This is a genomic window from Olleya sp. AS48 (genome assembly GCF_038900355.1).
Taxonomy (GTDB): Bacteria; Bacteroidota; Bacteroidia; order Flavobacteriales; family Flavobacteriaceae; genus Olleya.
Genome location: NZ_JBBMRD010000005.1, coordinates 1 through 57,671 on the forward strand (window position 1 = coordinate 1; position 57,671 = coordinate 57,671).

At 31.8% G+C, this 57,671-nt stretch carries 50 protein-coding genes and 1 tRNA gene (1 of these 51 running past the window's edge); 27 read left to right on the top strand and 24 right to left on the bottom strand.

Features of this window, described 5'->3' with window-relative positions:
* The 7 genes from WNY60_RS07350 to WNY60_RS07380 form a co-directional block, all read left to right on the top strand.
* Nucleotides 1–1,344 (top strand): gliding motility-associated C-terminal domain-containing protein (locus tag WNY60_RS07350; RefSeq protein ID WP_342861996.1); only part of this gene is annotated, 1,344 nt, incomplete at its 5' end.
* A 66-nt stretch (nt 1,345–1,410) separates the two neighbouring features.
* The gene (locus tag WNY60_RS07355; RefSeq protein WP_339809704.1) at nt 1,411–2,343 is read left to right on the top strand and encodes a type IX secretion system membrane protein PorP/SprF; all 933 of its coding nucleotides are present in this window, start codon (nt 1,411–1,413) and stop codon (nt 2,341–2,343) included.
* Nucleotides 2,344–2,362: 19 nt separating this feature from the next.
* Complete coding sequence (locus WNY60_RS07360; protein WP_145002515.1) at nt 2,363–4,276, top strand: OmpA family protein; 1,914 nt, start codon at nt 2,363–2,365, stop codon at nt 4,274–4,276.
* Nucleotides 4,277–4,396: 120 nt separating this feature from the next.
* The gene (idi, locus tag WNY60_RS07365; RefSeq protein ID WP_339809701.1) at nt 4,397–4,939 is read left to right on the top strand and encodes an isopentenyl-diphosphate Delta-isomerase; all 543 of its coding nucleotides are present in this window, start codon (nt 4,397–4,399) and stop codon (nt 4,937–4,939) included.
* Nucleotides 4,917–5,327 (top strand): 6-carboxytetrahydropterin synthase, encoded by a 411-nt coding sequence (locus tag WNY60_RS07370; protein ID WP_145002509.1) that lies wholly within the window; start codon nt 4,917–4,919, stop codon nt 5,325–5,327. The genes idi and WNY60_RS07370 overlap by 23 nt, the downstream gene beginning before the upstream one ends.
* Before the next feature lie 94 nt (nt 5,328–5,421).
* Nucleotides 5,422–5,691, top strand: a complete 270-nt coding sequence (locus WNY60_RS07375) for a hypothetical protein (RefSeq protein WP_145002506.1) — start codon at nt 5,422–5,424, stop codon at nt 5,689–5,691.
* 59 nt (nt 5,692–5,750) lie between these two features.
* Nucleotides 5,751–5,824 (top strand) — tRNA-Thr (locus WNY60_RS07380).
* A 111-nt stretch (nt 5,825–5,935) separates the two neighbouring features.
* Here WNY60_RS07380 and WNY60_RS07385 read toward each other — a convergent pair.
* From WNY60_RS07385 to WNY60_RS07405, 5 genes are all read right to left on the bottom strand, one after another.
* Nucleotides 5,936–6,634: a DUF4369 domain-containing protein gene (locus tag WNY60_RS07385; RefSeq protein ID WP_145002503.1), complete on the bottom strand. Its 699-nt coding sequence runs from the start codon at nt 6,632–6,634 to the stop codon at nt 5,936–5,938.
* Between the two features lie 50 nt (nt 6,635–6,684).
* Nucleotides 6,685–7,992, bottom strand: coding sequence for a DUF819 family protein (locus tag WNY60_RS07390; protein WP_145002500.1), 1,308 nt, complete (start codon nt 7,990–7,992; stop codon nt 6,685–6,687).
* Between the two features lie 426 nt (nt 7,993–8,418).
* Nucleotides 8,419–9,348, bottom strand: coding sequence for an alpha/beta hydrolase (locus tag WNY60_RS07395; RefSeq protein ID WP_339808515.1), 930 nt, complete (start codon nt 9,346–9,348; stop codon nt 8,419–8,421).
* A gap of 362 nt (nt 9,349–9,710) precedes the next feature.
* The gene (locus tag WNY60_RS07400) at nt 9,711–10,322 is read right to left on the bottom strand and encodes an alpha-ketoglutarate-dependent dioxygenase AlkB (protein WP_342861997.1); all 612 of its coding nucleotides are present in this window, start codon (nt 10,320–10,322) and stop codon (nt 9,711–9,713) included.
* 3 nt (nt 10,323–10,325) lie between these two features.
* On the bottom strand, nt 10,326–10,685 hold the full coding sequence (locus WNY60_RS07405; RefSeq protein ID WP_342861998.1) for a MauE/DoxX family redox-associated membrane protein: 360 nt from the start codon (nt 10,683–10,685) through the stop codon (nt 10,326–10,328).
* Nucleotides 10,686–10,729: 44 nt separating this feature from the next.
* On the opposite strand from WNY60_RS07405, the gene WNY60_RS07410 reads away from it, so the two are divergent.
* Nucleotides 10,730–11,395, top strand: a complete 666-nt coding sequence (locus tag WNY60_RS07410; protein ID WP_342861999.1) for a M15 family metallopeptidase — start codon at nt 10,730–10,732, stop codon at nt 11,393–11,395.
* 3 nt (nt 11,396–11,398) lie between these two features.
* On the opposite strand, the gene WNY60_RS07415 is transcribed toward WNY60_RS07410, so the two are convergent.
* The gene (locus tag WNY60_RS07415) at nt 11,399–11,770 is read right to left on the bottom strand and encodes a VOC family protein (protein WP_342862107.1); all 372 of its coding nucleotides are present in this window, start codon (nt 11,768–11,770) and stop codon (nt 11,399–11,401) included.
* A 128-nt stretch (nt 11,771–11,898) separates the two neighbouring features.
* Nucleotides 11,899–12,549, bottom strand: a complete 651-nt coding sequence (locus tag WNY60_RS07420; protein WP_145002485.1) for a YceI family protein — start codon at nt 12,547–12,549, stop codon at nt 11,899–11,901.
* Between the two features lie 165 nt (nt 12,550–12,714).
* On the opposite strand from WNY60_RS07420, the gene WNY60_RS07425 reads away from it, so the two are divergent.
* The 11 genes from WNY60_RS07425 to WNY60_RS07475 all read left to right on the top strand — a co-directional run bounded on the left by WNY60_RS07425 (nt 12,715) and on the right by WNY60_RS07475 (nt 23,476).
* Nucleotides 12,715–13,272, top strand: coding sequence for a nucleotide exchange factor GrpE (locus WNY60_RS07425; RefSeq protein ID WP_145002482.1), 558 nt, complete (start codon nt 12,715–12,717; stop codon nt 13,270–13,272).
* A gap of 7 nt (nt 13,273–13,279) precedes the next feature.
* A complete protein-coding gene (dnaJ, locus tag WNY60_RS07430; protein ID WP_145002479.1) occupies nt 13,280–14,401 on the top strand; it encodes a molecular chaperone DnaJ in 1,122 nt (373 codons plus the stop codon).
* Nucleotides 14,402–14,726: 325 nt separating this feature from the next.
* Nucleotides 14,727–15,650, top strand: a complete 924-nt coding sequence (locus tag WNY60_RS07435; protein WP_145002476.1) for an ATP-binding cassette domain-containing protein — start codon at nt 14,727–14,729, stop codon at nt 15,648–15,650.
* A 2-nt stretch (nt 15,651–15,652) separates the two neighbouring features.
* Complete coding sequence (locus WNY60_RS07440; RefSeq protein ID WP_191100983.1) at nt 15,653–16,966, top strand: ABC transporter permease; 1,314 nt, start codon at nt 15,653–15,655, stop codon at nt 16,964–16,966.
* An 8-nt stretch (nt 16,967–16,974) separates the two neighbouring features.
* Nucleotides 16,975–17,904, top strand: a complete 930-nt coding sequence (locus WNY60_RS07445; protein ID WP_342862000.1) for a mechanosensitive ion channel domain-containing protein — start codon at nt 16,975–16,977, stop codon at nt 17,902–17,904.
* Between the two features lie 30 nt (nt 17,905–17,934).
* Nucleotides 17,935–18,819, top strand: coding sequence for a DUF6268 family outer membrane beta-barrel protein (locus tag WNY60_RS07450; RefSeq protein ID WP_191099089.1), 885 nt, complete (start codon nt 17,935–17,937; stop codon nt 18,817–18,819).
* On the top strand, nt 18,819–19,982 hold the full coding sequence (locus WNY60_RS07455; protein WP_145002465.1) for a sigma-54 dependent transcriptional regulator: 1,164 nt from the start codon (nt 18,819–18,821) through the stop codon (nt 19,980–19,982). Before WNY60_RS07450 ends, WNY60_RS07455 begins: the two co-directional genes overlap by 1 nt.
* Nucleotides 19,983–19,988: 6 nt before the next feature.
* On the top strand, nt 19,989–20,867 hold the full coding sequence (locus tag WNY60_RS07460) for a PPK2 family polyphosphate kinase (RefSeq protein WP_342862002.1): 879 nt from the start codon (nt 19,989–19,991) through the stop codon (nt 20,865–20,867).
* Nucleotides 20,868–21,090: 223 nt separating this feature from the next.
* A complete protein-coding gene (locus WNY60_RS07465) occupies nt 21,091–22,488 on the top strand; it encodes a M20/M25/M40 family metallo-hydrolase (RefSeq protein ID WP_342862003.1) in 1,398 nt (465 codons plus the stop codon).
* Between the two features lie 32 nt (nt 22,489–22,520).
* Complete coding sequence (locus WNY60_RS07470) at nt 22,521–23,087, top strand: hypothetical protein (RefSeq protein ID WP_342862004.1); 567 nt, start codon at nt 22,521–22,523, stop codon at nt 23,085–23,087.
* Nucleotides 23,088–23,101: 14 nt separating this feature from the next.
* Complete coding sequence (locus WNY60_RS07475; RefSeq protein WP_145002453.1) at nt 23,102–23,476, top strand: glyoxalase/bleomycin resistance/extradiol dioxygenase family protein; 375 nt, start codon at nt 23,102–23,104, stop codon at nt 23,474–23,476.
* An 18-nt stretch (nt 23,477–23,494) separates the two neighbouring features.
* Here WNY60_RS07475 and WNY60_RS07480 read toward each other — a convergent pair whose 3' ends face one another.
* Both WNY60_RS07480 and lysA read right to left on the bottom strand, forming a co-directional pair.
* The gene (locus WNY60_RS07480) at nt 23,495–24,988 is read right to left on the bottom strand and encodes a PAS domain S-box protein (RefSeq protein ID WP_342862005.1); all 1,494 of its coding nucleotides are present in this window, start codon (nt 24,986–24,988) and stop codon (nt 23,495–23,497) included.
* A gap of 242 nt (nt 24,989–25,230) precedes the next feature.
* Nucleotides 25,231–26,439 (bottom strand): diaminopimelate decarboxylase, encoded by a 1,209-nt coding sequence (gene lysA / locus WNY60_RS07485; RefSeq protein WP_342862006.1) that lies wholly within the window; start codon nt 26,437–26,439, stop codon nt 25,231–25,233.
* A gap of 194 nt (nt 26,440–26,633) precedes the next feature.
* Between lysA and sucC the strand changes: the two genes are divergently transcribed.
* The gene (sucC, locus tag WNY60_RS07490) at nt 26,634–27,824 is read left to right on the top strand and encodes an ADP-forming succinate--CoA ligase subunit beta (protein ID WP_145002444.1); all 1,191 of its coding nucleotides are present in this window, start codon (nt 26,634–26,636) and stop codon (nt 27,822–27,824) included.
* Nucleotides 27,825–27,919: 95 nt separating this feature from the next.
* On the opposite strand, the gene WNY60_RS07495 is transcribed toward sucC, so the two are convergent.
* Complete coding sequence (locus WNY60_RS07495) at nt 27,920–28,252, bottom strand: DUF1456 family protein (protein ID WP_339808524.1); 333 nt, start codon at nt 28,250–28,252, stop codon at nt 27,920–27,922.
* A gap of 433 nt (nt 28,253–28,685) precedes the next feature.
* Between WNY60_RS07495 and WNY60_RS07500 the strand changes: the two genes are divergently transcribed.
* The gene (locus WNY60_RS07500) at nt 28,686–29,087 is read left to right on the top strand and encodes a TerB family tellurite resistance protein (RefSeq protein WP_145002438.1); all 402 of its coding nucleotides are present in this window, start codon (nt 28,686–28,688) and stop codon (nt 29,085–29,087) included.
* Nucleotides 29,088–29,123: 36 nt separating this feature from the next.
* On the opposite strand, the gene uvrB is transcribed toward WNY60_RS07500, so the two are convergent.
* A complete protein-coding gene (gene uvrB, locus WNY60_RS07505) occupies nt 29,124–31,127 on the bottom strand; it encodes an excinuclease ABC subunit UvrB (protein WP_145002435.1) in 2,004 nt (667 codons plus the stop codon).
* Nucleotides 31,128–31,300: 173 nt separating this feature from the next.
* Here uvrB and WNY60_RS07510 point away from each other — a divergent pair, with 173 nt between their 5' ends.
* Entirely contained in the window at nt 31,301–31,657 is a 357-nt protein-coding gene (locus WNY60_RS07510; RefSeq protein WP_342862007.1) for a hypothetical protein, read from the top strand.
* Between the two features lie 34 nt (nt 31,658–31,691).
* Here the strand turns inward: WNY60_RS07510 and WNY60_RS07515 are convergent, their stop codons facing one another.
* The 7 genes from WNY60_RS07515 to WNY60_RS07545 form a co-directional block, all read right to left on the bottom strand.
* Entirely contained in the window at nt 31,692–34,022 is a 2,331-nt protein-coding gene (locus tag WNY60_RS07515; RefSeq protein WP_342862008.1) for a choice-of-anchor L domain-containing protein, read from the bottom strand.
* 59 nt (nt 34,023–34,081) lie between these two features.
* Nucleotides 34,082–38,899, bottom strand: a complete 4,818-nt coding sequence (locus WNY60_RS07520) for a choice-of-anchor L domain-containing protein (RefSeq protein ID WP_342862009.1) — start codon at nt 38,897–38,899, stop codon at nt 34,082–34,084.
* Between the two features lie 124 nt (nt 38,900–39,023).
* Nucleotides 39,024–40,862, bottom strand: coding sequence for a gliding motility-associated C-terminal domain-containing protein (locus WNY60_RS07525; RefSeq protein WP_342862010.1), 1,839 nt, complete (start codon nt 40,860–40,862; stop codon nt 39,024–39,026).
* Between the two features lie 33 nt (nt 40,863–40,895).
* Nucleotides 40,896–43,256: a T9SS type B sorting domain-containing protein gene (locus WNY60_RS07530; RefSeq protein WP_342862011.1), complete on the bottom strand. Its 2,361-nt coding sequence runs from the start codon at nt 43,254–43,256 to the stop codon at nt 40,896–40,898.
* A 3-nt stretch (nt 43,257–43,259) separates the two neighbouring features.
* On the bottom strand, nt 43,260–46,601 hold the full coding sequence (locus WNY60_RS07535) for a T9SS type B sorting domain-containing protein (RefSeq protein WP_342862012.1): 3,342 nt from the start codon (nt 46,599–46,601) through the stop codon (nt 43,260–43,262).
* 82 nt (nt 46,602–46,683) lie between these two features.
* Nucleotides 46,684–47,508, bottom strand: a complete 825-nt coding sequence (locus tag WNY60_RS07540; RefSeq protein ID WP_342862013.1) for an ABC transporter permease subunit — start codon at nt 47,506–47,508, stop codon at nt 46,684–46,686.
* A gap of 19 nt (nt 47,509–47,527) precedes the next feature.
* The gene (locus WNY60_RS07545) at nt 47,528–48,436 is read right to left on the bottom strand and encodes an ATP-binding cassette domain-containing protein (RefSeq protein ID WP_342862014.1); all 909 of its coding nucleotides are present in this window, start codon (nt 48,434–48,436) and stop codon (nt 47,528–47,530) included.
* Nucleotides 48,437–48,519: 83 nt separating this feature from the next.
* On the opposite strand from WNY60_RS07545, the gene WNY60_RS07550 reads away from it, so the two are divergent.
* Complete coding sequence (locus WNY60_RS07550; protein WP_261375346.1) at nt 48,520–49,593, top strand: hypothetical protein; 1,074 nt, start codon at nt 48,520–48,522, stop codon at nt 49,591–49,593.
* Here WNY60_RS07550 and WNY60_RS07555 read toward each other — a convergent pair.
* From WNY60_RS07555 to WNY60_RS07575, 5 genes are read right to left on the bottom strand one after another with little or no spacing between them, the layout of a single operon-like run.
* Complete coding sequence (locus WNY60_RS07555) at nt 49,590–50,108, bottom strand: plasmid pRiA4b ORF-3 family protein (protein ID WP_145002413.1); 519 nt, start codon at nt 50,106–50,108, stop codon at nt 49,590–49,592. The two genes, WNY60_RS07550 and WNY60_RS07555, sit on opposite strands and share 4 nt — an antisense overlap.
* A gap of 39 nt (nt 50,109–50,147) precedes the next feature.
* Entirely contained in the window at nt 50,148–51,164 is a 1,017-nt protein-coding gene (locus tag WNY60_RS07560; protein WP_145002411.1) for a COX15/CtaA family protein, read from the bottom strand.
* 19 nt (nt 51,165–51,183) lie between these two features.
* A complete protein-coding gene (locus WNY60_RS07565; RefSeq protein ID WP_315897453.1) occupies nt 51,184–51,636 on the bottom strand; it encodes a GNAT family N-acetyltransferase in 453 nt (150 codons plus the stop codon).
* Between the two features lie 5 nt (nt 51,637–51,641).
* Entirely contained in the window at nt 51,642–53,057 is a 1,416-nt protein-coding gene (locus tag WNY60_RS07570) for an HD domain-containing protein (protein ID WP_145006708.1), read from the bottom strand.
* 7 nt (nt 53,058–53,064) lie between these two features.
* Entirely contained in the window at nt 53,065–53,637 is a 573-nt protein-coding gene (locus tag WNY60_RS07575; protein WP_339808535.1) for an L-threonylcarbamoyladenylate synthase, read from the bottom strand.
* 31 nt (nt 53,638–53,668) lie between these two features.
* Here WNY60_RS07575 and WNY60_RS07580 point away from each other — a divergent pair, with 31 nt between their 5' ends.
* On the top strand, nt 53,669–54,550 hold the full coding sequence (locus WNY60_RS07580; protein WP_342862015.1) for a polysaccharide pyruvyl transferase family protein: 882 nt from the start codon (nt 53,669–53,671) through the stop codon (nt 54,548–54,550).
* Nucleotides 54,551–54,592: 42 nt separating this feature from the next.
* Nucleotides 54,593–55,774 carry a glycosyltransferase gene (locus tag WNY60_RS07585; RefSeq protein WP_342862016.1) on the top strand — a complete coding sequence of 394 codons (1,182 nt, stop codon included), beginning with the start codon at nt 54,593–54,595 and terminating at the stop codon, nt 55,772–55,774.
* Here the strand turns inward: WNY60_RS07585 and WNY60_RS07590 are convergent.
* Nucleotides 55,764–56,702, bottom strand: a complete 939-nt coding sequence (locus WNY60_RS07590) for a glycosyltransferase family 2 protein (protein WP_342862017.1) — start codon at nt 56,700–56,702, stop codon at nt 55,764–55,766. The two genes, WNY60_RS07585 and WNY60_RS07590, sit on opposite strands and share 11 nt — an antisense overlap.
* A 44-nt stretch (nt 56,703–56,746) precedes the next feature.
* Here WNY60_RS07590 and WNY60_RS07595 point away from each other — a divergent pair, with 44 nt between their 5' ends.
* Both WNY60_RS07595 and WNY60_RS07600 read left to right on the top strand, forming a co-directional pair.
* On the top strand, nt 56,747–57,646 hold the full coding sequence (locus WNY60_RS07595) for a hypothetical protein (RefSeq protein ID WP_342862018.1): 900 nt from the start codon (nt 56,747–56,749) through the stop codon (nt 57,644–57,646).
* Nucleotide 57,647: 1 nt separating this feature from the next.
* On the top strand, nt 57,648–57,671 hold the 5' end (the start) of the coding sequence (locus tag WNY60_RS07600; RefSeq protein WP_342862019.1) for a glycosyltransferase family 2 protein. 774 nt of this gene lie beyond the right edge of the window; only the first 24 of its 798 coding nucleotides appear in the window; it begins with the start codon at nt 57,648–57,650; its stop codon lies beyond the right edge, outside the window.

The following is a 57,671-nucleotide window of genomic DNA, read 5'->3' on the forward strand; positions in this document are numbered from 1 at the left end:
GAAGAAATCACAGGAGTTGATGATCCATTAACACCAGCAGATCCAGCAGGAAACACAACAGATCCAACAGATCCAGATACAGATGGTGACGGAGTAACAGATGGACAAGAAGCATTAGACGGAACAGATCCAAATGATGCATGTGAGTATGTAATCGCAAGTATTACCTTACCAATCGACTCAGGAGCAGATTGTGATAATGACGGATTAACAGATGCAGAGGAAATTACAGGAGAAGATGATCCATTAACACCAGCAGATCCAGCAGGAAACACAACAGATCCAACAGATCCAGATACAGATGGTGACGGAGTAACAGATGGACAAGAAGCATTAGACGGAACAGATCCAAATAACTCATGCGAGTATTTAGAGTCAAGCATTACATTACCTCAAGATGAAGTATATCTTGCAGCAGATTGTGATGGAGATGGTGTGACAAATGGTCAAGAAGTGGTCGACGGTACAGATGCATTAGATCCTTGTGATTACTTAGCAGGAAATCAAGACATAACTATAGTTTCTGAAGAATGGGAAGCTTTAGATTGTGATGGTGATGGAGTAATTAATGGTACAGAGATATTAGATAGTACAGATCCACAAAACCCATGTGATTTTATTGCAGCAAGTACGACTGTAGCTCAATCTACTGAGTGGTTAAATGGAGATTGTGATAATGATAACGTTCCTAACGGAGTTGAACAATCTGAAGGGGATACTGACGGAGATTCTATACCAGATTATTTGGATACAGATGATGATGGTGATGGAGTGGATACTATCAATGAAGATTATGGTAACACGGATTTTGAAGATGGAGATATAGATCCAACAGGTGATAATGATCCTACTAATGATGATACAGATGGAGATTCTATACCAGATTATTTAGATACAGATGACGATAATGATGGTATACCAACTGAAGATGAGTATCCTGATCCTGATAATAATGGTATTGGATTTGGTGATGATGCAGTCGACAGTGATGGTGACGGTTTACCAGATTATTTAGATGTAAATAACGCATCGCCTCAGGAAGATGATTTAGAGATATTTAATGCTGTTACACCTAATGGCGATGGAGATAATGACGTGTTTATCATTAGAAATATTGAATTATATCCAGAGAATACAGTTAAGATTTATAACAGATGGGGAGTAATTGTTTATGAAACGTCTAGTTATGGTTCTGTAGGAAATTATTTTAATGGTAGATCAAACGGAAGAGTAACAATTCAAGAAGATGAGTTATTACCTGTTGGAACATACTTTTATGTAGTTGAGTATACTGTAGAAGGAGAAACTAAATCTAGAGCAGGATATTTATACCTACAACGATAATAAATCTATAGAGGCAGTGTTAAAGCTGCCTCTTATATAACAAAATAAATTCATACCTTATTTCAAATGAAAAATAAAATTTTAATATTAATAGCTGTATTAAGTTCATTTTATGTATCAGAATTATCTGCGCAACAAGATGCACAATACACACAGTATATGTACAATACTTTAAGTATAAATCCAGCATATGCAGGTTCTAGAGATGGACTTAGTGCTTTATTATTGTATCGTACGCAATGGGTAGGATTAGATGGAGCTCCAGATACAGGTAGTTTCAATATCCATTCTCCTTTTGGTGATGAGCAAAATGTCGGATTAGGTTTATCTGTTGTAAATGATAGGATTGGACCAACGCAAGAAACCTATTTTGATGTGTCATTTTCTTACTCTATAAATACGTCAGATGAAGGTAGATTATCTTTTGGTTTGAATGGTGGTGGAAGTTTGTTAGATATAAAATATTCGGAATTAAGCTCTTATAATAATGGAGATGTATTATTGCAAAGTGATATTGATAATAAGTTTTCACCTCAAATAGGAGCTGGTGTTTATTATCGTAATTCAGATAAATGGTATTTAGGATTATCAGTACCAAATATACTTGAAACTAAATATTTTGACGATGCTTCTTTATCTCAAGCTTCAGAAAGAATGCACTTTTATTTAATGGGAGGTTATGTTTTTGATATTAATCAGGATTTAAAATTAAAACCAGCTTTTTTAGTTAAACAAGTTTCAGGATCACCTTTACAGGCAGATTTAACTGCAAATGCTTTATATAAAGATAAATTTACAGTTGGATTAGCATACCGTTGGGATGCTGCAGTTAGTGGATTGTTAGGGTATCAGGTATCAGAAAGTTTAATGTTAGGTTTTGGTTATGACAGAGAAGTAACAGATTTAGGTCAGACTAAGTTTGATTCTGGTTCTTTCGAGGTATTTTTAAGATTTGAACCTAGAGATTTAACTAAAATTTTATCACCAAGATTCTTTTAAAACATAGATAACAAAGATTATGAAAAATAGATATATACTTTCTACTTTAATTATTGCACTATCATTTAATCTAACATTTGCTCAAAATGATGGTATTTCTAGTAGTACAGAAAAAAAGTATGATAAATTATCCTATGTTGAAACAACAAAGGAGTTATTAAAGTTAATTGAAAAAGGTAATAAAACACCAGAAGTTTATAAAAAACTAGCTAATTCATATTATTTCAATACCAAAATGGAAGACGCTTCCAAGTGGTATGGTGAAATGTTTAAATTGGACGCGGTAGTTGAGTATGAGTACTATTATCGATATGCGATGAGTTTAAAAGCTATTGGTGACTATGAAGGTGCAAATGCTAATATGAAAGAGTTTGCTGCTTTAAAGCCAAATGATTCTAGAGCAATATTATTCTCTAAATCTCCAAATTATCTTGAAACTATCGAATCACTTTCAGGTGATTTTGAATTGGAAAATTTAGATTTAAATTCTCGTTTTTCAGATTTTGGAACCTCTTTTTATAAAGGTGGAATTGTTTTTGCTTCTTCTAGAGGTGACGGTAAATTATATAAATGGAACGAACAACCATTTTTAGATTTATACTATCAAGCTAACGATTCTAGTGCTGTAACTCCTTTATCTACAGCTATAAATACTAAATATCACGAGTCTTCAACATCTTTTACTCACGATGGGAATATCGCATATTTTACTAGAAACAATTATTTTCATGGTAAAGTCAGAAAAAGTAATGAAAAAGTAAATGGATTAAAAATTTTTAAAGCCGAACTTAAAAATGGCGCTTGGTCAAATATAGTCAGTATGCCATTTAATAATGACGATTATAATGTCGCGCATCCAGCCTTAAGTTTAGATGAGTCTAGATTATATTTTGCTAGTGATATGCCAGGTACTCGAGGTAAATCTGATATTTATTATGTAGATATTTTAGAAGATGGTACTTATGGCGAACCAGTAAATTTAGGAGATGCTATCAATACAGAAGGAAGAGAAAATTTTCCATATATAAGTAATAATGGAACACTATATTTCTCATCAGATGGACATCAAGGTCTTGGTGGATTAGATGTATTTATGACTAAGTTAGATGACCCAAGTCAAACAGTTACCAACTTAGGTAAACCAATTAATAGTTCTAGAGACGATTTTGAATTTATAATTGACGAATTTTCAAATATTGGATACCTAACTTCTAATAGATATAATGGTAAAGGAGATGATGATATTTATAAGTTTTCTAGATCATTTTGTACGCAGTTAGTGTCTGGTACAACAGTAGACAAAACAACTAATATTATACTGCCTTACGCAAGTGTTGTTGTTTTAAATGAAAAAGGAGTAGAGGTTCAAAACTTGACATCAGATCAAAACGGTTCCTTTAGTTATGAAGGACCTTGTAACAAGCAAAAATTTAATATTATAGCATCTAAAGATGGTTATACTCAATCAGACCAAACGTTTGTTGTTAATCCTAAAAAGAAAGAAGATGTTGTTTTAAAATTAAACCTAACACCTGAAACAACATTACCTGCAGAAGTTGGAATGGATTTAACCGAAGTTTTAAAATTAAATCCAATCTATTTTGATTTTGACAAGTCTAATATAAGACCAGATGCAGAATTAGAGTTAAAAAAGGTAATAGATTACATGAAAAAGTATCCAACGGTTAGAATTGATGTACAATCGCATACAGATTCAAGAGCATCAGATGACTACAACTGGGCTTTATCTAATAGAAGAAACGTATCTACCAAACAATACATTATTCAAAAAGGAGGTATATCGCCAGATAGATTAGAAGGTAAAGGTTACGGAGAAACTATGTTAGTTAATAGATGTAGTAACGGAGTCAAGTGTACCGAAGAAGAACATGATTGGAATAGAAGAAGTAACTTTATAGTTATTAATAGATAATTTCAACCATATTAATATGGAAAAAGCATCTCATTAGAGATGCTTTTTTTATTAAATTTAACTTAAAACAAAAATTAGCCCAAGTCTAATTATTAACTTTGTTTTTATCAAATATTTTTAATGAAAGAAGAACATGTAATTTTAGTAAACGAGTTTGATGAGCAAATTGGACTGATGCCAAAAATGGAAGCCCATGAAAAAGCATTATTACATCGTGCATTCTCTGTTTTTGTTTTTAATGATAAAAATCAGTTAATGCTACAACAAAGAGCTTTAGGTAAGTACCACTCTCCTGGATTATGGACTAACACATGTTGTAGTCATCAACGTGAAGGAGAAAGCAATATACAAGCTGGTACAAGACGTTTACAAGAAGAAATGGGTTTTGTAACACAACTTGAAGAAAAAACATCTTTTATCTACAAAGCTCCTTTTGATAATGGTTTAACAGAGCATGAATTGGACCATATTATGGTTGGTTATTATCAAAATCAGCCAATTATTAATAAAGATGAAGTTGAAAGCTGGAAATGGATGTCTTTAGAAGATGTAAAAGCAGATATCCAAAATCAGCCAGAACTATATACAGCTTGGTTTAAAATAATTTTTGATAAGTTTTATCAATTTATAAATATTAGTGATGAAAGTAACAGTCAGTCGTAAAGCCCATTTTAATGCAGCCCATAGATTATATCGTAAAGATTGGTCCATGGAAAAAAATGATGAAATCTTTGGAAAATGTAACAACCCTAATTATCATGGTCATAATTATGAGCTTGTAGCTAGTGTTACAGGAGATATTGATCAAGAAACAGGTTTTGTAATTGATGTTAAAATTTTAAAAGACATCATTAAAATGGAAGTAGAAGATGCTTTTGACCATAAAAACCTAAACTTGGATGTTGCAGAGTTTAAAGATTTAAATCCAACAGCAGAAAATATTGTCGTTGTAATTTATAATAAAATCAAAGCCAAATTAAAACAAGGCTTAGACTTGGAAGTAACACTTTACGAGACACCAAGAAACTTTGTATCCTATTCTGGTAAATAACATGCATAAATTAAATAAAGGCTTTAAAGTGGATTTAAATAGTTCTAATTTCGAACTTTAATCGTAGCTTTGCACTTAAATAAATTTTAAAATTATGGCAAATAAAAGAGACCTAAAAAAAGACATTAATTACGTTTTAGGAGATATTATTGAAGCAGTTTATGTTTGGGAATACACAAACACTGATAAAGACAACAAACAAAGTGAAGCGATCATTGATGACGCAATAGTAACTTTTGACGAGCTTATAACTAAGACTAATGCTAAAGACGTTGACAACAAAAAAGCACATTTTAACGCTGTTAAAAAAGAGCTTGAAGATAAGGGTCGTGCATTAATTGAAAGAATTAACAAATTAGGTTAATTTTTTTTAAAAAAAAGCTTGCAGATATCATTAAGAGAATTATATTTGCAAACTCTTTTGCCGATGTAGCTCAGCTGGCTAGAGCAGCTGATTTGTAATCAGCAGGTCGTGGGTTCGAGTCCCTCCATCGGCTCAAAAAAGCTTCTCTTAATTGAGAAGCTTTTTTTTTGATCTAACATCAAATTTTAACAATAAAAAAAGCCATCTAAATTTAGATGGCTTTTTTTATATCAAACTATTTTTTCTATTGCTCAGTACGTTTAATTTCGGCAATGTACACTTCTAATTGCTTTCCATATTTAGAGGCTTTAATTTCTGGCGTAAGCACTTTACTTATGGTGTCTAAATAAATAACATTAGCATCGTAAATTTCCGAAAGTGCTAAATATGGAGCAACTTCACTATCCTTATGTGTTACAGCAAAATTAGCAGTGTATAAATACTTTCTTTTCTTAAAGCTATTTAATATGGCTTCAGTTTGCTTTAACTTGATAGTATCTTTGTCTCTTGCTGCTTCAATATATTCTTTAGTTAAGTCTAAATTTTTATTATTAAACTTTCCTATCATACTTAAATACTCTTCTAAAACATCATGTTGCTTAGATCCTTTTATTTTAGCATCGTAAGAAAATCCCTTTAAAGTTGTATTAATTTCAGTAACACCTTTATCAGCAAAAAAGGATATCCTATCATCCTCTTTGGTGTTTTTATTTAAATATAAATAAAACATTTCTGGCTCATCTATGTCTGATTGTAACGTAAATTCAGGAGAACCATTAACAACAATTGAGTCTACAGTCACTAAAACAGTATCATTTACCTTTTTTAGGTATATAGTCCCTTTTTTTAATCCTTTTACAGTCCCTTTGACTGTCAATTTATTAGCATCATTTCCGCAAGAAAATAAAGACACCAATACTAATAATGCAATAATTTTTTTCATTTAAAACTTATTTTAAGGTGGGCAAATATCAATTAAAAAACAGAAAAATACTAACCTCCAGAAGCTAATTGCATTAAAATTGTACAACCAATAGCTGCTAAAGTTCCTACAGCATATCCAAATACTGCTAAAAGAACACCAACTGTTGCTAAAGATGGGTGAAAAGCAGAAGCTACAATTGGAGCAGATGCTGCACCACCTACGTTAGCTTGACTTCCAACCGCTAAAAAGAAATAAGGTGCTTTAATAAGTTTTGCAACTCCAATTAAAAGTAATGCATGAATACCCATCCATACAAATCCAATAGCTATAAGACCAACGTTATCAAATATAGAACTAATGTCTATTTTCATTCCGATGGTTGCAACTAAAATATATATAAAAACACTACCAAATTTACTAGCACCTGCGCCTTCATAATTTTTAGCTTTAGTAAAAGACAACAATATAGCTACAAGTGTAGCAATACTAATCATCCAGAAAAACGAACTATCTAAAAACGTAAAAGTGTTTTTTAAAGTAGTAGATTCTATTCCCGAAATTATTTCTCCAAAAAAAGGCGCTAAATTGTCAGCACATAAATGTGCCATACTTACAGTTCCAAAAGCTATGGCAGCCAATAACATTAAATCTGTTAAGCTTGGATTACGTTTAACACTTTCAGTAAATGTGGACATTTTATCTTTTAGTGCCTCAATAGAGGATGTATCTGCTTTTAACCATTTATTGATACTAGCGCGTTTTCCAATACCAATTAGTAGAATAGCCATCCATACATTAGCAACAACTATATCCACAAATACCATTTTTCCGTACTCAGCTTGATTATAACCGTAAATTTCTAACATTGCGGTTTGATTAGCGCCTCCTCCAATCCAGCTTCCAGCTAAAGTAGATAAACCTCTCCAAACAGCATCAGGACCTATTCCGCCTACTGTGTCAGGTGATATTGTGGCAATTAATAGTATAGCTATTGGTCCACCAATTACAATACCTATTGTACCTGTAAAAAACATGATAAGTGCTTTCCATCCTAAATTAAAAACTGCTTTTAAATCAATGCTTAATGTCATTAAGACTAGTGCTGCAGGTAATAGATATCTACTAGCAACATAATACAAGTTGGTTTTGTGTGCTACTATGTCACCAGTTTCGGTTGTTGTTTCCCATTCTGGAGCAATTAGACCTATGGTTGTTAGTATAGCTGGCAGCATATATGCCATAAACAAGCCAGGAACAATCTTGTAAAATTTTTCCCAGAAACCGCCTTTTAAAGATTCTGTATAAAATATTAAGCCTAAGGCAATCATTAACACTCCAAAAACAATAGTGTCGTTAGTAAATAATGGTTCACTCATAATTTTAATTTATAGATAACGCAAAATAATCAAATAATATGGTTATTAAAACATTTAAAAACAAAGTTTGGCACAGGATTTGTTTAATATAAATTGTAATTATTTATGATGACGTTCTAATACTAGGTGTGGTTACCTAAACAGAAAATAGTAGTAATTACATTTGGTTGGTTAGTATGAAAAAGCATCCCTATAAAGGATGCTTTTTCTGTTTTTAAATTTAATAAACCTTTAACACTACAAAATGTTAGTTAGTTTGTTTTGGCACGACAATTGTAATATTAAAAGTGTAATTACTTATGATGACTTTCACACAGGTGTGGTTACCTAAATGAAACGAGTAGTAATTATCATATTTTTGGTTGGTTAGTATGAAAAAGCATCCTTTTTAGGATGCTTTTTCTATTTTATGATGTTTGATAATTTTTACTTGGTTGTAATAAAAGTTATAATACTTGCTAATAAACCATCTGCTAATGGTCTATGCGATTCGTTATAAGATTTAGAGTTTTCAAGGTCATCACCTTCAATGGTTACCATAACATGATTCATATTTTTTATTATTTTTATAGCAGCATCGCTTGCAGCCTCTTTTAATAATAAAGCTTCGGTTTCACTAACTTGTAAATCCTTAGTTCCATTTATTACTAATGTTGGTATGTTTAAAGTACCCATTATATCAATTGGATTGTGTTTCATCCAACTCATAAAAAAACGTTGTGTTTCAATATTAAAAATGGATGTTAAAGCTTCAGGATAATCTAATGTTGTTTTTCCTGTTTTTAAAATAGTAAACACGCGTTTTGTATCTTCTGTAAATTGTGGTGCTGTTTTTTCTATTTGTTCTATAATAACACTGTCTATAGTTTGTCCTGCTCCAGCTATGGATATAAAGCCATTAGCTTTATCCTTTGCTGCTAGCATACCAATTAGGCTTCCTTGATCATGTCCTATAATGTATATTTTATTATATAGATTTAAATTTTTAAAATAGTCTAATACTGCACTGGCATCTGTTACAAAATCATCAAAAGATAAATTAGGATCTACGTTGTTTTGTCGTATTTGTTTAACAATACGCTTGTCGTATCTAAAGGTTGCAATGCCATTATTGGTAAGTCCTATTGCTAATTTTTTGATGTTATTAGTTTTTAAAAAGTTTTGATTACCATCTCTATCATTGGGTCCATATCCTGCTATAATTATGGCTAAAGTTGGTTTGTCATCATTTAAAGGTGTTAATAATGTCCCATTTATGTGTTTGTTTACAACAATGTCTTTAGATGTAAACGTTACATCTTGGGCACTGGCAGTAGATAGTATAAAAAACAGAATGATTATAAGTTGTGATTTCATTTTAATGGTTTTAACAAGTAAGTCAAATAGGATGCCAAATATTAAATTATACTATTCAAAGTTACACTTAAAATTTGGTATAAAAATAATGTTTGAAAGGATTTTGAAATGTGTTTTTAATCGATTTTTAGCGTGTTTTAATCGATGAATGTTAAAATTTAGTGCATTTCATCGATTTATAATGTTTTTTATCGTTTTGCTTCGAGATAAGCTTTATGTTTGTCTTGTGCTAGAAATTACATACTTTTAGTTCAATGGATTAATTAATTAATATTTGCATTGTTGGGTTAGTTTGGATAATCTAAATTAATTTAACACAAAATGCCAAATAGCAAAAAGCCAAGGTTGAGGGACCTTGGCTTTTATGTTTTTAATACTTTATATTTTATGATTCTAAAAGTTAAATTAATTCTAGGCATTATTTGTTTTTTGGTTTTAGCAATCTGATGTAACCAATGATGTTGCGTGCTACCCTTCATTAATAATAAACTGCCATGCTCTAGTAATAGTTTTTGCTTTAATGATTTGTCCGTTTTATGTTTGAGATTAAAATATCGTGCTTCGCCAAAACTAACAGAGGCAATTATAGGATTTATACCTAAAGATTTTTCGTCATCAGCATGCCAACCATTGCTATCTTGACCATCTCTGTATAAATTAGCTAAGCATGTAGTAAAGTTTATGTTTGCTATAGTTTCTACTCTTTTTTTTATTTCGCTTAAAGCGGAAGTAAAGCCATGTGGATGCATGGTAATATTGGAATAACTATAGGGTTTATTATTGGTGCTAAATAAAGCAGTTAATCTGGGTTGTGCATGCGTTTTTCCAAACAAAGTAATGTTATCTTGCTGCCAAGGGATGTCATTAAATAGCAAATCGTAATAATCGGAAGCCTCGTTTATGTCAAAAAAATTAGGAAAATAACTAATCTCAGCATCTGGCAAATTAAGTTTGATTTCTTCTGTAAAAAGCATTTCTTAAAATTTTAAATACCAAAATGCCCAATACATTAGCCCAAATTGTAACGGAAGACGTAATAACAAGATCCATTTTGGTAGTCCAGCCGAAGCTTTTTTTTCAGTTAACATATATATGTGGACCATTAAAAATAAAAGCAACATTAATATTATACCATAAATTGAAATAGCTTTTAATGCAGGAATGCAGACTGTTATACCTAAAACTATTTCTGCAATACCACTTAATTTAACTAGTAGTTTATGATTAGGTAAGTATCTTGGCATGATGCGTAAATACATTTTAGGTTTAATAAAATGCATAATACCTGCAAACACATAAATTGCTCCCATTAAATATAGATGCCAAGGATAGGTCATAATTAGTTTTTTATTTTATAAATTTAGCCTATAAAATTTAAATCATGAAGTATAATTTAGCGCTTTTACTAACATTTTTTACAACTATTAGTATTGCACAATTAAGGGAGGGATTTGTCTATGCTCAAGATATAATTCAAGATTTAGATTTAGAGTTAAGGTATTGTAATGATGATAATTTTGTAGGAGAGCAAATTGATGGTTACAATAAAGAGGTTGTGATTATGACAACATTAGCAGCTAAAGCTTTAAAAAATGTACAAGATACCCTTAAAAAAAAGGGGTTAGGTTTAAAAATTTATGACGCTTATAGACCACAACAAGCGGTAAACCATTTTGTAAGATGGGCAAAACATGTTAATGATACCTTAAAAAAGCAAGAGTATTATCCAAATGTAGATAAAAAAAATCTTTTTAGTCAAGGTTATATTGCCTCCAAATCTAGACATAGTAGCGGAAGCACAGTAGATTTGACGATTATAAATTTAAAGACGGGAAAAGCTTTAGACATGGGTAGTCCTTATGATTTTTTTGGTCCAGAATCTTGGGTAAGTAATACTAAATTGACATCAAAACAGCAGGAAAATAGACAACTATTACAACACGTCATGTTGACAAATGGCTTTAGAAATTACCCAAAAGAATGGTGGCATTTTACCTTAAAAGGAGAGCCTTTTAAAAATCAATATTTTGATTTTCCGGTAGAGTAAAGGTTAAACATGTTGATCTACCAAAATCTGGTTACCATCAGGATCCAGTATCATAAAACTTGCAGGACCTTTGGTGGTAGTGTTAGCTTCGGTAATAAAAGAAATATTATTATCTTTTAATTGTTTTTGTATGGACCTAACATCATCAAAATCTTTTAACGGATTAGCGTTTTCATCCCAACCAGGGTTAAACGTGATAATATTTTTATCAAACATACCCTGAAAAAGTCCTATTAGCGCATTTCCATTTTTCATTATTAAATAATTTTGTTCAAGTTGTCCACCAAAAACTGTAAAACCTAAAGTTTCATAAAATTGTTTGGACGCTATAATATCTTTTACTGCTATACTTATTGATAAGGCACCTAAAGTCATTGTAAATTTATATTGGTTAGTATAGGCTAAAGTTATATTTTTTTTATGAGTTTGTAGTTTAATGTCGTTATTAGAAATAAAAAAAGCCACAACGTTAATTGTGGCTTCTTTTTAGTAGTAGTTAATTGTTAAGCTTTTTTAGCTTTAACAGATATTTTAATTTCTACATCATCCTTAATTAACTTATCTCCTAAAGATGCTGCAACATCATCACTTGTAGCAGAGTTGTACATAATGTTCCACTCTGTTCTATCTAAAGTAAACGTGTCACTTGTAATAGTTACATCGTCACCATTTACAGCTACAGATGCTGGGAAAGTAATGTTCTTTTTAATACCTTTTAGTGTTAAGTTACCACTAATATTGTTTCCTTCTACTTTTGTAATTTCAAATGCTGCAGTACCAAATTGTGCTACATCAAAAAAGTCTGGACTTTTTAAGTGACCTACTAGATTTGCGTTAGCTTCTTCAGTTTCAGGAATGTCAGTACATTTAATAGTGTTAATGTCAAACATAAAGTTTCCACCAACTAATTTGTCTCCTTCAAACTCAGCAACTCCAGTTGATACATTAATAGTACCTTCATGTCCACCAACAATTTTGTTAGCTTTCCATATAATCATAGAGTTGTCAGCATCTGCTTTATATTTAGCAGCTTCTGTGTTTTCAGCTACAGCTTCAACTTCACCTGTTTTTGCTTCTTTAGCATCACTTTTACAAGCAACAACACTTAATCCAACGATTGCTACTGCAAAAAGGTTTAATACAATTTTTTTCATGATATAAAATTTTAGTTTTAGTGATTTAAAGCGCAAATATATAAATAATCTTCCATGGAAACTAATTATTTGTTTATTAAAAAAAACAATGACATTTTGACATTTTTAATAGTAATGGCAGTACTTTTGCCATCCCAATTACAGTATTTTAAATTAAGTACAATAATGAGCAAGAAAAGCAACAACGAAACAAACATAGAAGAAGAAATTAATTCTACTTCAAATCAAGCAGAACAAGCAACAACACAAGAAGAGGTTGCAGAAGAGTTATCTGTGGAAGAGCAGTTAAAGGCTGATTTACAACAAGAAAAAGATAAATTTTTACGTCTTTTTGCCGAGTTTGAAAACTATAAAAAACGTACCTCTAGAGAGCGTATTGAATTGTTTCAAACTGCAAGTAAGGATGTAATGGTATCTATGTTACCAATTTTAGATGATTTTGAACGCGCTTTATTACACATCGACGATGACAAAGAAGCAGAAGAAATGCGTAAAGGTGTCCTATTAATTTACAACAAATTATTACAGACATTACAACAAAAAGGATTGTCTCAACTAGAAGTTAGAGCAGGTGATGTGTTTAATGCAGATCATCATGAAGCGATAACACAAATACCAGCACCTACTGAAGACTTAAAAGGTAAGATTGTAGACGTTATAGAAAAAGGTTATAAACTAGGCGAAACTGTTATACGTTTTCCAAAAGTAATAATCGGACAATAAATTAAATATGGCTAAAAGAGATTTTTACGAAATATTAGGTATAAATAAATCAGCATCTCAAGCTGAAATTAAAAAAGCATACCGTAAAAAGGCAATCGAGTTTCATCCTGACAAAAATCCTGATGATAAGGATGCTGAGTCTAAATTTAAAGAAGCAGCAGAAGCCTATGAGGTATTAAGTGACGACAACAAAAAGGCACGTTACGATCAATTTGGACACCAAGCATTTGAAGGTGGTGGTGGAGGCTACAGTGGTGGCGGAATGAACATGGACGATATTTTTAGCCAATTTGGTGACATCTTTGGAGGTGGAGGTTTCTCTGGTTTTGGAGGTGGCTTCGGTGGAGGTGGAGGACAACGTCGCGTTAAAGGTAGTAACCTACGTGTACGTCTTAAACTTACTTTAGAAGAAATTGCTAATGGTGTTGAAAAGAAAATTAAAGTAAAACGTAAAGTTCAGGCACCAGGTACCACATATAAAACGTGTAATACGTGTAATGGAGCTGGTCAAGTGACTAGAGTTACAAACACAATTTTAGGTCGTATGCAAACAGCTGCACCATGTCCAACATGTAGTGGAGCAGGACAAACAATAGATAAAAAACCTAGTGAAGCTGATGCACAAGGTATGATTGCTAAAGAAGAAACTATTCCAGTTAATATACCAGCAGGAGTAGTAGACGGAATGCAACTTAAAGTATCAGGAAAAGGTAACGAAGCACCAGGTAATGGTGTGTCTGGAGACTTACTTGTAGCAATAGAGGAAGAAGCACATGAGTCTTTACAACGTGAAGGCGATAATTTACATTACGATTTATACGTAAGCTTACCTGATGCAATCCTAGGAAACTCAAAAGAAATTGACACAGTTACCGGAAAAGTACGTATCAAGATAGAAGCAGGTATGCAATCGGGTAAAATATTACGCTTACGCGGAAAAGGTATTCCTAGTATTAATGGTTACGGTAAAGGAGATTTATTAGTACACGTTAACGTATGGACACCAAAAACATTAAACAAAAAACAAAAAGAGTTTTTTGAAAGTATGAAAGAGGACGAACACTTTTCTCCTAAGCCAGAGCGCAGTGATAAGTCATTTTTTGAAAAAGTAAAAGACATGTTTTCGTAACAAAAAGCATAAACTAAACTTTAAAAGCTCACATTTTGTGAGCTTTTTTTTGCTTTTTGTTTAACTATTTAAATCATTTAACATCTTATTTAATAAAAAATAGTATATTTGGTTTATCGCTAGCCTAGCTAGTGATAATTTTTCTTTTTCATAGCAATTTTTTCCCATCCTTTATTTATTTAGAGGGTGGGTTTTGTTTTATATAAAAAGATATTTCTTCCTTTAAGTTAAAAATACCTAAATCAGTAATGTTACTATTTTAACATTTTCTATATTTACAACTAAAGCTAGTGTTAGCTTAACTAATCAATCTTAAAAAATAACGATGAATAACCTTTTAGAGGTGCACCAAGTATCTAAAAAATTTGGAGACTTTACAGCACTAAATAATGTGTCTATTACTGTTCCAAAGGGTAGTATTTTTGGTTTGCTTGGTCCAAATGGAGCAGGAAAAACAACTTTAATTAGAGTCATTAACCAAATAACAATGCCAGATTCTGGACATGTTTTGTTGGATGGAGAAGCTTTAAAAAATCACCACGTAAAAGATATTGGCTATTTACCGGAAGAGCGTGGATTATATAAATCCATGAAAGTTGGCGAGCAAGCTTTGTACTTAGCACAATTAAAAGGTATGCAAAAAGCAGAAGCTAAAAAACGCCTTAAAATGTGGTTTGAACGCTTAGAGATTGGAGACTGGTGGAATAAAAAAATACAAGAATTGTCTAAAGGTATGGCACAAAAAATTCAGTTTGTGGTTACTGTCCTGCATGAACCCAAATTATTGATTTTTGACGAGCCCTTTTCTGGGTTTGATCCAATTAATGCAAATTTAATAAAAGATGAGATTTTAAGACTAAGAGATGAAGGTGCAACCGTAATTTTTTCTACACATCGTATGGAATCGGTAGAGGAGTTGTGTGACCAAATAGCCTTAATACATAAATCTAACAAAGTATTAGATGGTAACCTAATGGATATAAAACGCCAATATAAAAGCAATACTTTTCAAATTGGTATAAATCCAAATAATGATAATTTAGAACAAGAGTTAGCAAGTAAATTTAGTGTGACACCTGCCGAATTTAAAACATTAGAAAACGACTTAAAACTTAATATTAAGTTATCTAATAACGAGTCGGCTAATGACCTATTAAGCTACCTGACTAGTAAAGGACAGATTTCTCACTTTGTAGAAGTTATTCCAAGTGCCAACGATATTTTTATTCAAACAGTAAAGAATAACTAACCATGAACCATCTTCCACTTATTATACAACGCGAGTATTTAACCAAGGTTAGAAACAAATCGTTTTTAATAATGACGGTCTTAAGTCCGTTAATATTTATAGCTTTAATAACCGTCGTTGTGTATTTATCTCAGATGAATAACAATAAACAACGTGTCATTTCGGTATTGGATGATTCCGGAATGTTGACTGAGGTTTTTAAAGATACAGATAATACAAAATATAACCTCCTGACAGGTTTAAGTTTAGATAATGCAAAAACTATAGTAGAAGAAAAAGGTGATTATGGCTTGCTTCATATAAATAAATTAGAAAATTTTGAAAATGCAGCTACTAGTGTGCAATTTTATTCAGAAGAATCACCATCCTTATCTGTAATTTCTTCATTAGAAAATAAAATAGAAAAGGAGCTAACCAATCTTAATATGGCAAGTCAAGGTGTCGATATAGAGATGATTAAAGCGTCTAAAATAAAGATTAACATTGCACAAGAAAATTTTTCTGGTGTCAAGTCATCTAAAATTGACAGTGTAGTTAAGCTTGCATTTGGTGGTGCAGCAGGTTATTTGTTATTTATGTTTATCATTATTTATGGTAATATGATCATGCGTAGTGTTATCGAAGAAAAGACAAGTCGTATTATAGAAGTTATCATTTCTTCTGTAAAACCAGTGCAATTAATGTTAGGTAAGATAATTGGGACATCTCTAGCAGGAGTGACTCAGTTTATTATATGGATTATTTTAGGAGGTGTCTTACTAACAGTAGTCTCTGCTATTTTTGGCATTGACTTTGCGCAGGCGCAAACACCACAGCAAGAAATTATGCGTCAAGCAATGGCTAATCCAGATGCAAGCATGAAAGTACAAAGTTTATTTACAGCATTTTATAACTTACCACTTACCAATTTGGTAATTGCATTTTTATTATTTTTTATAAGTGGCTATTTATTGTATAGTTCTTTATACGCAGCAATTGGCGCAGCAGTAGATAACGAAACAGATACGCAACAATTTATGTTACCTATTTTAATGCCATTAATATTAGCAGTTTACGTTGGTATGTTTACCGTAATAGAGGATCCACATGGTACGGTAAGTACTATATTTTCGTTTATACCGTTTACTTCACCTGTAGTGATGTTAATGCGTATACCGTTTGGTGTGCCAATTTGGCAACAAGTAGTATCGTTATTACTATTGGTTGGTACCTTTATGTTTACGGTATGGTTTGCAGCAAAAATTTACAGAGTAGGTATATTAATGTATGGTAAAAAACCAACTTATAAAGAGTTGATTAAGTGGATTAGATATTAATTTTTACAATGATTCAAGAAATTAAAGTAACAGATAAAATTGAAAAAGAAGTAGAAAAAGTAAGTGATGTGATTACTGAAAGTTCTATTTGGGAAAAATTTATAGAACTATTAAACTATAAAATTTACACCTTTACTGATGATAAGGGTTTGACTACTAGCGTAATTAAAGTTAAGTATATATTACTTATTATATTAGTTTTAATACTAACAACTATAGTATTACGATTTATTAGAAAAGTAGTTACGCGTCACATGCCTGATGATGATAAAGCAAAATTTACTACTGTATTTTCATTTGCACGTTGGTTTATATACATAGTAGTATTTCTTATAATATTAGATTCAATAAATATAGATGTAACAGCCATTTTTGCAGCTTCTGCAGCACTTTTAATTGGTGTAGGTTTAGCGCTTCAAACGTTGTTTCAGGATATAATTTCCGGAATTTTTATATTAGTTGATCAATCGGTTCACGTTGGAGATATTATGGAAATTGATGGTAAAGTGGGTCGCGTGGAAGAGATTAAGTTGCGAACAACTAGAGCTGTAACTATAGACGATAAAGTACTAATTATTCCTAATCATTTATACCTTACTAACAGCCTTTATAATTGGACTCAAAACGGAACAAGTACAAGAGAAGGTGTTGATGTAGGTGTTGCCTATGGAAGTGATGTACAATTAGTTAAAAAATTATTATTAGAGGCAGCAACGTCTATCCCAAATGTTTTTAAATTTCCAGAACCTGCTGTTACTTTTACAGACTTTGGGGATAGTGCTTTAAATTTTAGGGTAACGTTTACTATAGATGACAGCTTTAATGCAAGAATACCTAAAAGTGAAATCCGTTTTGAAATAGATAGATTGTTTAGAGAAAATAATATTACCATACCATTCCCTCAACGCGATATTCACATTATAAAGGATAGCAAATAAAAATATAGCAATTAAATAATTATAGATTATATGAAATTACATTTTGGAACCATTTTACTAATATTAACGCTACTATGTGGTGTAAATGTAGCCCATGCACAATTAACAGATTTAGCTAGGTTAGAGTATTCTTATGTGCCCAAAAGTAATTCTGAAGATAGTTTTGATAGATTTAGAGGGTTATTAAATTATCCTATCAAAACAAGTGAAGACTGTTATTTAATTGTTGGTGCAGAATATAGTAGGTTGACCCTAGATTTAGAGGACGATTACCCTTTTCCAACCTCTAATTTAAGACGATTACATATCATAGATTTTAATTTAGGTTACACATTTAAACTCTCAGAAAATTGGCGATTAGGTGCTAAGATTACACCAAGAATAGCATCTACACTTAGACATAAAATCACAGGTGATGATATGTTTTTAAATGGAGGTGTATATGCTATAAACGATAAGACAAAAGACCAAAACATAAAAAAACCATATAGATTAGTATTAGGACTGACATATAATAGTACAACAGGTATACCATTACCACTACCTTTTGTAAGTTATTTTAGACGTTTAAATGAAAACTGGTCTTATAACTTAGGAGTGCCTAAAACAAATGTGAAGTACTTTTTTAACGAAAAAAATATCGTACAAACCTTTGTCGGAATTGATGGTTATTTTGCCAACACACAAGAAGTATTTACCATTGATGGTAAGGAAGCAGACAGTGTGTCTTTATCAGTAATATTGGCAGGTTTGGGTTACGAGTATTGTTTTACAGACAATTTAGTATGGTACTCATACGTAGGTTATACTTTAAGTATGAGTAACAGATTAAGAGACGAAAATAGAGAAGACGTATTTAAGTTAGATAACGTAAACGCGTTTTATTTAAGAACAGGAATTAAATTTAAAATATAATGCCAAAAATTTTAGTAATAGAGGATGAAGCAGCAATTAGAAGAGTATTGGTCAAAATCCTGTCAGAGGAAAATGATAAATATGAGCTAGAAGAAGCTGAAGACGGATTAGTAGGAATCGATAAAATTAGAAAAAACGATTACGATTTAATCCTATGTGATATTAAAATGCCTAAAATGGATGGTGTTGAGGTATTAGAGGCTGTCAAAAAAATAAAGCCAGAAATACCAATGGTCATGATTTCTGGACATGGAGATTTAGATACAGCAGTAAATACAATGCGTTTAGGTGCATTTGATTACATATCCAAGCCACCAGATTTAAATCGTTTACTTAATACAGTAAGACATGCTTTAGACAGAAAAGAGTTAGTTATTGAAAACAAAATTCTTAAAAAGAAAGTCAGCAAAAAATACGAAATGATAGGAGATAGCGACGCTATTTCTCAAATCAAAGACATTATAGACAAAGTTGCACCAACAGATGCTAGAGTCTTAATTACAGGTCCAAACGGAACAGGTAAAGAGCTAGTCGCACATTGGTTACACCAAAAAAGTGATCGTGCTAAAGGTCCAATGATAGAGGTCAACTGTGCAGCAATACCAAGCGAGCTTATAGAAAGCGAATTATTTGGACACGTCAAAGGTGCCTTTACAAGTGCAGCCAAAGACAGAGCAGGTAAATTTGAAGCAGCCAATGGTGGAACTATTTTTTTAGACGAGATTGGTGACATGAGCCTATCTGCACAAGCCAAAGTATTACGTGCTTTGCAGGAAAGTCGCATACAACGTGTAGGTAGTGATAAAGATATAAAAGTAGATGTGCGCATCGTAGCAGCAACAAATAAAGATCTAAAAAAGGAAATCGAAGACGGAAAATTCCGTGAAGATTTATATCACAGATTAGCAGTAATTTTAGTTAAAGTACCAGCATTAAATGACAGACGTGATGACATACCATTATTAATAAATCATTTTTCAGCTAAAATTGCCGAAGAGCAAGGCACAGCCAATAAGACATTTTCTAAAAAAGCAATCAATTTATTAAAAGAATATGATTGGACAGGAAACATTAGAGAGCTTCGTAACGTAGTCGAAAGATTAATAATTTTAGGAGGTACAGAAGTTAGTGAGCAAGATGTAAAACTTTTTGCAAGTAAATAAAACAACATGAAAGACATCAATATTAAAGACCATAAAATCACTTCAAAAATAAAGCTAAGCGACCTACCAAGTAAGCTAGATTTAAAAGCAGATAAGGATGCCACAGAGGACGCTTTGCGTAAAGTAAGACGTCAATTAGGTAAGCTACAAGACACCATGTATGCACACGGTAAATACTCGGTTTTAGTATGCCTACAAGGTATGGATACCTCTGGAAAAGACAGTTTAATACGCGAAGTTTTTAAAGATTTTAATGCAAGAGGTGTTGAGGTCATGAGCTTTAAAGTACCAACAGAATTAGAGCTTAAACACGATTACCTTTGGAGACATTATATAAAATTACCAGCACGAGGTAAATTTGGAGTCCACAATCGCACGCACTATGAAAACGTATTAGTAACACGCGTACATCCCGAGTATATTTTAAACGAAAAACTACCATTTGTAAACAGTATTGACGATGTAAACGATGTCTTTTGGGACCAGCGTTTTGAGCAAATCAATAACTTTGAAAAACACCTGACACAAAACGGAACACTAATTTTTAAATTTTTCATGAATTTATCAAAAGACGAACAACGTAACAGATTATTACGACGTTTAGATAAACAAGAAAAAAACTGGAAATTCTCAGCAGGAGACTTAAAAGAACGTAAGTTATGGGACAAATACATGGACTGTTATCAGGACGCAATAAACAGAACAAGTAAGGATCACGCACCATGGTACAACATTCCAGCGGATGACAAACCTACAGCACGTTTAATTGTAGCTCAAATTTTGTATGACACTTTAAAACAATATTCAGACATAAAAGAGCCAGATTTGGATGACAAAACCAAAGCTAATCTGCATTTATACAGAGAGCAATTAAATAACGAATAGCACATTTTGGGAGTTACCACAAGGGTCGCGCTTTCCATTATATCTTTTTTTGCCATATATGGCAGCAAAAAAAGGATGTCATTTCAATCGCTAACGCAAACCACAAGACCTGAAAAAAACAACAGTTAAGGTCAATCAAAATAAAACAAGAGACCTGATAGGATTAATATTCTATCAGGTCTTTTCATATATAAATACTATCTTTAAAGTAAAATTACCAACCATGAAAAAACTAGCAATTCTTTTTGCACTATTACTATCCATTACAGCCTCAGGACAATCGGATCAAGACGCATTAAAAACTATTTACAGCCAATCGTTAACTAATGGTAAAGCGTACCAATGGTTAGACCATTTGTCTAATCAAATTGGAGGACGTTTGTCAGGATCTGTAAACGCAGAAAAGGCAGTACAATACACAAAAACCGAACTAGAAAAACTAGGATTAGATAAAGTATGGCTTCAAGAAGTTATGGTGCCAAAATGGGAACGTGGTGCAAAAGAAGTCGCACATTTTACAAGTAATAACAACAAATTTGAAGTCAATATTTGTGCTTTAGGTGGCTCAGTAGCGACTGCCAATTCAGGATTAGAAGCTACGGTAATAGAAGTACAAAGTTTTGAAGAGCTTGCTGCACTAGGTGATAAAGTAAAAGGAAAAATTGTCTTTTTTAATGGCGCAATGAATCCAGAATTAATTCACACCTTCGAGGCTTATGGAGGATGCTCTAAACAACGTTATGCAGGAGCTTACGAAGCAGGAAAACTAGGAGCAGTTGGTGTAATTGTAAGATCGCTTAATTTACGTCAAGACGATTTGCCACACACAGGAAGTATGGGTTACATGGATTTGCCTAATGAGCAACGTGTACCATCTGCAGCAATCAGTACCAATGATGCTAATAAATTATCTGAAGCCCTAAAAAAAGATGCCAATCTAAAATTCTACTTTAAACAAAACTGTAAACAGTTTGAAGACGTTTTGTCATACAATGTTATAGGTCAAATTACTGGAAGCGAATTCCCAGAAGAAATTATGGTTGTTGGAGGTCACTTAGATTCATGGGATTTAGGAGACGGATCGCATGACGATGGAGCAGGAGTAGTACAATCTATGGATGTTATTAGATTATTAAAAGAGAGCGGAATCAAACCAAAACGTACCATCAGAGTTGTGCTGTTTATGAATGAAGAAAATGGACTGCGTGGCGGAAAAAAATATGCAGAAGAAGCATTGCGTAACAACGAAAACCATGTTTTTGCTTTAGAGAGTGACTCTGGAGGGTTTACACCTCGAGGTTTTAGTTTTGATTGTAGTGAGGCAGCATTAAACAAAGTATTAAGTTGGGAGTCCTTATTTAAACCGTATCTAATTCATTATTTTGAAAAAGGATATAGTGGTGCAGACATTGGACCACTAAAAAACGATCACATTGTTTTGGCTGGCTTACGTCCAGATTCGCAACGCTATTTTGATCATCATCATGCAGCAAACGATACCTTTGATGCAGTAAATAAACGCGAGTTAGAGCTTGGCGCAGCAACCATGACAAGCTTAGTGTACCTATTTGATAAATATGGAACAAGTAATATCCCTCAGGTTAAAGAGTTTAAGGATTAATTGTTGTATTTAACTGTTTCAAATTTTTAAAAATGAAAACACTAGTGCTTTTTTTATCATTACTAATTACAACAAATATGGTGGCTCAATCAGATTCAAATATTCCGTATTATGAGCTTCCTGAAGTATCAGAGCATTTTACAGCTGGTACTGTTGCAGCTAGACAAATAGATGCACTAGGCTTTAGATTTTATCACGCAACAGATGGGTTATCAGCAAAAGATTTAGACTTTAAGCCTTCAGATTCGGTTAGAACAACAGCCGAAACCATAAAACATATTTATGATTTGTCTATAATCATTTTAAATTCGACTTTAAAAAAAGCAAATACTAAAGATGCTCTAAAACTATCTTTTGAAGCACAGCGTGTAGCGACTTTAAATAATTTAAAACAAGCTGCAGATATTTTAAGAAGTAGTGATGATATTTCGCAATTCAAAATTATTTTCGGCGAAAGCCAAATCCCGTTTTGGAATAATATTAATGGACCAATCGCAGATTCTATTTGGCATTGTGGTCAAATTGCATCGTTTAGACGTGAAACCAATAATCCAATCAGTCCCAATGTTAATCATTTTACAGGAACGGTTAAAAAATAAATAATTATAATTTTATGACTCCAATTCTACATCAAATTCATCCTATACTTCCTGTTCAAAACGTATTAGCTGCTTTGTTTTTTTATACGCAAAAATTAGGTTTTGAAATCGCATTTGCAGACGATTCTAAAGATCCAAAATACGTAGGCATTAAAAGAGACCATATAGAAATACATCTAATATGGAAGGATGAAAAAGAGTGGGATTTTACTATTGACAGACCTATGTTGCGTATTGTTACACAGCATGTAGATGTTTTATATCAAGAATATAATTTTAAAAATGTGTTTCCTAAAGAGACTGAAGTTATAAAATCAGATTGGGGAACAAAAGAGTTTTCGTTTTATGATTTATATAACAATGGGTTAACCTTTTATCAAAACAGTTAGTTAAAAACCAGTTAGTTTTTAATTTTTAAAATATAAAGTAAAAGTAGTGCCTTGATCTACAATGCTTTCTACTTCAATTTTACCACCAATTGCATCTATTTGATTTTTTACTATAAATAACCCTAATCCTCTAGAGTCTTTATGCTTGTGAAAAACATTATACATCCCAAATAGCTTGTCCTTATGTTTATCTAAATCAATACCTTGACCATTATCACTAATTTTTAATATGGTATATACTTCAGTTTTGTAGGCTTTTAGTGTTATTTCAGGGTTTACATTTTGTCTTCTATACTTAATTGCGTTTGTTAAAAAGTTTATTAAAATGCTATCCAAGTAAGCAGGTATTGCATTAACAGTTATATTGTTATCGATTAATATTTTAACATCAACATTGTTGGATATAGTAGCTGCTGTAATGTTAGACATGGCATTGTTACTATATTTTAATAAGTTTAGTGGTACTAAAGCTTCCTTATCTAAAGCACTATACAATGCTACTTCATTTAAGTTTTCAATAGTTTCATTTAGATTACCTATGGCTTCTTGCATTAAAGGAAAATATTCATCTTTAGTGTTTTCAGGATAATCTTCCTTTTTTAAAGTTAACAACATTTCTAAATTCCCACCATGTGACCTTAAGTTATGTGAAACAATTCTAGCAAAGTTTAAAAGCCTGTCGTTTTGTTTAGAGCTAATAGCTAATAAATCGGATATTTTATTTTTACTAAGTTCAATTTCAGAAATATCATTAATGTTTGCTATAAAATGCTGAGGATGTCCATGATCGTCTCTTACTATTGTTGCTGATAAATTACAATATAAAACCTTCCCATTTTTATGAAGGTACCTTTTATTAACTGTAAAATTGTCTGATTTTCCGGATAAAAGTAAAGTAAGTTCCTTGTTTCCTATTGTGAGGTCTTCTTTATATGTGATGTCTTTAAAACTTAATTTTAAAAGTTCTGATTCAGTATAACCTAATATTCTACAAATGCTATTGTTTACTTTAAGCCAACCACCAGTCAAGCTAACTTTAGCCATTCCTGTTAAAGAGTAGTCAAATAGCGATCTAAATTCTTTCTCTTTTATTAACGTTTTTTTTGATTGCAGTGTTTTTTGTGTAATATCCTGAAAAACACCTCTAAGTGCAACGCAAACCCCATTTTTAAATTTAGGATGTCCAATGGATCTTACCCATTTTTCTTCTCCTTTTGAAGTTATAATGATAAACTCATCATCAAAATTTTCTCCTTTTTGTAAGGCTTTTTGAAATAAGTCTAAAATTTTCTCACGATGTTGTCCTTTTTTATAAAAGTTAATGGCAGTATCAACATTTGGGACGTAATTGGCAACAACATCATGGATTTTTTTTGTTACGCTACTCCATTTTAAAGTATTTGATAACATATTTAATTCCCAGGATCCAATAGCTAGAGCATCTTCAATAGTATTTAAAAAACCTTTATCAAGGATTTCATCAGATAATATCTCGTTATTATCAGTTTGCATAGTTAGGGAATTTGAGGTAGTTGCTATTAATTGTTAAAAAATAAAATAATTTTATTCTTTACAATGGCGAATCTAAGTAATAAAACGGATTAAATACAAGTAATTAGGTTAAAATACGTTAATTTTAACTTTTAAGTAGCTTTTAACTTACAAATATACTGGAGTGCGTTGTCTAATTTTAGATATTTAACTACAAATAGCCAATTTGGTAAAAATTAGCCATTTATAGGCTTTGAAAATTATTATTTAAACTTAATCTCAATTTGATTTTGTATTAGATCCTCAAACGTTTCGCGTTTTCTTATTAAATGTGCTTCGCCTTTATATACTAAAACTTCAGCAGGTCTATATCTAGAGTTGTAATTACTAGCCATAGAGTAGCAGTAAGCTCCAGCATTACTAAAAGCTAATATGTCGCCTTCGTTAATTTCAGAAATGCGTCTGTTGTTGGCAAAGGTATCCGTTTCACAAATATAACCTACTACACTATAAAATCGCTCGCGACCTTTAGGGTTGGAGATATTTCTAATTTCATGTTGTGAACCATACAACATTGGTCTTATTAAGTGGTTAAAACCGCTATCTACTTGAGCAAAAACAGTAGATGTTGTTTGTTTTACAACATTAACGTTAACTAAAAACTGTCCAGCTTCACTAACTAAAAATTTTCCAGGCTCAAAAGCTAAGGTTAAAGGTTTGCCATAATCCTTACAAAACTGATTAAACCTTGCACTTAGTTTGTCTCCTAACTCTTCAATATTTGTTTCAATATCTCCAGCTTTATATGGAACTTTAAAACCAGATCCAAAATCTATAAACTCTAAATTTTTAAAGTGTTGTGCAGTATCAAACAATATTTCGCTAGCATATAAAAACACATCTATGTCTAGAATATCGCTTCCTGTGTGCATGTGTATACCATTAATATTCATTTTAGTATTTTCAACTATTCTTAAAATATGTGGTATTTGATGTATAGAAATTCCAAATTTACTATCAATATGTCCTACGGATATGTTGGTGTTTCCGCCAGCCATCACATGAGGATTTATTCTTATACAAACAGGTATGTTTGGATATTTAGTACCAAATTGTTCTAAAATAGATAAATTATCAATATTGATTTGACAACCTAATTTGGCAACACTTTCTATTTCATGCAAGGACACACCATTAGGAGTAAAAATAATATTTTGTGCTTTAAAACCTGCAGCTAAACCTAGTTGTACCTCTTGTATAGACACAGTATCTAGTCCTGCACCTAGTTGTTTCATCAGCTTTAATATAGATATATTAGATAATGCTTTAACAGCATAATTAATTTTTAATTGTTTAACACTTTTAAAAGCAGAGGTTAGTCTATTATATTGTTGTGCGATTTTATCTGCATCGTATATGTATATAGGACTATCAAAGTCTTTAGCTATTTGTAGTAATTGATTGTTTTGCATCTCAAATTTTTTTCAAAGTTATTTTTTTAAGCCTATTTAAAAATTAAAACAACATAATATTACACATTTAAAACAAATTGTTAATTATTTAACAAAATTAAAAAATGGATTTACTTATTTTTTCATAATTAAATATTAGGGTAAGTAAATGTGATTATTTACTTTTGTAACACTAAAATTTTACTCTATACAAGATGAATTTACACGAATATCAAGGAAAAGAATTATTAAGCAGCTTTGGCGTACGTATTCAACGTGGTATTGTTGCACAAAATGCTGATGAAGCGGTTGCTGCAGCTAAAAAATTAACTGAAGATACTGGAACAGGATGGCACGTTGTTAAAGCGCAAGTTCATGCTGGTGGACGTGGTAAAGGTGGTGGAGTTAAGTTGGCTAAAAACTTAGACGCAGTTAAAACTATCGCTGGAGAAATTATAGGAATGGATTTGGTAACACCTCAAACTTCAGCAGAAGGTAAGCGTGTGCACCAAGTATTAATATGTGAAGATGTATACTATCCTGGAGATTCTGAGCCAGAAGAATATTATATGTCAGTATTATTAAATAGAGCTAATGGACGTAACATGATTATGTATTCTACAGAAGGTGGAATGGATATTGAAACTGTTGCAGAAGAAACTCCGCATTTAATTTTTACAGAAGAAATTGATCCTGCAACTGGAATCTTACCTTTTCAAGCACGTAAAATTGCTTTTAACTTAGGGTTATCAGGAGCAGCGTTTAAAGACATGACTAAATTTGTAACAGCATTATACACTGCTTATGACAAGTCAGACTCTTCATTATTTGAAATCAACCCAGTTTTAAAAACTAGTGATGATAAAATAATGGCAGTTGATGCTAAAGTAACCATTGACGATAACGCATTATTTAGACATAAAGATTTAGCAGCAATGCGCGATTTACGTGAAGAAAATGCTATTGAAGTTGAAGCAGGAGAACAAGGACTTAACTATGTTGACCTTGACGGAAACGTAGGTTGTATGGTAAATGGTGCTGGTTTAGCAATGGCAACTATGGATTTAATTAAGCAAGCAGGTGGAGAGCCAGCTAACTTTTTAGACGTTGGTGGTACTGCAGATGCAGCAAGAGTAGAAATTGCTTTCGAGCTTATTTTAAGAGATCCAGCTGTTAAAGCAATTTTAATTAACATTTTTGGTGGTATCGTTCGTTGTGATCGTGTTGCTCAAGGTGTAATTGATGCTTACAAAAACATGGGTAACATTAGTGTACCAATTATCGTACGTTTACAAGGTACTAATGCAGATATCGCTAAAAAATTAATTGATGATTCTGGATTAGATGTAATGAGTGCTACAGAGTTCCAAGAAGCAGCAGACAAAGTACAAGCAGTATTAGCTTAATACTTTAATATATATACTAAAAAAAGAGCAACTTAAATAGTTGCTCTTTTTTTTTGTATAAAATTAATTATCCATTTGCCTAAAGTAATTACAAATTACTTATCGTCTCTTTTAGGACGTGTATTGGGCTTATTAAAATTCTTTTTATTGCTAAAGGATTTATTTTTCGCTTTCGCTGAAACTTCGCCTTTAGGTTTTTCTCCTTTTTTAGGCATTGGACCTCTTAAATGAATAACTAAACCATTTAAAAAATTTCGTAAAATTTGATCACCACATTCTACATAATTTGGATGGTCTTCTCTTCTAAAAAAAGCACTTAGCTCTGTTTTTGTAATTCTAAAGTCTACTAATTCTAAGATTTCTACAATGTCAGTATCTCTTAACTGATGTGCAACTCTTAGTTTTTTAAAAATATCGTTATTAGTCATTTGTCGTGTTTAAAAAGCAAAAGTACAAAATACAAAGTATAAAAACAGGTTCCATAAGTTTAATAGAATTTCAATTTCAAAAATCTATTTTTAAATTATAATAGGTTTAAAATTTATACATGAGATGTAGTTTTAGCGGTTGTAATATTTTAATGTTTTTTAAAAAAGTGATGTATTCAGTTTTATAGATTTTAATTTAATACTTTTATTTAAGTCTCTTAAAATTAACGAATTAATAATTGGTTAATAGCGTTTTAAAGGTCAAAATTAAGGTTGTAATTCATTTTGTTTTTAGAGTTTTAAAATTTAGATTAGACAGAAATATCTAAAAAAACGATGTATAGCTATGTTATTTTCGATAAGCTACGTGCTTTCAACGATTATTAATTATGTTTTATTCTTAACTTTATAAAGTATAATTAATCCCTTATTTATGCCTAACAGAGTAGAGAAGTTAAGTTTATTATCAGAAATGATTGCATTTGCAAAAAGTGATGACAGTATAAAATCTGTTGAATATAATTTTTTGTTAGCAGTTGCAAAACAGTTAGAAATCTCTAGAGAAGATTTTGATTACCTTATTAATAATCCTGTTAATAGAATGGTATTAAAATCGCATAGCGAGCGTATTGTTCAATTTCATAGAATGGTATTGTTAATGCATGTTGATCAAGAACGTACACAACAAGAGTTAGCTAAACTTTATAATTATGGATTGCGTATGGGATTAAACCATGAGTCCATTACTAAGGTATTATATCTAATGGAGGGCTTTCCAGATATGATGGTTCCTGCTGAGGTTTTGATAGATATCTTTAAAGTGCAGTATAATTAATATTAGGTATACTTTTTTTAAAACAATTAAATATAACTAGGCTTTCAACTCTTCAAGTTTACCTTGAAACATTTTAATTTCGTCACGTAATTTAGCTGCAATAATAAAGTCTAATTGCTTAGCAGCTTCCTCCATCATTTTACGTTTTTCTCTAATTTTCTTTTCTAAATCTCCTTTACTTAAATATTCGCTTTCAGGCTCTGCAGCACGTGCAGCTTCCAACTCATAACTATAAGTACTAACAGAGTTTTGTGTTAAAGCACTATCTAAGCTTTTATTTAATGCCATAGGCACTAATTTGTTTTTTGTATTGTAGGCTATTTGTTTTTCACGTCTATATTCGGTTTCGTCAATAGTTTTTTGCATGCTGTTAGTTATTTTGTCAGCATACATGATTGCTTTTCCGTTAAGGTTTCGTGCTGCACGACCAACGGTTTGGGTTAAAGATCTTGCAGATCTTAAAAATCCTTCCTTATCCGCATCCAAAATAGCGACTAAAGAGACTTCTGGTAAATCTAAACCTTCACGTAGTAGGTTTACACCAACCAAAACATCATAAATACCTTTACGTAAATCTTGCATGATTTGGACACGCTCTAAAGTATCGACATCACTATGTATGTAGTTCACTCTAATATTGATTCGGCTTAAATATTTGGTTAATTCTTCAGCCATACGTTTAGTTAATGTGGTAACTAAAGTACGCTCGTCTTGTTCAATGCGCTGTTGTATTTCTTCAATTAAATCATCTATTTGATTTAAGCTTGGCCTAACTTCAATTATAGGGTCTAATAGACCTGTTGGACGTATCACTTGCTCCACATAAAGTCCATCTGTTTTTTGAAGCTCGTAATCTGCTGGAGTAGCACTTACATAAATTACTTGATTTTGCAAGGCTTCAAACTCTTCAAATTTTAAAGGTCTGTTGTCCATTGCAGCAGGCAATCTAAAACCGTAATCGACTAAGTTTTCTTTTCTGCTTCGGTCACCACCATACATAGCGTGTACTTGTGATACAGTCACGTGACTTTCGTCAACAACCATCAAATAATCATCCGGAAAATAATCTAATAAACAGAAAGGACGTGTACCAGGCTCACGACCATCAAGGTAACGTGAGTAGTTTTCAATTCCAGAACAATAACCCAATTCGCGTATCATTTCTAAATCAAACTCGGTACGTTCTTTTAATCGTTTTGCTTCTAGGTGTTTTCCTATTTCTTTAAAGTAATCGTATTGTTTAACTAAATCGTCTTGTATAGATTTTATAGCATTTTGTAACACGTCAGGAGAGGTTACAAACATATTTGCAGGATAGATTGTTAGTCTATCGTATTTTTCAACTATTTCGTTTGTTTGAATATTAAAGGATTCAATTTCTTCAATTTCATCTCCAAAAAAGTGAATTCTAAATGCATCATCTGCATAACTTGGAAAAATATCCACTGTATCTCCTTTTATTCTGAAATTTCCATGTTTAAAATCAGCTTCCGTACGTGAATATAAACTTTGTACTAATTGATGCAATAATTTGGTGCGTGAAATTTGTTGGTCAACTTCAATAGAAATAACATTTTTCTGAAACTCGACTGGATTTCCAATACCATATAAACAAGATACTGAAGCTATAACAATTACATCACGACGTCCAGATAATAGGGAAGAGGTTGTGCTTAATCGCATTTTCTCTATCTCTTCGTTGATAGATAAATCTTTTTCTATGTACACACCAGAAGTTGGTATGTAAGCTTCAGGTTGGTAATAATCATAATAAGACACAAAATACTCGACAGCATTATCAGGAAAAAACTGTTTAAACTCAGAGTATAACTGTGCAGCTAATGTTTTGTTATGTGCTAAAACTAATGTTGGTTTTTGTGTTTCTTCAATAACATTGGCAACAGTAAATGTTTTACCAGAACCTGTAACACCAAGTAACGTTTGGTATTTATCTTGTCCATTTAATCCACCAACCAATTGTTTGATTGCTTGAGGTTGATCTCCTGTGGGTTTAAACTCTGATTTGATTTTGAATTTCATAATGTAAAATTACAGAATATTAAGCAGATATTTATTTAAAGGAAGGTTAAGGTTTATAGCCAAAAACTACTAAAATTATAAAAAATATAAGTTTTTATAAAAAACTACACATTTCATTTTTAATTAACTGATAATTAGTATATTAAAACAGTTTTAATGGTAGGTTTCATTTTATGAAAAAAATTATAGGCATCATATTAATTGTTGTAAGCATCCTATTTACTTTTGTAGGTCTTGTAAATTTGCTTGATAGCAAACCAAGTGATGCTCCAATTTGGGCTGAATTAATAACATTATTTATTTTTATTGGTATTGGATATTTGGGTATTAAGCTTTTTAAAAGCAAGAACAATTTTAGAGTCAATCGACCGGATTGGGGAGAATTCGATTTTCTTAATTTGATTTTGGCAGTTGTATTTATTATTGTTGGTATTATTGCTTTAAATGAAGGCGTAGTGTCAATGCAAATAGCAGGATTTATAGGAGCGACTAAATTTTTATTTTCATTTATTAGAGGTTTTTTTCGATAAAAGTAATTTTACTTTATTATCTAGATAATTAGCACTAACGAATTAAACTAAAATGACCTCTGATTTTTTGACCATTAGATCTAGAAACTAAATACCAGTAATCATTACTAGGTAATAATTGGCCATTTAAAGTACCATCCCAACCTGAAGATTGTGGATTTAAAAGATGAATTAACTTACCATAGCGATCAAATATTTTAATATCTAAATCCGTATTAAAAGCATCATTAATACCTATTGGTTTCCAAAATTGATTGTAATTATCTCCATTTGGAGTAAAAAATTGTGGAAAGCCTAAGATGGCAATGGTTTGCTCTGACATTCCGCAGCCATCAATTTCTCTAACATAAACTGTATGAATGCCTGGAGACACATTTGAAAACGAATTAGAGGGTTGATATGTCCCATTGTCTAAAGCAAATTCAAAATCTCCTGTGTTAGATAGCGTTACCGTCACTGTATTGTTGGTTGTTAATTCTGTATAGTCTACATTTTCAATTATAGGTGCTTCAATTGAAGTAACTGTTATGTCTCTGGTGTTTGAGCAACCGTTGGTGCCTGTAATAATAACAGTATAAACTCCTATTTGGTTTGCTTCAATAAAAGAGGTGTTTACTCCAGTGTCTACTCCGTTTAATAACCATTGGTAGTAATAGTTATTTGGTAAGTCGTTTAATACTCCTCCATTTAAGGTTATGGTTTCAGGAAAATTATTTAAACAATATTCAAAGCTTTCGTTTTCCGAAATTTCTGGTGTAAAAAGTACATTTAAGTTAACGTCTGTTACAGCATAACAATCCGATCCATTAGTGGTTACTTGTGCATAAATGGTTTGAAAATCTGGAATTGTAGAGTCGAAGTTTGTTGGCAACGGATTGTTTTCCGCGAAAGCGTCCTCTTGCGTTAAATAATAATTTACAGTAGCTCCTGCTGGAACTAAAGGTGTAATTTGGGTGCTTACTTGGCTTAAATCAAAAGTGGTTAATCCATCAATTATGGCATCGTCACAAGCGTCTAAATTATAAGTAGGTAAATTATTATTTGAAATTTGTAACGTTATCTGACTTATAGCTGTACAATTGGATAAATTATTTATAACTAAAGCGTAAACCACTTGATTGATTGTAGTATTTTGAAAACTATCAGGCGTTGTTATGGCATTTATTTGTTGTTCTGCATCTGTTAACGCATTATAAAAACCAATGATAGATAAATCTGGATTGCCAACAGTAATGGTTTGATCTGTATCAAATAAATTATAAGTTGTTATGCCATCTTGCTCTAAATCGCATTGGGTTAAGGTTGTGTTTATGGTTGTAGGTGCAGGAAACTGCTCAATCACAATTTCGCCATAAGATATGCAACCATTGGATAAGGTTACCTCTACATTATAAGTTCCAGTATCTGCTACTGTTAGGATAGGATTAACTTCAGTAAGAAGCTCTGTACCATCTTTAAACCATTTGTAAATTATGGCTCCAGTTTGTGTGGCATCTAGGTCTATGCTTTGGTTTTCGCATAGTGCGTTGTTTGTAGACTCAAGTAAGTTTGGACCTAAATCTGTAGTTAATTCAAAACTTCCAGCTTCTAAAAATACAGCAGAATCATATCTGTAGTTTTGTTCATCTGCGATTACCAATTTAACTTCGTAAGTGGTATTAGGTACTGTGTTAGCTACTGCAGACAGGACTTTGGTTTGACCATTAAAGTTAATTGGTGCAGTATTATCATTCCAGCTTCCAAAATAAAATTCGTTTTCTTCTTGACAACCGCCAGGTATTTCTGGGTGAACAGTTGTCACTTTTACAGGAACTTGAGTGCCAGGAACAAGTGCAATATTTTCGTAGTCTGTTGTGCCTATTTCACGAATTAAAAATCCAAATAGGTCAGAATATTGGCATGTGTTGGCGTTGTTTTCTTGATATTCTTCTGAAGCAAAAATATAATTAAAGCTAATTTGTGTAGCCTCAGAGGTAAACTGAAACTCTAATATGGTTGCATTTAAAGTATTAGTTTCGTCTAGTGCAATCTCCAAATCTTGGTCACCATCCCAACCAGAAGCATCATCATCACTTAAAGAATCGTTAGGACCATCAACATTACTTAAACGACCTGTACTTAAAACAATTCCGCTTTGAAAAGGAAATGTGGTACCTGTGGCGTCAAAATATCCATAACTTTGGTCTGATCCTCCAAAATTACCACCAACAACATTAGTTACTTGTACATTTGTAATACAACTACTATCAATTAAGATATCCTCTACAAGTTGCTGAGGTGTATAGGTTTGAACATCTGTAACTACGTTTTGAGCAGATGAAAAACTTACAATTAAAAATAGAATAATAAAGAGTCTTTTTTGCATACCTTTTTAATGGTTTGCAAAGGTAAAAAAACAATTTTTGTTAAATGAAATTTGAAATGTTAAAGCTTAAGTGTAAAATGTCCTTTTTTCTGAAACGCTATAGCTCCTTTTTTTATGTCTGCAACGTACCAATAATCACTTGCAGGCATTAAGTTGCCATTATATCTGCCATCCCATCCAAGAGAAGCATGTGTTAATGTTTTTAGTAATTTACCATAACGATCGTAAATATTAACCACAGTACCTTTAAGTTGGTTTACACCAGTAATATGCCAATAATCAAAATAGCCATCACCATTAGGTGTAACAAATTTTGGTACATCTATTATAACTACCTCTTTGGTTGTTGAGTTACATCCATTTAAATCTATTACAGTTATTGTATGTGGACCAATTGGTACATTACCAAAAATGTTAGAGTCTTGAGGGTCTAAGTCGTCAAGCTGATATAAATAATCACCAATACCAGAAACGGTTACTGTAATATTATTTGGGTCTGAAAAATCTACTGTTTCGGTAAAGTCAATAGTTGCAGCTTCTGACTCTGAAACGGTAAAAGTCGCTGTAGAAGTACAGCCAAATTGTGATGTAACGGTTACTGAGTATGTTCCTATTTCTGTAATTTCAATATAACTTAAACTACTACTTGTAGACCAGCTATAACTGTCTGTTGGGATATTAGTTTCGGCAGTTACTATTAATGGTAAGTTTTCTAAACATAACACTTGGTCTTCAATATCTACTTCTGGTTTTCTGCTAACAATAGTCGCAAAGCTTGTGGTGTTAAAACATCCTGTAGCGTTGTTTTCTATTCTTACATAATATAGTGTGTTGTTTTCTGAGTCTACAAGTAAATCTGTTAATGCATTTGTATTATTAACAGCATCGTTTTGTGTTGTAAAATAAGATACACTAAAGTCACTAGGGTTTTGTCCGGCTAATGCGAAAGGAGTTTGTTGACTTAAATCAAAGATGGAGAATGTGTCAAAATCATCATCGCAATTTTGTAAATCTAACAATGTACCTAAATTAGGTGTTGGATTTACTGCCAAAACAAAAGGTTGAATAGTAAAACAAGCACTGCCTGTGTAGTTAGCACGAGCAAATACAGTATTATTTGCTACACTATAAACGTAATTTGTATTTAATGGATTTTGTTCTGATTGAGCATCTGCTTGATTAGCATAATAAGCAATTTGAATGTCTAATGTTGTGTCAATCAATGCAGTTAGTGCGTTGTTTAAATTATATGTAAAAGTAGCATCTTCGCAAATATCTAAAACCACGTTTGGAGTAATAGTAGGAGGCACGTCTACAATTAAATCTAAAGGTATTTGTGCATAACAATTAGATACAGTATTAGATATTTTAATAAACACAGTCTGTGGATTAGATGTGTTGGTAAAATTAGAAGGATCAGTAATTTGATTGGTTCCAAGCTCTAGATCTGTAACAGATGTAAAGTATTCAATTACAATATTGTCTTGTCTAATAGATAGAACCTCTACTTCTGATTGTGTTAAATCAAAACTACTTAAGCCATCTAAATCATCATCACATTGTTGTAATGCACTAGCTACATTAGTTTGTGGTACAGCAATAACGTTAAACTCAAAACTAGTAATGCCTTTACAGTAAGTACCATTATCTACAGTAACAAAAATTTGCTGTGGATTAACAGTTGTTGTAAAGTTATTAGGTAATGGATTAGATTGTGTTTCGGCATCAGCCATATTAAGGTGGTAAGTGATGCTTAACGTTTCAGGAGAACCTGCACTGATTTGTGTTGAAATTTCTGAAAGATTAAAGGTTTCAAACCCATCATTACTAACATCGTCACAAACAAATACATCTGTAGGATTGTTGTAGATTGGGTTAGAACCCACTTCTATTTGAAAAGATGAGGTACCATAACAATCTGTATTTGTATAATTTTGAACACGAACATATATGGTTTGAGGGTTTGATGTATTTTCAAAAACGGTTGTTTTGTCTATAGCGTTGCTGTTGCTATCTGCATCAGCTTGCGATAAATAATAAAGAACTTCTTTACCAATTTGTCCATTTAATATTTCTGCATCTTTATCAATAAAAATAAACTCTCCGATTTGATTACCATCAGTTTCACAATTAATTAATGTTGTTATTGGATTAAAAACAGGTAATGTATTTACATAAATAGTGATAACCTCAATAGAGTAGCAACCAGTAATACTGTTTTCTATTCTTGCAAAAACCATTTGCGTATTAGCATTGTAGTTTTGGTAATCTGCTATGGCATCTGTATTACTTTGAGCATTGACTTGAGAGTTATGAAATGTGATTGTTCTGTCTGATGTGTCAGATACCATTTGATTAATAGTAGTTGATAAATCAATTATAGAAAAACCATCTTGATCGTCATCACAAACCAATATGTTATCAGGAGTTGTTGTGGTTGGAGCAGGTAATACATTAATTGTTAGGTTTGATGTAGCACTGCAACCATTCTCGTTTTGTACTCGTACATAAACCGTTAATGGATTAACTGTATTGTAATAAAACGCAGGTAAAGGGTTTGAGTTAGACTGACTGTCTGCTTGAGTTTCAAAATAAGAAACCGTTCCACCTGCAATATCTGTTGCAACGTAATCATCAAACGTATGTAAATCTATACTAGTAAAACCATCGTCATCTGTGTCACAATAATCTTGAGAGGTTAGTGTTTGAATATCAAACCCATCGTTGATTATTAATTGTATAGTTGCGTTGTGTGTACACGTTAAGCTATTTAATACAATGTATAATGTTTTTGGCGACGCATTTACAACATACTGTACATTTTGATTAATTGGGTTTATGTTAGCCAATTGGTCTGCTTCAGTTTCGTAAAAGTCAATAGTAACATCTTCTAATCCATTAATTATGGCTTCAGCTACTTGTAATAAATCAAAATCCACAATACCATCGTTTGATGGATCATCACATTCAAAATAATCTGTTATTTCTGTACCTGTTTCTAATAAAAAAGTGTGAATCTCTAATGGTACTACAGATGCGCAACCAGTTGTGTTATCTTCTACTCTGATAAAAACAGTTTGCTGAAAATCTGTAGTATTAGGGAAGTTGGTCGGATTAGCAATAGGGTTTGTACCACTATTAGCGTCATCCAATGTTTCGTGATATGTTACATTTACATTAGTTAAGCCTTGTAGTACATCATCAATATTTTGAGTTAAATCAAAGGTGTCAAAGCCATCTCCATCAGAATCACAAGCGTCTAACATTTGCGTGTCTGGATTTATTGCAGGATTAACATTGACTTGTATGTCTAAAGTTGTGGTTGTATTGCATCCCGTAGTTATATCTATGATACTAACATATAATGTTTCAGTACTAGTAGCAGGAGTATAAGGCGAAGCTATTGGGTTTAATCCACTTTCGGCATCAGCCAAATTATAGTGGTAATTAACATTATAATTACTGTTACCATTTGATATTTCGTCATCTTTATCTGTAAGTGGCACAGAAGCACCTCCTGCAGAACATACAGTTAAAGGTGTTGGATTGGTTATAGTTAAGTAAGGGTTAATTATAAGATTAAACATACCAATATACACACATCCTGAAGCATCATCTTGAACGCGGTAAAATATAGATTGTGTTGACGTTGTACTTAAATAATTTACTAGGGCATTTGTGTTATTTTCTGCTTCGGTTTGATTAAGATGAAACGTTGTAGTATACGATGCACTTGGTAAAGCAGCTTCAGCTTCCGATATTTTAATAGATAAATCAAAGTTTTCTTCTCCATCGTTAGATACATCGTCGCATACAATTATGTCTGTTAATGTATCTGCAAGTTGTATGCTATTAAGTGTAACGTTTACTGAATCTTCAAACGTGCAAAAATCGGCATTTAAAGGTACAGTAATTTCTACTTTATAATTACCGTCAGTATTTACTAATAACGTGCTTCCGGTTTCTCCTGTGATAACAGTGTCATTAAATAACCAAGTGTAAGTTGCTAAAGGATTGTCTGTATTGGCATCTAGAGTTACTGTAGCATCACATGTTGTTATATCATCTCCAAGGTTTACACTATCTGTAAAACTATTTCCTTCTATAAAAACAGCTGTATCAAAGTTTCGGTCTGTTTGATCTGCTATAATTAATTTTATATTGTATTGTACATTAGGTAATATGCTTGCAGAAGCAGTTAAAACAGTTGTACGACCATTAAAATTTGTATCTCCAATGTTATAACCTTCAAAATAGGCATTGTTTTCTGCAGGACAAAAACCTACGATTTCGTCATGAATTGTATTTGTATTTACAGCAGTAGACGTTCCGGGAACTACTGCAATGTTTTGATAAGGATTACCACTTCCTGCCTCGCGAATTAAAAAAGCAAAACCATCCGAGTATAAACAAGGATATTCAGCAAAATACTCTTCTGAAGCTAAAATGTAATTAAATTGAACATTGCTTGATGTAGAAATAAAATCGAATTGTATAGAGGTTGCGTTTAAGGTATTGTCTATGCCTAAAGCAGCTTCTAAATCAGGATCTGTACCCCAAGCAACAGTCCCTTCATTTAAAGGGTTGGTATTTTGTGTGTTTCCTGCTGATGTAGCGCTACCTGTGGATAGCATTATTCCGTTTTCAAAAGGAAAACCCGAACTTGCATTTTCAAAATAACCAAAACTGGAAAATCCATTAACATTTCCGTTAATGGTAGATGTAATATTTGTTACTTCAACACAACCTTGTACTAAATTATTTTCTACAAGTTGTTGGGCTGTAAATGAGTCGTCTACTGTAATTTGTTGTGCATGAGTAGACAAGCAAAACAAGATAAATGTAGCAATGATTGGGGTTTGTAGGTTAAGTTTCATTGACAATAAGGGAATTTAAATCGCGATGAATAACTTATTTCATCGTTATACTGTGCAATGATACGTTAATTATCGATTAAACGCAATAATTATCGATTAAAAGTTTAAATTAATTGTTTGTTCCTTAATAGTTTACGTAAACCCAACCTGTTTTTGTTTTATATTTTGGGTCATTTAAATTCAGTACATAAAAGTAGGTGCCTACAGGTACTATTTTACCTTGGTTATTTAGACCTTGGTTTATTTGACCATGCCACTTTAAATTGTCATCACCTTTAAATATTAAAGTGCCATAACGATTGTAGATTAATAATTCGTGATTTTCAAAAATGGTATATAAACCTTGTATATTAAAATGGTCGTTATTAGTATCTTGGTTTGGAGAAAAGCCTTGAGGTATATATGGAGGACAATGTTCTGTAAATAAATCAAATTTAAATATGTCAAAACAAATATCAGTCATAGCTGTAATATATATGGTTTGAGGTGTGTTGTTTGAAAAATAATTACTGGGATTTATTATATTGGTATTATTAGAAATAGCTTCTAAGGTTTCAAAAAATAAAAAATCCTGATAAATGGTTGTGTCTATTTGGTTTAATGTCTTAGTTAAATCATAATGCGACTTATTATAACCTTCATCACATGCTAATAATGGATTTAATTGTATGGTTTGCGGTAAAGGTATTAGCTGTATTACTTCAAAGGTATTATTATTAACTTCATTAGTTTCTGTTACAATACCATTATAGGTACCATCATTATCCACTGCAATTTCTAAAATAAAGTTATCAGTAAAAGTATTTGGAACCTGGAAACTGATTTGATTGGTTTCCTCTCCACCAATTAATATTGTATTGATGGTTTGATTTTGTGCTACCAGAATACCATCTATAAAAAAAGCAATAGGTGTATTTGCAGGCAAACTGTCTGTACTATTATAATTAAATACAGAGTAGTTTACAGTTAAAATTCTATCATTGCAAGTAACCTGGTAATTATTTAATTGGATAGTAGCGTCTGGTAATTGACTATTTAAAACCGTAATAATATTATTGATTATTATTAAATCGGCTCTAAAAGTTCCACTAGAATCTAAACCTCCTGTTGTTAAGTTAATTGTAACCTCTGTGTCTCCTATAGCGATGTTGTTTTCTATATTGTAAACATCTAAATCTGCATTATAAAAATCAGTAGCATTAGTAAAAGTATTGGTGCCATTAAAAGCATTGTTTGCTAAATTAAGAGGAGGATTGGATAATACATTACCATTAATAGATAGGGATTCGCCATAGTTTAAGGCATTATCACCTTCCCAAGCTAAAAAACCAATTTTGGCATTGTCATTATCAAGGACATTAACATTTTCTAAAACGATAGTTTTGTTTTGTACGTCTCCATTAATAATTTCTAATCCTAAAAATAGATTTACTTGATTTAAAGGAAGTGTACTGTCTTCAAAAATAACATAAAGACTCCATCCTGCATAGTTGGTCCTATTATTACAATATCCAGCTGTTGAGGTTAGTACTTCTGAAATATCTAAATCTGCAAATAAGTAGTCGCCATTACCATGCGTAATTACCAAATTGGTAACATCTGCATAGCTAGCAAAGTAAGTAAGCAACCCATCAGATCCAGCATTATAAGTAACATTATAAGTGTCTTCTGCAATTATTGTTTGGCTATTTAATGAGACTTCAGTATCTCCTGGTCCAGAGCCTGACCAAAACAAATATGCAGATATTATGTTACTGTCAATAGGCAAGTTTAGACTTGCTTGAGACGAAGGTAAAATACTACAAAAGGATTGCGATAAATTATTTTCGGCTTGATTTAAAGTGTTTCCAATTGCTATATAATCATAACGTCCATTAAACTGCTGAAACAGGGTTATATCTTGCGCAATGGTAAATTGCGTTGATAAGGTAAATAGTATTAAAGCAATAATTGTACGATACATCTAATAGCGTTTCATGCTTAAATGTACGAATAACTAGCGTTTTAATGTAAAATGATTTTTATAAATTAAACCATTACTTAAGGTTACTACAAACCAATAATCGTTAGTTGGCATTGGATAGCCATTAAAACTGCCATCCCAACCAATGCTAGAAGGCTTAAATTGTTTTAACAATTTGCCATATCTATCAAAAATTTGAACTAGTGCGTTTTTTTTAGAATTGTCACTTAAACCTTCGACTTGCCAATAATCATTTTTACCATCATTATTTGGTGTAAAATAATCTGGAAATTTTATTAACCAGATTGGTGCTTCGGCAACACCACAATGGTTTTTATCTCTAATATAAACTATGTGGTTACCAGCAGTGGTGTTTTCAAAAATGTTTTCGTTTTGATAAGGACCATTTATGTTATCCAAAGCATATTCATAATCACCCAAACCTGAAACCATAACCGTTATTGTTGTGTTATTTGTAATAATTTCTTCTATGTAAGGAATGCTTGAAGCTGTAACGGTTACCAATCGGTCAGCATAACAGCCTTCAGGATTAGTGGTTGTTATGCTGCTTAAAAGTGTGATTCTTACAATATATTCACCAGGATGAAATGCATCAATTTGTGGTGTGGTTTCTAAACTTGATAACCACAAAAATGAATATTGATTGTATGGTAAATCTAAATATCCGACATCAATAGTAACAAAATCTGAGACTGAATTTTTACACAAAAAAACATCTTCATCAGCTACGATTGGAGCAGAAACGGTTACTAAATCTAGCGTACTTATAGAAAAGCAATCACTAAACGTTCCATTAGATAGTGTTATATAGATTGTTTGGTTAGTACTTGTTGCGTCGTAATTACTAAAATTTAATATATTATTTTCTTTCTGTTGCGCATCTTCTAAAGTTTCAAAATATGCAATATTATAATCTGGACTCAAGTAAGATGATGGTATTGCATTTTGTAGATTAAATAGATTGTCCGTTTCGCAGCTATATAATGGGTCTAAAGTTAAAACAGGTGGTTTATCAGTAATAGTTAAGGATCTGTAAAGGGTTTGGTTTTGACCATCTACAACAAAATTTATAGTAACATTAAAGGTGCCATAACTTGAAAAAACATGTGTTGGATTTAGTAATGTTGAGGTGTTGTTAATGCCAGAAGCAGGATCTCCAAAATCCCATTGTATGGCGTCTATGCTTGTGCTAAATTCTGTATAAAACTCTGTGACATCACCAAAACATGTATTATTAAATATGTTTGTAGCGTAAAAATAAGATTGAATAAAAGGTGGTAATCCTAATTGACATATCTTGTCATTTAAATTTACAAATCCTGACAATACATTACAATCCACACCAATAGTATTAGGATCTGTAATTACAGCCATAGACGTTCGGTCAAACTCAGCAACATAAATTTTTCCATCCAACGCTTGTTGTAAGGCACCAAAAGACCCAGTTCTTTGTCCAACGATAACATCAGATGCAATTATGCTTGACGCAGAATTTAAGCCTAAATTGTATTGATGGATAAAGGAAAGGTTTGTATCATAATTTAACTCGCTAACATAAAGTAATTGGCTATCTGGTGAAAACTCGCAACCATAAAATCCTGGATTATTTGTGCTTAAATTAGGAATATAAACAGGATTTGTGAGTTGTCCAGTTAGCGCATTAAAATCAAATACTTCTACTTGACTAACATAACTTACAACCGAAGCTACTTTTTCTCTATTAGGAGAGGCTTTTAAATATCCTATGGTTTGATTAATATCTCCTCCATAATATGTTCCAATTCCAGATACAACAGGTGTTGTTGAGACACCTAAATCTGAAACCAGATAACTAACAAACTCGTTACTTTCCCATCTGTGGCTAATAACCCAAATGTCTTCACCATTAGACGCTTCGACAGCTGTAAGTTTTTCTGTAATAGGCGATTCTAGTAAGATGTTTTTATTAGCTGTTACTGCACCTAAACCACCAGATAAAGACAAATCAACTTCAGAAAACCTTAAGCCATTAGATCCAGCTCTGTCGTCTACCGTAAAAATATAATAGATGGTGTCACTATTAGGTTTTGGGATAATTATAGCAGACTGTGTGCTAGAGTCATTACCTAGCAAATCCAATCCATTAGTCATTATGTCATGGTTTTTGTTCCATACGGTTGATCCATCAGAGTAGATAATCAAGTTTCCGCTAGTGTCAGACATACTAGCACAACCTTCGGTAGTATTTAACTGAGAAGCACCTAAAGGTAAAGGATATCCAGAATTAAAATTAAGGCCAGCATTTTCTCCAAATGTCCAGTTTGCTGTTTCATTTTGTGAAAAACAAATAGTAATACACAGCATTACGGTTGTATATAATATTTGTTTGTTCATATTTTATCTTTTTAAAGTAAAATGACTTTTATAAAGTCTACCATCTTGTAGTTTTACAGTAAACCAATAATCATTTGTTGGTACAGGCAGTCCGTTAAACGTACCATCCCATCCTTTACTTGTAGGTGTAAACTCTGTTAACAATTGACCATATCTATTAAAAATTTGAATTAACGAGTTTGGTTGAAACTGAGACGACACACCATATACTTGCCAATAATCATTTTTTCCATCGTTATTTGGTGTAAAGAACAACGGAAATCCAACTACTGAAAATAATTGATTTACAGTACCGCAATTGTTTTTTGTATCCTTGACATTTACGGTATAAATACCTGGTTTTACGTTATTAAAGATATTACTTTCTTGATAACCAGATGATAAATTTTCTGCATTTATTATTTCATAAAGGTAATTACCTTCTCCTGACGCTAAAATTGTTATAATATTATTGTTTAAAGTGCCATCAATTACTTCAATATTATCAATAGTAGCTATGTTAGACGCTTCTACAATAATAGTTTTAGTTTTAGAACAGCCATCAACTGTAGTAGCAGTTACAGTATAAGTTCCAATTGTATTTATGTCTATTGTAGCAGTAGTTTCGCCAGTAGACCAATCATAATAATAGTTATTATTTGTTGGTGTTGACGCACTTAATTGTATTGTTTCAGGAAATTCATTTAAACAATATAAGATGGTTTGATCATCGGATAGTTGAGGTAATGGTTTAACTGTCAAAAATACTTGGTTTATACCGTAACAGGCATTATTGTTTTCTGCTCTAGCATAAATTGTTTGATTATAAGGCGTCGTGTTATTGTATGTAGTAGGTAATGCATTTATTTCTAATAAAGCATCATCATAGGTTTGGTAAAAATTTATGGTTATTCCAGTAGGTAGAAGCGTTAGCATGTCTGCAGAAAAATCATTCAAATTAAAGGTGTTTATACCATCTTCAGATCCTAATTCATCACACACTATTGGTGCATTATAATCCGAAATTTGTGTTATGCTAACTTCTAAAACAACTTCAGTGATTGCTTTGCAACTTGAAGTGGTATTAGTGACAACAGCATAAATTGTTTGCGGATTGGAAGCATTATTATAGGCTTCAGCGTTTAAAGGATTAGTTTCTGTTTCCGCATTAGTCATACTGCTATAAAAAGTGGTACTTGTATTAATTGCGTTATTTGTAATATCAGGAATGGCTTGATTTAAGTTGAAAGTTGTAAAACCATCCGGAACACCATCCTCATCACATTGAAACAAGATTTGGTTATTAGCTTCTGGTACAGGGTTTATATTAATAACAAAACTTGAGGTAGCATAACAGTCGGTATTATTACTGTTTTCTAATCTAACATATATTGTTTCGTTAAAAGGCGTCGTGTTATAATAATTTGTTGGTAATGGATTTGTATTATCATCTGCATCTAACTGCGTGTTATGATAAGAAATATCATAAACAGCAGGACTTAAGGAGTTGTAAACTTGAGCATTATAAGTGGATAAATCTACAGTTGATTGTCCATTTGAGTCATCTCCATCAGTAATATCATCGCAAACAGCCAAATCTACTAGTGTAGCTATGGTAGGCGTATTATAGACTTCTAAATTAAAACTAGTTGTGTCAAAACAATTAGGATTATTAATATTATAAACCCTAGCAAAAATGGTTTCAATAGGATTAGAGTTAGTGTATGGACTTTCTAATTGGTTTTCGTTTAAATCTGCATCCATTTGAGATAAATAATAGTGCACACTATATTGCATTGGATCTTGACCATTTAATATACTGGCATCCTGCAATTGCAAATCAAATGTTGAGGTTGCATCATTATTATCGTCGCAAATAATTAAGTCGCTTGGTTGTGTTGCTACAGGTATATCGTAATAACTTACTATGGCTTGACCTTCTTTAATCTCGCAGTCACTAGTGCTTGGATCTATAACGACTTCATAATTACCTGCTTCATCAATAAATAACTCATATGGAATAGTTGGAGTTGGGATAGCGACTTCGTCTTTAGTCCAAGTATAAATTGCTCCTGGAATAGCTTCGGCAACTAAAGTATACGTATCTCCAGTACATAAAGGTAATATGACGGTGTTTTGGTCATCTGTTGGAATAATGTCTATTTTTTCTGAAAAGTAAGAGGTTATAAAAGGAGGAAGTCCTTGTCTAGAGGATCGACCCATTAAATCAATTACAGCATGTTGATAGTCTGCTAATTGACCAAGATTGTTAGGGTTGTTAATAACGCTTAAAAAAGGAGTCCCTTGGTTGTATGTCGCACTTAATGATCGGTAAATTCTACCATTTGGTCCAAGTTGTAAAGCGCTTCTGTACATTACTCTTTGGTCTAATACTTCTTCTGTTGCACTAATATTAGTGGCAGTTAAATCATATTGTAATAAAGCACCATATTGTGCACTTGGATTATCAAAATTAGAACCACTAGTTTCGTAATAAGTGGTGACGTATAATATTTGATTGTTGGGAGAAAACTCGACACCATAAGGGTTTTGTGGTTTTCCGCTAGGCGAAATATTAGTAGCTATAGTAATTGAGTTACTAATAATACCAGTTGTAGGATCAAAGTCCAGTAAGCGTAGTCCATCACTAATATTAGCCATAGCAATTTTTGTTCCGTCTGGTGAAAATTTTAAATATCCTCGTCTTTGGTTTACAGTATATGGTAATGTGGAAATTACAGGTGTGGTATTAATGCCTGTTGCGCTGACTTCAAAAGCATAAAAGGTGTTATTGTTAGTATCTGTCGCACCCGAATTTGATAAAGCATCATTACTACCAAAAGCTACTACCCAAATATTTTGTGATTCGCAATCTTTTAAAACAGCACTTAGTTTTTCGCTAGCTTTATGTAATAAAAATTGATTTTTAGCAGTAACATCACCAAAGCCACTATTTAGTGAAATATCAACAATGGAGTAATTAAAACCACTGTCAAGAGTCCCTTCAAAAGAAGTGTCTTGGGTAAAAATATAGTAAATATTTGGGTCACCAGGTTTAGGTACTATTATAGCAGATTGTGTACTGGATTGATTACCAAATAAACCAGTTCCATTAGGCATAATATTATGCTGTCTGTCATATACATTTTCTCCGTTTGTATAAAATAATAAATTACCTGTACTATCAGATATACTTGTACAACCTTCCTCAGTAGATAATTGTCCATCTGTTAAAGCACTAACTTCATTGGTTGAAGTATCAAATGTAATACCTGCATTATTTCCAAAATACCAGTTGGCAGCTTCGTTTTGAGCAGATAATGTACCTGCACATAGTACAGCAAAAATTAATAATATCTTTTTCATTTCTTTTTTCTAGCTAATGCTAGTAAAGATATTATAATTTTATCTTAAATATAAATGTCTGATGTTAAAAACGTTTTATCAATTATAGGTCTCTTTTTTGCAATAGCTTATATGAGCAGTAAATAAAAATTGTAGTCCAAACCGCAACAATACCTATCTCTTGCCAATGTACTGCAAAGTCATAGACTAGATCTACTTTTTCTGGAGACTTCATGGCTACAATACGTCTAAAAGGTTCGTCAATTAATTTCCACATAGATTTTAATGGAAAGTAGTTGTGTATTTTAGTTGCTATATCATCATCATAGTTTTTTAATATAATACCATATATTATCCATTCTACAATAAATAGTATAAACAAGAAGGCTAGTGCAAAAGCAGATCTTTTTATTAACACTGCAGCAAACAGACACAAGCTAAAAAAGCCGATTAGTTTGACAAAATAGGCTAGTAAAAAAATACTTTCGCTAAACATATAGTACGCTTCACTATCGCTATTATAATACAATCCAATTGCTAAGGTTAGTATACCAACAAGCAGTGTGGATATTAATGAAAAAAATAGCAGTGCGTAAAACTTAGACAGGATAAATTCTTTTTTACTTAGACCATCAATTAAATTTTGTTTTATGGTTTTGTTACTATATTCATTACCTATCATGCTTACTACAACTATAGCAAAAAACAGCTTAAATAGTGCAGCAAAAAATGTGGTGATATGCCAGATATAAGGAAAATCAAAAATTCCAACGCTACCTAAATCTATGGTAAAAAGCCCAAAGAAATTAATTTTGAACGAGGATAGTAATATGATAAAAAAGGGTAATACAAATGAAAAGAAAATTAAGATTTTGCTAATCCTATTTTCTGAAAGTTTTTGTAATTCTATTTGTAAAAGTCGTAACATGATTGGTTGTTTTGATTGATTAGTTTTGGTCCTCTAAATTGTCAGTAAGTTGAAGGAATTGTTCTTCTAAACTTTCTTTTCTAAGTACTAAGTGTGACAAGGCTATTCCGTTATCAATTAATTCTTTATTAAAAGCCGATGCTGACATTGGTGTATCTAAAAATGCAGTAATTAGATCATCTGTTACTTTGGTGTTTTTTATATTTTGATGGCTATTTAAAAAGGTTACAAGGTGTTCTGGATTATCACATTTTAGTTCAAAAAAGCCTTCACTAGATATCATTTGGTCTACAGGACCTTCATATAATTTATGACCTTTTCTAAGTACAACTACATGAGAGCAAACTTTTTCTACTTCATCTAATAAATGTGAAGCTAATAATATGGTTGTGCCTTGACTTGCAATATCTTTTATAATAGCTCTAATTTGATGTATTCCTTGAGGGTCTAATCCGTTTGTGGGTTCGTCTAAAATTAATATTTCAGGATCGTTTAATAGGGCAGACGCTATAGCTAGACGCTGTTTCATCCCTAACGAGAAGGTTTTAAACTTACTCTCTTTTCTATCTAATAAACCAACTAGTTCAAGTTTTTCGTCAATTTTGTCCTCACTAATCTCCTTAATTTTACAAACTAACTTTAAGTTTTTGTAAGCAGACATGTATGGATAAAAGTTTGGACGCTCAATAATAGCACCTACTTTTTTTAAAGCATTATGCGTGGATGTTTGTCCATCAAACCAACTAAAGCTTCCGCTGGTTTTATTAACTACATTTAAAGTGATACCCAAAGTAGTTGATTTACCACTACCATTAGGTCCTAAAATGCCATAGACATTTCCTTTTTTAATGGTAAAGGATAAATTGTTTACAGCAGTTAAATTGCCATATTTTTTAGTTAGATTACTAATGGTTAAAATTGTTTCCAAGAGGTGTGGTTTTTTGATTGGTTTAAAAGTAAGACGATTGATTGGTAAAAATGTTACAATTTAAAAATTAGTTATAAATTTGAATGACAGAAAAACTTATGAAGGATTTAAAAATTTCGAAGAAAAAACCATCCTACCCAATTAATGATAGATTGAGTAGTTATTTGTCTGATTATAACCGAAACTCTAAAATTACAATACTGTATGATGACCTTTTGCGTTTTCAAGGTTCTGTAACCGTTTATGATAAAGATGATAACGATACGCTGTGGATACGTGTTTACTTTAGTGAATTTGATAGAGTAGAAATTGATTTAAGTCTAAAAAAAGTATACAGTAGACTGCATTCTGATGGTAACGAAACCAGTAATGCCTTTTTAAATATTGACGCTATTGATTATTGTACTTTTGGAAACTCTAAACCTTTTAGAATAAAAATCCGAAATGTTTTAAATGACAACTACACCTATTTTTATGTCAAAAAAGCAGACGCTTCTCGTATTTATGGTCTAGAATTAGAGCATATGTTATCTCCATATCAATTAAATTTTATGGTACATGGTAATACTTTAATCGAAGAGCATATTGCAGGAATCCCTGGAGATGTATTTATTGAAACCATGTTGGATGACTGTTCTGAATCTGAAAAATCCCAAATAGCAAAAGAGTTTGTTAAGTTTAACGAGCGTTGTATGATCAGGCTACTTGGTGATATGCGCTCTTATAATTACGTAGTTGTGCCAACCCATGACTTTGATCATGTGGTGTTTAAAATTAGAGCCATAGATTTTGACCAACAATGTTATGAAGGTAAGTTTAAGGTATACAGACCTCAGTTTTTTAAAGAAAATCTGCGCTTGGTAGAGTTGGTCGTTAGTAAGTTTAAAAAGGAGTCTATAGATCAATATAAAATTGAAGAACGCAGTATCGTGGCTAAGCGTATGATTAGTTATAACGATCGTTTGGAGCGATTGCTAGATTGTATGACACATGATGTTATATCTAATGAAGAAAATATAGCGCTATTAAAAACCAAAATCCATGAATATACCATGGATTTAGAGTTTAAAAAAAGTGAAAATATGGGTGGGATTTTAAGAAATGCTCTGGAGTTTGTAAAACGTAACTATGAAGACGTTAATACAAAAGATTTTTAATTCCAGTTTTCCTCAAAGTCCAAATTATCGTAATCATCGATGTTAAAATCGTCATCAAATTCATCATAATCATCATCATTGCTTTCTGCTTCAAATATTTTGTCAGGAGCTTCAGTAGGAACTTGACCTTGTACATACATTAGGTTTGGATAATCAACACCTTCTGCAACTTCAACAATTTCAGCTAATTCAACAAAAAAGGTCCACATATTCATAAAGTCATAGACGTAAATTAATTTAGTTTGTGCTTCATGGACAGTGTCAGATAGATTAGTTTCATTCATTAATCTAACATCATTTATTCCGTCACTCATGTCAAAAAGGCTAATTTCCTCACCTTGATTCCATTCGTCGTCACTTAAGTAAAACGAAGCGACTTCATTACCATCAAAGCCAAAACATTGCGTAATAACGTTATGTAGGTCTTCTAAAGTGTCGCTTTCGCGAATTTCAAAATCTCTAAAAATATCTTCTTCTGTATCGTTGTCTAGTATTACTCTAAATCTGTAAATCATAATAATAAAATAAGGGTGTAAAGATACTGCTTTTAGGTGTTATTTGCTAAAGCGATGTAACGTAAATGTCATTGCGCTAAGTAATAAAAAGGCACCTACTTGATGCGCAACACCTAACCAAACCGGAACTTGTAATATTAAAGTAAAAACGCCTAAAATAAATTGAAAAAAGACTAGGTATAATAATACGTTTAATGCTCTGCGTTGGTAATTGGTTTCGATATGTTTTTTTCCTTTAAAATAAATTAATAAAATAAACACAACAACAATATAAGCTAAAGTCCTATGTACAAATTGCACACCGCTTTTACCTTCTGTTAAGTTAGCAAATAAACTATCACGCTCAATATATACGCTTTCATGGATAAATTTTCCTTCGCTCATCATTGGCCAATGGTTATGTACCCAACCTGCATCTAATCCAGCAACAAAAGCACCATAAATAATTTGTATTAAAAGGACCAACATCCCTAGTTTTACTAACCTGTTAAATCCTGTATTTACAATTTTATTAAACGGAAACATTAAGTCTAATGCAACCCAAAAAGTAGCCGAAAAGGTTATAAATGCTGTAGTTAAGTGCATAGCTAATCTATAATGGCTAACATCAGGTCTATCCACTAAGCCACTTTTAACCATATACCATCCTAAAAAACCTTGTAATGCACCTAAGCACATTAAACCAATAGATTTTTTAATGGTAGGTTTGGTAAGTTGCTTGGTAATTAAAAAGTATAAAAACGGTAAGAAAAACACCAAACCAATAAAACGTCCAATAACACGATGGATCCATTCCCAAAAATAAATATCCTTAAACTCCTCTATGGTAAAGTGTGTATTTAATTTTTGATATTCAGGATATTGTTTGTACAAATCAAAAGCCTCCTGCCATTCGACATCATTCATTGGCGGAATGGTACCTGAAATAAGTTTGTAATTTGAAATGGATAAGCCAGAATGCGTTAATCGTGTAATACCACCAACAATAACCATAATAAAAATTAATACACATCCTGTTAACAACCAATAGATGACTTTTTTGTTATCTTTTTTCATTGCCTTTTTCTTTTTTTATTTACAATTCTTTTTTAAAACATAAACTTTCGCTTACACCTTGATATTGTCCGTAATTTTCGGTGATTTGATAATTACATTTTTTATATAAATTAATCGCTTCTATTTGTCTAATTCCTGTTTCTAAAATGCTAAATGTAAAACCTGATGTTTTAGCCCATTGCTCTAATGCTTGCAGTATTTGTGTTGCAACTCCTTGTCCTCTGGCTGTTTCTGTGGTAAACATGCGTTTTATTTCGACTGTATTTTTACTGAATTTTTTAAAGGTACCACAGCCAATAGCAGTGTTGTCTTTATAAGCAATTATAACGTTGTTAATGTTTTGCAATCCATTATATTGGTTGTAAAATGCGTGGTCATCACCATCTGTGATTTTTAAAAAATCGTCTAATTGTTTGACAAGACTTTTAAAGTCGGTATTATCAGAATTGGTTTTACGTAATTCTAACATCATCCAAATTAATTAACGGTTAGTCCTAGTTGTTTTCCTTTTTCCAACATTAGATTAAAAGCTGCTTCATGTTGGTTAGGAATATCACCTTCCAGAATTGCTTCTTTTATTGCTTCTTTAATTATACCAATTTCTTTTGAAGGTTTTAAATTAAATGTCTTCATGATTTCCTCACCTGAAACAGGCGGTTGAAAGTTTCTGACATGATCCTTTTCTTCAACTTCAATAATTTTTTCTCTAACAATCTTAAAATTGTTATGATATTTTTGAAAGCGTTTAGGGTTTTTTGTGGTGATATCAGCCTCGCAAAGCGTCATTAAATCGTCTACAAAATCTCCTGCATCAAAGACTAAACGTCTTACTGCCGAGTCTGTTACTATATCTTGCGCTAAGACTATAGGTCTGGAACTCATAAACACCATTTTTTGGACAAATTTCATTTTGTCATTTAGTGGCATTTTTAAACGTTTAAATAAATGGTATACCATTTTTGAACCTTCAAACTCATGACCATGAAAAGTCCAACCTACTTTTTTACTGAAGCGTTTGGTTGGTGCTTTACCAATGTCGTGTAGTAATGCTGCCCAACGTAGCCAAACATCATCTGTGTTTTTAGCAATGTTGTCAACCACTTCTAACGAGTGGTAAAAATTGTCTTTATGGGTTTGACCTTCGACCTCGTCTATACCTTTTAGATTGGTAAGTTCTGGTAAAATGTGATATAAAAGTTTTGTTTTTTCTAGAAGTAAAAACCCTTTAGAAGGTATAGGACTTTCTAATATTTTATTAAGTTCTACAATTATACGCTCTTTGGTAATTATATCAAGGCGTTTATTGTTTCTTGTAATTGCATTTAAAGATTCGTCTTCAATTATAAAATCTAATTGGGTTGCAAATCTAATGGCACGCATCATGCGCAAAGGATCGTCACTGTAGGTAATGTCAGGATTTAAAGGTGTTTTTATAATCTTGTTTTCTAAATCTTGTATGCCATTAAAAGGGTCTAATAAATCTCCAAAGTTAGTTTGTGACAAACTTAAAGCTAAAGCATTTATTGTAAAATCACGACGATTTTGGTCGTCCTGTAACGTTCCGTTTTCCACAACTGGATTACGACTATCTTCATTGTAGGATTCTTTTCTAGCACCAACAAACTCTATTTCGACATCTTTGTAGCGCAACATTGCTGTGCCATAAGTTTTAAAAACTTGCACTTTAGGCTTATTAGGTAATAGTTGTGCAACAGCTCTGGCTAATTCAATTCCGCTACCAACTGCAACAATATCAATATCTTTAGCATTTCCTCTTTGTAAAAGGTAGTCTCTAACAAAACCACCAATAACATAGCTGTCTAAATTTAAGTTTTTAGAGGCTTCAGAAATAATTTTGAATATCGGATTTTGTAAGGCGTCTTTATAATTCATTGTAAATTTACTCACGAATAATTTTCACCTCTCCTTTATTAGATAATTTGATAATGGTAGAGGGTTTTGCGTTTTTATTTTCGCTTTGCAAATTTACGACATAATCCACACCTTTTAAAATAGCTTCGCTAATTTCTTCAAAGGATTTTGGTGTTGGTTGGCCTGATATATTTGCTGAGGTAGAAACTAATGGTCTACCTAAGTATTTTATTAGTTTTTCGCAAAATTTGTGTTTAACAATACGTATGGCTAAGGTGTTATCTTCTGCTATTAAGTTTTCTGCAACTCCTGCTGGAGCGTCATAAATAACTGTGGTTGGTTGGTCAGCAATATCCAAAATATTATACGCCATATTTGGGACATTGTCAACGTGTCTTTCTAGCATGCTATAGTTATTAACTAAACAGATTAGTGCTTTACTGTCTTGGCGTTGTTTTAGTTTGTAAATTTTTTGTACTGCATTAGCATTAGTTGCATCACAACCAATACCCCAAACAGTATCAGTTGGATATAATATAATGCCACCTTGTTTTAAGATGGTAACAACTTTTTCTATTTCTGAAGACATATTAGCACTCATTTTTATTATATATTTGAATAAACAAAAATAGATGAATTTAATTTATTATAAATCAGAGAAAGGTAATTTTGGAGATGATTTAAATGTTTGGCTTTGGCCAAAAGTATTTAAACAAGATTTGTTTCAGGATAATAAAGATGTTGCATTTTTTGGTATTGGTTCCATTTTAATTGAAAACTCTGATTTTATAAATAAAGCAGAAACATATAATAAAAAGGTCATTTTTGGAACAGGAGTAAGGTCAATTAATGAGGCTTTTGATTTTGATAATTCGTGGGATGTTAGGTTTGTTCGTGGACCTTATAGTTCCGTTAAACTTACAGGGAAAGCAGATAATTATATAGCTGATGGCGCATACTTTTTAGCGTTGTTACCTGAATATTCAAATTATTTAAAACTACCTAAAAAGCATGATATAGGTTTTGTGCCTTATTTTAAGTCTATAGATAAGGTAAATTGGCAGAAAATATGTGACGCATTGGGTTGGAAATTAATACTACCTACAAATGGTGATGTGGAACAATTTATGAAAGAAATTTCAAGTTGTAATTCCATTATTAGCGAAGCCATGCATGGTTGTATTCTGGCAGATGCACTAAGAGTCCCTTGGAAAAGACTTCGTTTTAATGCTCATTTATTTGAAGGAGAAAAGGTCTCTGAATTTAAATGGAATGATTGGTTATTGTCTATAGGGATTAAAAAAAATGTTTTTATTGAAGCACCAATGCCCAAACGACAAAAATTAAATAAGATTTTTAAATCGGCTTATAAAAAAGAAACGGAAAACTATTTATTAAATAAATTAAAATTACATGATGTAGTAGATTTTAACTTGTCGTCTGAAAAAACAATGGAAGACATGAAGATTAAAATGGAAAAAGAAGTGAATAATTTTATAAATGAATACTTGTAGTAAATGCTTAAAAAGCTTAAAAATCAGTTTAAATTATTTCTGTTGAAAAAGAAACTCAAGAAAAATAAAGTTTTTTTTAATGAAAATGATTTTAAATTCTCCGATAAAAACGTACTAATTATAGATGAAATTATTCCTGAATTTAATAAAGATTCTGGGTCAAGACGCTTAACTGAAATTATAAAACTATTACTAAAAAATAAAGTATCAGTATTTTTAGTAGCAGATTTAAAACAATATAAGTACAAAAGTGATTACATTCAAAAATTTAAAGATTTAGGTGTTAATGTATATCAACCAAGTATAGATAGTAAAGGTGATTTAGTTACAATTGAAGGCTTTATTAAGCAGATGGCACCAAAAATGGATGTAGCTTGGCTACATAGACCATTAATTTTTGATAAGTATCAAGCTTTAGTGAAAAAAGCAAATCCAAAGGTTAAGTTAGTGTTTGATATGGTAGATTTTCATTATATCAGATTATTAAGAGAATATGAACTTAATAAAGATGAAGCATTAAAGGCTGAAGCCGAAAAATTTCTTAAAATAGAATTACAAAATTGTAAAAATGCAGATGTTGTTATTGCGATTTCAACGACAGATAAAGTATTACTTAAACAACATTTTAATACAGACGAAAAAGTAGTTTTAATTAGTAACATTCATCAATATATAGATAAGTCTGAAGATTTTAATTCCTTTGAAAACAGAAAAGACTTACTCTTTGTAGGTAGCTTTAGACATGATCCCAATACTGATGCAGTAAAATATTTAAAACAAGATGTTATGCCAATTGTTTGGCAAACACTTCCAGAGGTTACAGTTAATATTATAGGCAGTTATATTACAGACGATATTAAAGACTTAGCCTCAAGCAACTTTAAGCTTTTGGGTTTTGTAGACGATTTAAATGTAGTAATTAATAACTCAAAACTATTTGTTGCTCCTTTACGTTTTGGAGCTGGTATAAAAGGTAAAATTGGACAAAGTTTAGAGCATAGTTTACCCTTAGTTACAACAGATGTTGGAGCAGAGGGTTTTGATTTTGGAAACCAAAAACAAATAATGATTGCCAATAATACTGAAGCAATAGCTCAAAAAGTGGTCGATTTATATACTAACAAAGTGCTTTGGGATGAAGCATCTAATAGTTGTAAAACTCTTTTAGAACCGTTTTCATTAAAAGTTACTGAAAATCAATTACTGCAAATAATTAATCTTTAGCTCGCATTGAAAACCTTAAAGAGTCTCCACCTTTAAGCGCTATTTTAAACGGTATTAAATGCTTTTTAGGTTTAAAAATACTTTTAATTCCGTATTTTAAAATTAAAATAAAACGTAAAAATTGGTAATACAACGTACTGTAGTTTTTCTTTATTACATAAAGGTAAGAGACCGTAAATTCGCGTTTTAAAGCAACATTTCCAGAGCTTTTTCCCATGTAATGGATAAATGTAGATTTAGGATAATATTGTGTAATGTAATCTTGTTTTTTTAAGCGTAGGCAAATATCCATTTCTTCATAAAATAAAAATATTTTAGGATCAAATCCACCACATTTTTTATAAGCTTCCGTTTTAAAAAACATAAAAGCACCAGAAACTAAATCAACCGTAAAGGGTTCTGATAAGTCAGAGTTGTATAAATTACTATAATACTTGACTGGTTTTTTTTGATCAAATAAATGGTATTTTAGATCAATAAATTGTCTAAAACTATATTTAAATGGATGTCCATCTTCATTTACTTGTTTTAAACCAATACAGCCTACTTTAGGTTGAGATTGACTGTAATGTAATAACTGTAAAAGCGAGTTTTCAGTCAACTCAGCATCATTGTTTACAAATGCTAAATGGTTACCACTAGCATGTTGGTAACCCAAATCATTTCCGCCTCCAAAGCCTAAATTTTCTTTGCTTTTAATTAAAGTAAAATCAGCAATTTTTAAGTGTGATTCTAACGTTTTAACATCCTCTGGTTTAGATTGGTTATCAACAACAATAATCTCAAAACTAAGGTCTTTAGTAAATTTGTAAATAGAGTCAATACAATTAATGGTATAACCAGAAGAATTAAAGTTTACAATAATTATAGAGACATCCATGTAGTTGATTTTTGGGTAAAAATAAATAAAACCAAGAGATTGACTCACTTAAGTTTTAATATTTATTAGTTTTGTTTAACTAAATATTTATAATGAAAAATATTGTTGTTGGTTTTTTAATGTCTTATGACTACGAGAAATTAAAATTGTCTATTCCTCCAGTTTATGAACAAGCGGATAAAATATATCTAGCTTTAGACCATAAACAACGTACCTGGAAAGGTGAAACTTTTGATGTTGATCCTACTTTTTTCGAATGGCTTTCAAATTTTGATAAGCACAATAAAATTGAAATTTATAAAGACAATTTTTTTGTGCCAGAGCTAAATGCTATCCAAAACGATACCAGAGAACGTCACATGTTGTCCATTAAAATGGGTATTGGTAATTGGTTAGTGCAAGTAGACAGTGACGAGATTTTTATTGACTTCACTCAGTTTGTTAGAACATTACGTCAACACGATCATTTTTTGGATAAGCCTAAGAAAAATCCAGTTCAAATAGCTGGTTTTTTAATTAATATTTATAAGTATTTAGAAGACGGAATGCTTTACGTTGATCAGCCTACAAAAGTAATGTTGGCGACTAATTACCCAAATTATAAATATGCCAGAAATAGTAAAGAGCGTGTAATATATACCAATAATGTATTGCTACACGAGTGTTTATCCAGAGACGAAGCGTCTTTAAAATTTAAACTTGATAATTGGGGACATTCTCATGAGCTTAACGATCAGTTTTTCCCAAAATGGCAAAAAGCAGATAAAAACAATTACAAAGAATTAAAAAACCTGTTTTATTTAGATCCAGAAATCTGGAAAAGTTTAGGCTATTTTCCAACACATGATTTAAATGAAATTAAAAATTTAGTAGAAAAAGACGAAGCTTTGGCACCAACAAAGTCTTTTTTACTGAAGAAAAATTTTGGGCAATGGTTTAAATTTTTAAAGATTTTTAATAAAAGTAAAATCGAATTCGAATCTTATTTTTAGTATGAAGCATTTAAAAACAACTTTA

Bases quoted from the DNA above. Each gene is read 5' to 3' on its own strand.
- WNY60_RS07595 (WP_342862018.1), top strand. From the start codon at position 56,747: ATGAAAAATATTGTTGTTGGTTTTTTAATGTCTTATGACTACGAGAAA.
- WNY60_RS07520 (WP_342862009.1), bottom strand. From the start codon at position 38,899: ATGAAACTTAACCTACAAACCCCAATCATTGCTACATTTATCTTGTTT.
- dnaJ (WP_145002479.1), top strand. From the start codon at position 13,280: ATGGCTAAAAGAGATTTTTACGAAATATTAGGTATAAATAAATCAGCA.
- WNY60_RS07415 (WP_342862107.1), bottom strand. From the start codon at position 11,770: ATGACTTTAGGTGCCTTATCAATAAGTATAGCAGTAAAAGATATTATA.
- WNY60_RS07425 (WP_145002482.1), top strand. From the start codon at position 12,715: ATGAGCAAGAAAAGCAACAACGAAACAAACATAGAAGAAGAAATTAAT.
- WNY60_RS07390 (WP_145002500.1), bottom strand. From the start codon at position 7,992: ATGAGTGAACCATTATTTACTAACGACACTATTGTTTTTGGAGTGTTA.
- WNY60_RS07455 (WP_145002465.1), top strand. From the start codon at position 18,819: ATGCCAAAAATTTTAGTAATAGAGGATGAAGCAGCAATTAGAAGAGTA.
- WNY60_RS07560 (WP_145002411.1), bottom strand. From the start codon at position 51,164: ATGAAAAAAGATAACAAAAAAGTCATCTATTGGTTGTTAACAGGATGT.
- uvrB (WP_145002435.1), bottom strand. From the start codon at position 31,127: ATGAAATTCAAAATCAAATCAGAGTTTAAACCCACAGGAGATCAACCT.
- lysA (WP_342862006.1), bottom strand. From the start codon at position 26,439: ATGCAAAACAATCAATTACTACAAATAGCTAAAGACTTTGATAGTCCT.
- WNY60_RS07575 (WP_339808535.1), bottom strand. From the start codon at position 53,637: ATGAGTGCTAATATGTCTTCAGAAATAGAAAAAGTTGTTACCATCTTA.
- WNY60_RS07355 (WP_339809704.1), top strand. From the start codon at position 1,411: ATGAAAAATAAAATTTTAATATTAATAGCTGTATTAAGTTCATTTTAT.
- WNY60_RS07450 (WP_191099089.1), top strand. From the start codon at position 17,935: ATGAAATTACATTTTGGAACCATTTTACTAATATTAACGCTACTATGT.
- WNY60_RS07445 (WP_342862000.1), top strand. From the start codon at position 16,975: ATGATTCAAGAAATTAAAGTAACAGATAAAATTGAAAAAGAAGTAGAA.
- WNY60_RS07580 (WP_342862015.1), top strand. From the start codon at position 53,669: ATGAATTTAATTTATTATAAATCAGAGAAAGGTAATTTTGGAGATGAT.
- WNY60_RS07550 (WP_261375346.1), top strand. From the start codon at position 48,520: ATGACAGAAAAACTTATGAAGGATTTAAAAATTTCGAAGAAAAAACCA.
- WNY60_RS07370 (WP_145002509.1), top strand. From the start codon at position 4,917: ATGAAAGTAACAGTCAGTCGTAAAGCCCATTTTAATGCAGCCCATAGA.
- WNY60_RS07475 (WP_145002453.1), top strand. From the start codon at position 23,102: ATGACTCCAATTCTACATCAAATTCATCCTATACTTCCTGTTCAAAAC.
- WNY60_RS07480 (WP_342862005.1), bottom strand. From the start codon at position 24,988: ATGCAAACTGATAATAACGAGATATTATCTGATGAAATCCTTGATAAA.
- WNY60_RS07495 (WP_339808524.1), bottom strand. From the start codon at position 28,252: ATGACTAATAACGATATTTTTAAAAAACTAAGAGTTGCACATCAGTTA.
- WNY60_RS07500 (WP_145002438.1), top strand. From the start codon at position 28,686: ATGCCTAACAGAGTAGAGAAGTTAAGTTTATTATCAGAAATGATTGCA.
- WNY60_RS07565 (WP_315897453.1), bottom strand. From the start codon at position 51,636: ATGATGTTAGAATTACGTAAAACCAATTCTGATAATACCGACTTTAAA.
- WNY60_RS07395 (WP_339808515.1), bottom strand. From the start codon at position 9,348: ATGAAATCACAACTTATAATCATTCTGTTTTTTATACTATCTACTGCC.
- WNY60_RS07525 (WP_342862010.1), bottom strand. From the start codon at position 40,862: ATGTATCGTACAATTATTGCTTTAATACTATTTACCTTATCAACGCAA.
- WNY60_RS07385 (WP_145002503.1), bottom strand. From the start codon at position 6,634: ATGAAAAAAATTATTGCATTATTAGTATTGGTGTCTTTATTTTCTTGC.
- WNY60_RS07570 (WP_145006708.1), bottom strand. From the start codon at position 53,057: ATGAATTATAAAGACGCCTTACAAAATCCGATATTCAAAATTATTTCT.
- WNY60_RS07375 (WP_145002506.1), top strand. From the start codon at position 5,422: ATGGCAAATAAAAGAGACCTAAAAAAAGACATTAATTACGTTTTAGGA.
- WNY60_RS07515 (WP_342862008.1), bottom strand. From the start codon at position 34,022: ATGCAAAAAAGACTCTTTATTATTCTATTTTTAATTGTAAGTTTTTCA.
- idi (WP_339809701.1), top strand. From the start codon at position 4,397: ATGAAAGAAGAACATGTAATTTTAGTAAACGAGTTTGATGAGCAAATT.
- WNY60_RS07535 (WP_342862012.1), bottom strand. From the start codon at position 46,601: ATGAAAAAGATATTATTAATTTTTGCTGTACTATGTGCAGGTACATTA.
- WNY60_RS07420 (WP_145002485.1), bottom strand. From the start codon at position 12,549: ATGAAAAAAATTGTATTAAACCTTTTTGCAGTAGCAATCGTTGGATTA.
- WNY60_RS07410 (WP_342861999.1), top strand. From the start codon at position 10,730: ATGAAGTATAATTTAGCGCTTTTACTAACATTTTTTACAACTATTAGT.
- WNY60_RS07555 (WP_145002413.1), bottom strand. From the start codon at position 50,108: ATGATTTACAGATTTAGAGTAATACTAGACAACGATACAGAAGAAGAT.
- WNY60_RS07470 (WP_342862004.1), top strand. From the start codon at position 22,521: ATGAAAACACTAGTGCTTTTTTTATCATTACTAATTACAACAAATATG.
- WNY60_RS07530 (WP_342862011.1), bottom strand. From the start codon at position 43,256: ATGAACAAACAAATATTATATACAACCGTAATGCTGTGTATTACTATT.
- WNY60_RS07460 (WP_342862002.1), top strand. From the start codon at position 19,989: ATGAAAGACATCAATATTAAAGACCATAAAATCACTTCAAAAATAAAG.
- WNY60_RS07400 (WP_342861997.1), bottom strand. From the start codon at position 10,322: ATGCTTTTTACAGAAGAAATCAAACTTAATTTGCCAGATGCTGAGATT.
- WNY60_RS07440 (WP_191100983.1), top strand. From the start codon at position 15,653: ATGAACCATCTTCCACTTATTATACAACGCGAGTATTTAACCAAGGTT.
- WNY60_RS07360 (WP_145002515.1), top strand. From the start codon at position 2,363: ATGAAAAATAGATATATACTTTCTACTTTAATTATTGCACTATCATTT.
- WNY60_RS07510 (WP_342862007.1), top strand. From the start codon at position 31,301: ATGAAAAAAATTATAGGCATCATATTAATTGTTGTAAGCATCCTATTT.
- WNY60_RS07540 (WP_342862013.1), bottom strand. From the start codon at position 47,508: ATGTTACGACTTTTACAAATAGAATTACAAAAACTTTCAGAAAATAGG.
- WNY60_RS07435 (WP_145002476.1), top strand. From the start codon at position 14,727: ATGAATAACCTTTTAGAGGTGCACCAAGTATCTAAAAAATTTGGAGAC.
- WNY60_RS07465 (WP_342862003.1), top strand. From the start codon at position 21,091: ATGAAAAAACTAGCAATTCTTTTTGCACTATTACTATCCATTACAGCC.
- sucC (WP_145002444.1), top strand. From the start codon at position 26,634: ATGAATTTACACGAATATCAAGGAAAAGAATTATTAAGCAGCTTTGGC.
- WNY60_RS07405 (WP_342861998.1), bottom strand. From the start codon at position 10,685: ATGACCTATCCTTGGCATCTATATTTAATGGGAGCAATTTATGTGTTT.